The sequence below is a fragment of the Peteryoungia ipomoeae genome (genome assembly GCF_004912165.1).
Classification (GTDB): domain Bacteria; phylum Pseudomonadota; class Alphaproteobacteria; order Rhizobiales; family Rhizobiaceae; genus Allorhizobium; species Allorhizobium ipomoeae.
In genome coordinates, this window is record NZ_STGV01000009.1 from 1 (window position 1) to 56005 (window position 56005).

Sequence of the window (56005 nt, forward strand, 5' to 3'; positions counted from 1 at the left end):
GAAGGCTATCTGTACATCCGTGTTGTACGCTTCCGATTCCGGTGCTATCTTGCCGTGAAAGCACCAGAACCGGAGCCGACAATGCCCCAGACGCACTACAAGATCAGCGAGGCGCGCAAGAACTTCGCTGAGGTTCTCGATCGCGCCAATCAGGGCGAAGAGATCATCATCATGCGCGGCAATGAGATCTATGCCCGTATCGGTCCGGCAGATCCCGCCGGCAAAAGACCTTTCGGGCTCCTGGCGCGGCGCGGCCTTCCAGACGACCTGTTCGACGAGCATGATCCGCAACAGGCCGCAATCGATGCCGGCGACTGGAACGACGACGTCGGGGTCTTCCAAGGTGACGCGCGGAACGGGGACAAGCGCTCTTGAAGCTTCTTCTCGACAGTCATGCCGTCTACTGGTGGACGATCGGCAGTGCGCGACTTTCACCACATGCACGTTCCCTTATCGAGGACAAGAGTAACGCCGTTCTCGTCAGCGCCGTCTCCTTCTATGAGCTCGACAACAAGATGCGGCTGAAGAAGCTGGATCTCAAGCCGCAGGAACTGCGCGCCGCGATCACCTCCAGCGGCTTCCAGACACTCGCCATCAGTGACTTGCATGCGGAACTTGCGGCGGCCCTCGACTGGGAGCATCGGGACCCATGGGACCGGATCCTCGCTGCGCAGACACGGCTTGAGCATTGCGCACTGATCTCGACGGATGTGGTGTTCGATGTCGTCTTGCAGGACAGGGTCTGGTGAGGAGAAAACTGTGAGAGTTCTCGTTGACGTGACGGAAGCGGCAGAACGGCTTGAGGAGTTGGTTGAACTCTCATTGCGTGGCGATGAGATCATCATCTGCCGAAAGGAGATACCCGTCGCGATGGTAACGCCAATCGCTCAAAAGATCACCTCTCATGAGGATTTTCTCTCTCTGGCAGAGGAGGGGCGTAAAAATGTGCAGCCCGGCACAAGCTCCGACCATTCCGATTTTTACGACGAACACGGCCTGCCCAAATGAGTGCGGTTGATCGCCGCGTCAAAGATCTCGACACGATCGCCGCCGTTCTTCCAATGGAGCGCCGCGACGAGCTGGCCGAGCTATTGACCGACCAGGACGTCGAGACGCTGCGTCATCTGGTCAATGAGGGCATGGGTGCCAATACGCTTCGGGCGCTCACATCCGACCTGGCCTATCTGCAGGCCTGGTCGCTCGCTGCGACCGGCCGATCGCTCCCTTGGCCCGCACCGGAAGCGCTGCTTCTCAAGTTTGTCGCACATCATCTCTGGGATCCGGAAAAGCGTCTGACGGATCCGGGCCACGGCATGCCGGCTGACGTCGAGCATAAGCTCCGTCTCCAGGGATTGCTTCGAGTGCCCGGCCCGCATGCGCCTGACACCGTGCGGAGACGCCTTGCCACCTGGTCGACGCTGACGAAATGGCGCGGGCTCGAGGGTGTATTCAGCTCCCCTGCCCTCAAGTCCGCAATCCGCCTTGCTGTGCGCGCGACACCGCGGCCAAGGAAGCGGAAGAGCGCCAAGGCGGTCACGGGGGATATTTTGCTGAAAGTGATCGCCACCTGCACGACGGGAAGCCTGCGTGATGTCAGGGACCGCGCGATCTTGATGGTTGCCTTCGGCTCCGGTGGCCGGCGCCGCAGCGAGATTGCGGGCCTCAGGATCGAGCAGCTGCAGCCGGAAGCGCCGATCCCGATCGAAGGGGGGGCTCCCCTCCCCTCTCTCTCCATTCATCTCGGTCGCACCAAGACCAGCGGTGCCGACAATGATGAAGTCGTCTATCTCAGCGGTCGACCCGTTGATGCTCTGAACGCGTGGCTTGCGGCTGCAAAAATCGACAAGGGCAGTGTCTTCAGGGCGATTGATCGCTGGGGGAATGTTTCGCGCCGGCCGCTGGATCCCAAGGCCATCAATGACATTCTCAAGCAGCGCGCCAAAATGGCCGGGTTGGATCCTGGGGAGTTTTCCGCCCACGGGCTTCGCTCAGGCTATCTGACCGAAGCAGCAAATCGGGGCATACCCCTCCCCGAAGCCATGGAGCAGTCGCGGCATAGATCCGTTCAGCAGGCGTCGGAATACTACAATAGCGCCAGCAGGCGGAGCGGAAGGGCGGCACGGCTTCTCTAGCTCTGGCAGTGGTTCAGGACCCACTCCTCAATGCGTTATGCTGTTAGCGCTGTTCTGACAGCACGGTATTCAGGGCTTGACCGGTTCGGTGGTCACTGCAAAGCAGCAAGGCGCTCCGCCTCGGCCATCGCCGCAGCCTTGGTTCTGAATGGCCCGATATCGTGCTCCTCGGTATCTGGCAGCCATTTCGCCAGGAACCACCATCCGCCGGGGCGATAGCTGGAGTTGCTGCGAACCGACCCAATGTCCTTGGCAAAGAACCAGCCGGAATCAATTCCGTCCTGTTCCCAATTGATGCTTTTCTCAGTCATGGCGTACCCGTTGGTGGAGCTACCTAGCCATCTTATCCGGGCGATATGACCACGGCAACAACTGGTCGATCTGGCTGTTGGGATGGCCATTGACGATCTTGGTGATCAGGTAATCCTCCCCGTTTTAACGGGGTTCAGCGGTAGAATTCACGCGGCCATTTTCAGTTTCTGAGCGGGTGTAATGCCGCCAATGCCCATGTTGGGCCGTTCGTGGTTATACGTCCAAAGCCATTCAGTGGCGATCTCCTGCACCTCCGTTATGCTGTCAAAAATATACAGATCGAGCCATTCATGCCGAACAGTTCGGTTGTAGCGCTCGACATAGGCGTTCTGCTGAGGCTTGCCGGGCTGGATATAGTTCAATGCGATCCCTTGCTTCTCTGCCCATTCGACCAGCTTCGAACTGACGTACTCGGGACCGTTATCGACCCTGATTGCCAGTGGCTTGCCCCGCCATTCGATAATCTGGTTGAGGCTGCGCACGACCCGCTCGGCAGGCAGTGAGAAGTCAACCTCGATCCCCAGTCCCTCTCGATTGAAGTCGTCCAACACGTTCAGAAGCCTGAACTGGCGACCGTCCGCCAAGCGATCCGCCATGAAGTCCATCGACCAGACCACGTTCGGCGCATCGGGCACCGCCAGCTCCTCTGGCTTCTCGCGCTTCAGCCGCCGGCGGGGCTTGATCCTCAGGTTCAGCTCAAGCTCGCGGTAGATGCGGTAGACTCGTTTGTGGTTCCAGCGAAAGCCTTGGACATTGCGCATATGCAGGAAGCAGAGACCGCAGCCCCAGGTCTTCTTAACCTCCACAAGCCCAAGCAACAGATCGGCGATCTCATCGTTATCGGCATTGCGCTTTGGGCTATACCGAAAACAGGTCTCGCTGACGCCAAATGTCCTGCATGCTAGCGCGACACTCACGCCGCGTTGCGCCACTGCTTTCTCGGCCAGCTCTCGGCGCTGAGATGGCCGCCTCATTTTTTTCCGAGAGCCTCCTTCAGCAGATCCGCCTGCATGCTCAAATCTGCATACATCCGCTTCAATCGGCGGCTCTCGTCCTCAAGAGCCTTCATCTGGCTGATCATCGAGGCGTCCATGCCGCCATACTTCGAACGCCACTTAATGGGATGGACTGTTCCCCCACCCCGCAGTCAAACTGGTCGCGCCAACGAAGGAGGTTGTCATGGCAAACGTTGCGGTTCTGGGAATTGATATCGCCAAGAATGTGTTCCAGCTTCATGGCGTGGGCGCCGATGGTCAGGTTGTCCTGAGACGACGTGTGATGCGCGATCAACTGCTTCAGGTGACCGAGGCTATGCCGCCTTGCTTGATCGGGATCGAAGCTTGCACGGGTGCCTTTCACTGGCAGCGGCATTTTGAGTCTCAGGGGCATACTGTGAAGATCATTGCACCGCAGTATGTGAAGCCTTTTTTGAAGGGCCAGAAAAATGACGGCAACGATGCCCAGGCAATATGCATTGCCGTTCAACAGCCACACATGCGCTTCGTACCGAAGAAATCGATCATCCAGCAGGACATCCAAGGCCTCCACCGTGCTCGGCAGAGATTGGTCAATCATCGTGTCGCCCTGATCTCGCAGATGCGAGGTTTGCTTCTCGAGCGTGGTGTAGCGATCGCAAAGTCGGCTTCGATCGCCCAGCGAACGATACCGGAGATCATCAATAATCCAAGGATCGACATCACCGAGCTGACCCGCGATATCATCGGCACGCTCCATGCATTCCTTTTGCAGCTCAACGAAAAGATCAAATACTTCGACAAGCAGATCGAAGCCGTCTTCCGCGAGAGCGATGTTTGTCAGCGTATCGCCAAAATACGTGGCGTCGGCCCGAAGACTGCGACGGCAGTGGTCGCGGCTGTTGGTGATGGAGCAGACTTTAAGAATGGCCGACATCTGGCCGCCTGGATGGGCTTGGTGCCGCGACAGCATTCCAGCGGCGATCGACGCGTACTGCTTGGCATCAGCAAACGAGGCAGTCAGCATCTGCGAACACTTCTGGTCCACGGCGGAAGGTCAGTGGTGCGAACGGCGCAACGAAAATCTGACCCTGCGAGCGAATGGGTCAACGAGCTTAGGGAAAGGCGTGGTTACAACCGCGCAGCGGTTGCTGTCGCCAATAAGAACGCAAGGGTGATCTGGGCCTTGCTTCAGCACGGTGGCGAGTACCGAGCCAATCCCTGAGAGCAGGCATGCGAATTGCAGGCTGAAGGTTGAAATGGAATGAACGGTCGGACCGGCACATACGGAACCTGTCTTTTATAATGGCCGACAAGGTCTCCCATTTGTTGAGGCGTATGTGTGCGGATACCCCATTTGGGCGCTTCGAAAATGATGACGCCGTATAGATGTTTGCAATCGACCCGCGTCAAACCGCTTCAACATCAAGCTTGCAACGGGGGAACAGTCCATAGATATAAAAACTGGCACTGCTGATGCCGTGCTCCCGGCAAAGCTCAGGAACTGGCACGCCCCCTTCCGCCTGGCGCAGGATGGCAAGGATTTGCGGTTCGCTAAATCGGCTCTTCTTCATCGAAATCTCCTCGAGCATCAAGCCTGAGAAAATTCTACTTTTGAAGCCCCTTATTCGCGGGGAGGATTACCCGCCACAATCGGCTGATTTCACTCAACTCTTTTTCGGTCAGGCTCTTAAGGAGTGTGGACGAACCTCAATTACCAAGTGAAATAGATGAATTTACTGCCATTCTGTCCGATGGCTGCAAATTTTCCCGTCTCCTTGTCATAGAGAACGCCGTCTCTTGATTCAGTGTGTTGCTCACGAAATTGCTGCGCGCCGGAATTATCGAACTGCACGTTTACCTCGGCATGCCCATCACTGTAGCGATTGAGCGTCATCGTCATCCCTTCGCTGAAACCGAGTTCTGATATGTCAGTTTCCTGGATGGTTCCATTTTGGAAAGCCGCCAGCATCGTCTTGTTCCGCAGTGTAGACTGATCTTGTTTCAGTCCATCGATCGTAGACTGCCTGTACGCTGCGTCTGTCATTACCTGACCCACGCCGGCGAATGTTTCCGTGCTCTCACCGTTGCCATATTGGGTCTTTGTGAATGTACCGTTCAGCGCAAACCACTGGCTATCTCCATCGAATTCTGAAAGCGAGCGGCCAGTATCGTTCGGCAGCTTGATTTCTTCGACTTCAACCTTTTCGCCAGCGGCCTCAGCGTCCTGCTTCATACGCTGGGTGATCTCGATGATTTTGCCGATCGCGTTACCAGCCTTGAAGACGTCGTCTGTATGGCCTGTTGCGATAGAAAGGATCGTGGTTGCCGCGGATGAGGAATCTGTTGAACTGGCTCCTGACGTCCCGAACAACATAGCAACCGAACTGCTAGAAATACCACTTGTTGATGCAATCATAACGCGTTCCCCGGCTAGAATATTCTCCCCGGATCATTCGGGTCCCGCCAATCGCAGGGCGGCGTCATGCCTAAATCGAGGCTAGGCCTTATTTCTGAACATTTCGTTAAATTCAACCTATGAAGGTATTAATTTTCATTAGGTAAATTTTTCGGTGCGCAAGGTAAAATTGTATGTGGATTTCTCGCGGCAACAAGGGGAGGATGCCGGTGCGCGGATAGCGTGCATACAATAAGGAGATAGTTGTGAAATTTCTTTCGAAACTGCTTACCTTTTCAGCGGCATATTTGATTGGGACGATCGCCTCGGCCAACGCTGCTGATCTCACCGTCAACGTATCGACCGGCCCGACTAACAACGCAACCTCAGGAACAACCTGGAGCATCGATTCTCGCACCTGCACGGGATGCACGGCTTCCACAACACTTTCGATCCCGAAAAATTCCACTAGGACCAATACCGCTGACGCCACAATTGGCGCTTCGGAAATGACGTACACATTTAGCTATTATAACTATTTTGGAACCTCCTGGCAAAAGAAGGGATGTGATTTCAGCGTCACTTTGCTCCTTGATGGCGCAGGAAATGTAACAGGCATCAGTAGTTTCGATGCGATACAGAAGACTGGACTGTCAGTTTGCTCCGGACCTGCTCCATCTCTCAGCGGAGCTGGCCAAGTGATCTGGAATGTATATGTCAATGCGAGCTAATCAGCTTTCATTTATGGAGGGCGCGCTCCAGCGCCCTCCTGTCTACAGGTTTGCATCGCTCAACCGTGGCTCCCTCCAATGTGCTCACCTGCCGCTCACATTTGCCTTAAATTGCAGATCGGCGTTCCACATCAAAATCACAGCCTTTTTCAGGAGGCGATTTGACCTAGGAATCTATAAGTGCTGAGCGTAGACAATCTGCGAAAGGAGTACCGTGGAGGTGGGGTTGGCCAACAGGTAGCTCTCAACTGCGTTAACTTGCACGCAGGCCATGGTGAATTCTGTGCGCTATCAGGCCCGTCAGGCTCAGGCAAGACGACGCTGATGAACCTCGTAGGATTGCTGGATCGCCCTACAGCCGGACGTATCCGTATCCTCGGCATGCCGACGGACGATCTGGTCGATGATCAGATAGCAGAATTGCGCAGCCGCTACATTGGTTTCGTCTTTCAGTCATTCCACCTCCTACCCCGCTTCACCGCACTCGACAATGTAGGCCTGCCGCTCATTTACCGCGGAATCGGTAAACAGCAGCGCCGTACCATGGCGGCACTTGCGCTGCGGGAGGTTGGACTTGCTGATCGCATGATGCACCGGCCGGACGAGCTTTCCGGCGGCCAACGGCAACGTGTCGCGATTGCGCGGGCTCTCGTGGGCAGTCCGTCACTGCTGCTCGCTGATGAACCGACAGGCAATCTCGATAGTCGCTCTGCCGAGGCCATCATATCTCTGCTCAAGAAGCTGAACGAGGAGCGCGGCCTGACCATCATCATCGTGACCCATGACCCACAGATCGCCGCGCGGTGCCCACGTCGGATATTGATGCGAGACGGTCAAATAGTGGAGGATTCCGCGTCTGCACGATTGCCGGTCAGCACATGATTGTGGGCGTATCCGACAGAACGGTGGAGATCATCCGTGCAACGATCGCGGATATACGTCTGGTGAAAGGCCGTGCCGTTTTAGCGGTCATAGGGATCGCCATTGGCACCGCCGCCGTGGTTGCGACGTTGCATGTCGGACACAATGCCAGCCGTGAGGCATTGCGACAATTCGTGGCTCTTGGAACTGATCTGGTAACGATGGAGCTACAACCCTCAGGCAGCGCCGCTCCCGAGGTCAGGATTGGTTACGTACTTGATTTGCCTAAAAAGGGCCTCGGCATCTCGAACGTATCGGCCATTGTACAGACTGGGGGAAGCATCCGAGCGAGACGATCCAACGTTCAGGCGAACATACTTGCGGCAACAGATGGCATCTATGCGCTTGCAAAGGGAAAGCTCGCCTATGGGCGCTTCACTTCTGATCTGGATGGCTTCTCTTCTTTCGCTGTCCTCGGCGCCGAAATAGCCTCCAGTCTCCAAGGTCCGGCCAAGGACCAGATTGCCATGGGAGAACGGGTCAATTTCAACGGCCAGACCTTTACCGTCATTGGTATCCTAGAGGATACGCCACCCAACCTATTACTGAACCTCGAACTTAACCGCTCCGTGATTATTCCGTTTGCCGCAGCACGGCGCGTTACTTCGCAAGTGGCGATCTCCCAGGTCGCAGGCCGGCTATCCTCAGGTGCAAATGACGAGAAAACGGCCGAGGCCGTTGCCAAATATTTCGAACCTCTGGTCACGAACGGCTTCATGCATGTTGCGACCGCACGCCAGTTGATCGCCAGTATCGAGCATCAGATGAGGATCTACGCCACCTTGATCCTCGGGATCGGTGCGGTGTCTCTGGTGGTCGGCGGCGTCGGCATCATGAACGTGATGCTGATGAGCGTGATGGAGCGCCGCCAGGAAATCGGCTTACGCTTAGCGATTGGCGCTAGGCGCAATGATATCCGCCTCATGTTCCTTTGTGAGACCATCATCCTGGCCACGATTGGCAGTGCACTCGGAACTATGCTCGGCTATCTCGCTGGATGGCTATTCGCCAACGGTTCGGACTGGCAGTTCGAACCCGCACCACTCGCTGTCCCACTGGGAGCAGGCATGGCGCTTGTCGTGGGTCTATTCTTCGGAGTCTACCCGGCATTTCTTGCCTCGCGCCTTGACCCTGTCGTCGCCTTGAGGAGTGAGTGATGAAATCACCGCAATTATCTTTCATGGCGTTCTCTTGTGTTTTGGCGATGACTTACAGCGCGGCGGCCGAAACGAAAATTCCTATCCCGCCCCCTCGTCCAGACTACATACCGCAAGCCGCAGCCCTGCGACCAATGACACAGCGCACCAGGCTTGAGGGCGCACAGATGACACTTGCCGACGCGATATTCCTCGGCCTTCGTAACAACCGAAGCATCAGAAGCGCCTATATCGAACGTGTCGCCCAAAAATTTGATCTGCGGGTTGCCGAAGACCGGTTTCGTCCTCAGTTTTCGGTTTCGGGAGAAATCGCGCGTCAGCGGATCGGCGATGTCACCAGTACCACGATCGATGTCTCGCCTGGTGTGTCACTCAAGACGAAGACCGGCGCCATCTTCGATTTCGGATGGAGCAACTCGGCATCAATTGAAGATGGTGGCCGCACACTGACCTCCGCAGCCGAAGTTTCCTTGGAACAGCCATTGCTGCGTGGCGCAGGGGTGAAAGTGAACATGGCGCCGGTGCAACAAGCTCGGCTCGGAGAAAAGATCAATCAGCTTCGACTGAACGCAACGGTCGCCGAGACAATCGGTAGCATTATCTTCGCTCATCGCGAGCTGCTGCTGGCGCAGGAGGAGCTGAAACTTGCGGAGGACGCAGTTTCGAGAGGGGAGGAGTTACTGAACAATAATGCAGCTTTGATTGTCTCCGGCCGAATGGCGGCAATGGATGCTGTGCAGACCGAAGCAGACGTGGAAAGTCAGCGGTTGCGGGTGTTACGGGCACGACAACAGATTGAAGCTGCACGGCTTTCGCTTCTCAATCTCCTCAGCCTGGATCTCGGTACGAACATCGTCGCGAAGGAAGGCCTCGCACTAAAGAGGATTGACACCAATCTTGACCGACTGATCCCCTTGGCTCTCTCGAAAAGGCAAGACTACCAGGGACAGCTGTATGTGATTGAGCAAAATCGCCTGGGTATCACCGTTGCGAAGAACGAACAGCTCTGGGATATCTCACTATTCGCGAGGGGCCGGCTCGGTGGAGAATTTGCGAGTGGCACTTCTACTCAGCCGATTTCAGACATAAGCGGTGGCCTGCGCTTCACCTTTCCGATTAACGACCTTTCGCGGCAACAGCAGCTCGTTCAGGCAGACACAACGTATCGTGGTTCAGAGCTGCAATTGGAAGAAATCCGTGCAGGCGTCGAAACGCAGATCCGCGTGAGCGCTGCCGAAGTACGGCTGCTATGGCAGCAACTTGCGAGCGCTGAGAAATCGCGTGATCTGGCCGCACGTGCCATCGACATCGAAAAGGTGAAACTGAACGCCGGCCGCTCCACCACCTTCCAGGTTCGATCCTTGGAAGACAATCTGCGCAATGCGGAAAATCAGCTTCTTGCCGCAAGGATCGGCTATCTCAATGCCTTGACACGGCTTGACCTTCAACTGGGCACAACGCTGGACACCTGGCGCGTTCATTTGAAAAGCTGACCCATGACGAAACTGACAAGCGACCCAATGCCCGAAACACGAACGCCGTTTAGCAATCACGACCAGGATTCTCACCCCTCCCGAGCAGAACGCTCATGGCGAGCGATCCTTTGGTCAGCGATTGCTGCTGCTAGTGTGGCGCTTGCGCTAGGTGCCGGTGCCTTCTTATGGCAGGTAAATGGCGCCCCTCCTGCAAGCGTTCTGGAAAAAGCTGTTCCGACAGAGCAAACGATTATCGTCCAGCCACAGTCTATAGTGCAGCACCTCGACATCACCGGGACTATTGGGGCCGGCAAGGCAATCGCAATCGTAGCCCCATTCGATGGAGTAATCCGAGAAAAGCGGGTTCAACTCGGCGATCACGTCGATGTCGGTGATGTGCTGGTCGTCATGGACACCAGCGAGATCGCAAGTCGCTACCGCGATGCTCAGTCGTCGTATATCAAGGCGGCCATTGCTGCCGACGCACTTGCCAATTGGGAGAGCAGCCCGGACGTGCTGCGCGCGCGCCGATCGCTTGAGGCGGCCGAAGTTTCCTTGTCCATGCTTGATCGGCAAGTCAATGAACTGAAGTCCCTTCTGGACCAGGGTATCGTGTCACGAAGTGAATACGAAGGGCTGGTTCAGCAGCGCGATGCGCAGCGAAACACAGTCGCTGGTGCAAAAGACGACCTGACAGCAACTCTGATGCGCGGGAACGACGACAATCGCCAGCTCGTCATGTTGGAACTTGAAAATGCGCAGAGTCGACTCAGCGATTTGAAGCAGCAGATGGCTGGTGCAAAGGTAGCCACAGCCGTGGCGGGCATACTGACAAGGCCGCCAGTCAACGAGAGTGGAGACACCCCGCTCGCAACAGAGCCCGGGGCAAGCGTCACACGAGGAGCGGCACTCTTTTCCGTCGCCGACACCAGTACATTTCTCGTCACTGGCTCCGTTGACGAAATCGACGTCAATCGGGTGAAGTTGGGCCAAAGAGTCAGTGTTACCAGTGACGCCTTCCCCGACCATGCGATCGAGGGGCAGGTTGTAAATGTCAGTGCGGAAGCGGCAGGGCCAGGTAACAGCGGTCGTCCACCTTCCTTCGACATCAGAGCGTCGTTCGTGGTCGAAGACAAAGCACTGCGTCAAGCAATACGTATCGGTATGTCGGCCAGAATGACAATCGAGACCTACTCAAACGAGGCAGCGCTTATCGTGCCACCATCACTGATAATCCGGAGCGAAGCTGGACCTCAAGTCAAGCTGCAGCAACACGGCCAGAGTGTATTGCAGCCTGTCCTGCTCGGGACAACCTTTCCAGAAGGGGTCGAGATTGTATCAGGGCTATCCGCCGGTGATATTCTGATTGCATCTCAATAGAACAGTATCAGATTAAGGCCAGTTGCCAGAGAGCCCGACAAGGGCCGGAAGTCGTCCGCTTCTGGATCCCTCCAGCATCTGCCGCGCAGTGTTCTCGATATGAAATCCAACAATTGATGTTCTCTGAACACGGTGGATGCTGACGTCACCAATGTTCCGGTGGAGTATACCCGTTGAGACGATTTCCGCGAGACGGTAACGAGCGTATCATTTGGGTTGATTTTGCCGCTGTGAGACGCTACCCAATGAAGATCTAGAACCTAATGAGACGTTTCATGGCGATTTATGGGTATGCTCGGGTCAGCACGGTCGATCAAGATTTGGCGATCCAAGAGGCTACTCTAAAGGCGGCCGGGTGCACAGTTATCCGCGCAGAGAAGAAATCAGGATCGAGCAAGCAGGATCGGAAGGAGCTTAACACGCTTCTGGAATTCATGCGCGACGGCGACTGCCTAGTGGTAACGCGGGTCGACCGGCTGGCGCGATCAGTTGGGGATCTGCAAGACATCGTACGGATGCTGAAACAGAAGGGTGTAACCCTGAAGGCAACGGAACAGCCGATCGACACCAGCTCTGCGGCTGGCAAAGCATTCCTCGATATGCTTGGCGTGTTCGCTGAGTTCGAAACAAACCTTCGCAGAGAGCGGCAAATGGAAGGCATCGCCGCAGCAAAAAGCAGAGGGGTGTACAAAGGCAGGAAGCCCCATGTCGACGTTGCTGAGATCCGCCGTCTTAGATCCGAAGGGATCGGACCAACAGAGATCGCTAAGAAGCTGACCATAGGTCGGGCAAGCGTTTATCGTGCCCTCAGAGAAACCGCACGCTCTTAGGACCAGATGGCTGCTTTGCGCCAAAGCTGTCGTGGCGCACGCCATGACCCATTTGGCCCGGTTCAGAGCTGTATTGCTTCGAAAGCGCTAATTAGCGGGCTAGAACGTCCGGAGAGATGGAACACATGTTCTGGATGCCCTTGTTCGAATTCTATAACTCGAAGTTTACGTACCTTATCCTGACGGCTCGATCCAAACTCCCACATGAACCCCACCCCCAATCCATTCGCTGCTGCTTCGTAAACACCGTCGCGTGTGTCGAGCATCATCATCGGTACAGGCGACAACTTTGCACTCTTGAAACCTTGGTCAACGACTTTTTGAGTGGACGATGTCTGAGTACGAAAAATCAGCGGGTGGCGCAGAAGCTCGGCACAGTGCGTCTGTGTGGACCGGGCCAAAGGTGAATCCTCCGCTACAATAGCAACGACATCCTGTTTTAGGCAGACCTTGCGTACGAAACGTCCGTCGTCGGGAACATTCGGTAGCACACCGACGTCAACACGCTGTTCCATCACCGCCTTCAGGACCGTGGCCCATGAGCCAAGCTCGACCTGCACCTGGACACCCGGTAGCCGGCGGCGAAATTCGCGAATAAGAGCCATGCCAGGCATCGAGTTTCCGATGCCGATCCGAAACTTTCCGGTTTCGAGGTTAGCGTGTTGCTCCAGGACGCGAAACGCCTCTGCCGCGAAACGTTCAGATTCTGACGTGAGTCGATAGAGTTCTGCGCACAGCGCAGTTTGAACAAGACCGCGCCCTTGCCGTTCAAAGAGGGTGATTTTCGCCGCCTGCTCTATTTCGCGGACAGCCTGCGTGATGGCGGGCTGAGAAAGACCCAGTTTTGTTGCCGCAGCGGAAAAGCTACCAGTCTCCATTACCGCGTTGAAGGCCCGAATCCTTGGGCTTGTAAGATACATATCTGGCTCCTGCTCTTTAATTTTGATCGCGGAAGACATGAGCGCTTCTAAAAGCAAAGCTTATAGATGTCACGTACCTGTTGTTGTCGCCCCCTAAAAGCGCCTCAATAAACTTACCTGAACAGGGGGCTGACATGGCTACAATCGAGCTGCGTGACATCAAGAAGGCGTTTGCGAAGACAGATGTCCTTAAAGGGGTCAATCTGCGCATCGGCGATGGCGAGTTCGTTTCTCTCGTTGGTCCATCAGGATGTGGAAAATCAACTCTGCTGAGAATTATTGCTGGGCTTGAAGACCAGACCTCGGGTGATGTCTTGATCGGCGGCAAGAGCGTAGTCGGCGTCCGTCCAAGTGCGCGAGATCTCGCCATGGTCTTCCAGTCGTACGCCCTGTACCCGCACCTATCCGTCGAGGAGAACATGATGACTCCGCTGCGTCTCCGTGACCTTAACGCAACTGAACGGTTGCCATTGATTGGGCCGCTGCTGCCGAGCCATCGCCGGAAACTCAACGCGATCAAATCCGCTGTAGCCGAGACAGCCGCAACGCTCAAAATAACGCCACTACTTCATAGGAAGCCTGGACAGTTATCGGGCGGTCAGCGTCAACGCGTGGCGCTTGGCCGGGCAATGGTTAGGAAACCCGTTGCTTTCCTTATGGACGAGCCGCTTTCCAACCTCGACGCTGCTCTACGTGTGCACATGCGGTCGGAGCTGTCCGAGCTTCACCGGGCACTGGGTTCTACTTTCATTTATGTCACCCACGATCAAGCCGAAGCGTTGACCATGTCAGATCGCATCGCGGTCATGATGGGCGGCGAAATTCTTCAGTTTGCTACACCGGATCAAGTGTACGACGACCCTCAGGACCTCCGCGTGGCGGAATTTATCGGTAGCCCGAAGATCAACATTCTTCCAGCTAGAGTCGATTCAACGGGACAAATCAATGCCCCCGGCGTGCAGGTTCGTCAAAGTCTCTATGCAACCTCTCAAGACATCAACGTAGCTGTGAGATCGGAGCACCTCAGGCTTTGCGAGGCAGACGAGGTCGGGCTTCCCGGGAGGATCATCCATAAGGAAAACCTCGGGTCCGACGTGTTCCTACATGCGAGCGTCACGGACATGGGTTCTGCAACCGGTCGCAGGATCGTGGTGCGGCTGGCTAGGGAAGGAGCCCGACGGCTGCACATAGGCTCATCGGTCAGCATCGGTTTGACGGGTGAGGGGGTTATGGCATTCGCTGCAGATAACTCACGTCTGCCTTCTCGCCCCAATGGCACGTCCAAGGAAATCGGCAAAGCAGTAGCGGTGGGAGCTTAGTGGAATGGCAACTAGCAGCATTGCCTCCCAGCGCGCCGGACTCCTCTTTGTGGCGCCTGCTGTCACGCTAATGGCTGGCATTTTGTTACTGCCGATAATTGCAGTCGCTGTTCTCTCATTGACGGATTACAGCCTCGGCAGTCCAGACTTTGACTGGGTCGGTCTCGGAAACTACGTCAAGATATTCAGCCAGTCCCGTTATCAGGGCATGATTGCAGCCACTTTGACCTATGTGCTGGTCGTGACCCCGCTGTCGATCGGAATAGGATTGGGAGCCGCGCTCCTCATCAACTCCTTGCGATGGGGTGGAGCGTTTTACAAGACCGTCTACTTCCTCCCTGTCATGGCAACTCTTATGGCTATGTCTATCGTGTGGAGCTTCACGCTGCATCCAACGCTGGGCATCGTAAACCAGTCGCTTGCATCCCTTTGCCACGTCGATGCCCTGCAATATTGGGGCTGGTTTAATCGCTCCTGCGAGAACGGATTTCCGCTCTGGCTGGGAGACAGAAACTACGCCATCTGGACCGTCTGCTTTGTCGGGATTTGGCAGGGCTTTGGCTTCAACATGGTCCTCTACCTCGCTGGTCTAACATCGGTTCCATCGGAGCTGTATCATGCTGCGGAAATGGACGGGGCGAGTAGTTCCTGGGAGCGTTTCCGTCTGGTCACGTGGCCCACGTTGTGGCCTACGACTGTGTTCGTCATGGCGATCACCGCGATCAAAGCATTTCAGGTCTTCGATGTCGTGCATGGTTTTTACGACCAGGGTGCCGGTCCATCACGGAGTGCCTACGTCATCCTCATCGCGATGTACGAGAAAGGCGTGAAGGAGAACCTGATCGGCATCGGCGCAGCGATCGCGGTCCTGTATCTGGTCTTCGTCCTCGTCGTTACCTTTGTCCAGAAAACTGTAGCCGTAAAAAGGGAGCAAGAGGCATGACCGCCCATCGGTTCAACATCACAGAGTCCCTCAAGCACCTTGTCCTGATGCTCGGCGCGATCATAGTTGCCCTGCCGTTCTACGTGATGCTCTCTTCGTCCCTTAAGTCACCGGGGGAAATCGAACGCAATGAAGGGGGTTTCTTGGGTTCTCAGGCCCTCATGGTCGACGAGTACTGCGTGAAGAGAGGCGAGCCGGATCGCGCTCAAGTGGAAGCAGCAATTTCGGCGGGGGACCAAGCGAGCGAAGCCGCAGCTCGCGAGCGACTTGACACAGAGCTTCGGGAACGCTGCGAGAAGCGTCCTGCGCTTTTCAATTACACTACAGCGTTTTCCGAAACGCCGCTGCTTCGCTACCTTCTCAACGGTATTATTGTCACAGCCTCCATCTTCTTCCTTCAAGTCATCGTCGCGGTTCCTGCGGCATACGCCCTGTCGAAACTTAGGTTCTGGGGGCGGGATGGGGTGTTCAGCCTCGTGCTAATCTGCCTACTGTTGCCGGTACACGCCGTAGCGCTACCTCTCTACATCGTGTTTGCAAAACTGGGACTTACTAACACCTACGCCGCCCTCGTGATTCCTTGGACTATCTCTGTATTTGGGATTTTCCTGATGCGGCAATTTTTCACGACGGTACCTGACGACCTTATCGATGCCGCCCGCATGGACGGAATGAGTGAATGGTCGATCGTGTGGAAAGTCATGCTTCCAACCGCAGTTCCAGCACTGCTGGCCTTCGCGATCTTCTCCGTTGTTGCCCATTGGAATGACTACTTTTGGCCGCGGATGGTTTTGACCGGCGATCGCAGTCTCTTTACGCCTCCACTCGGTCTCGACGAATTTCGCGGCGGCGGGGGCGATGGCAGCCTCTACGGACCTATGATGGCGACAGCAACCGTTATCGTCGCTCCCTTGATCGTAGCCTTCCTGTTGGCACAGCGCCGCTTCGTTGAAGGCATCACGTTATCGGGCATGAAATAGCCCCAAAGACTTCCGCACCAGCGGATGACTACCGAGAATACCGTTCGTCTAGCCACCCCTACTGAGGATCAAATCCATGCGTCGTCTCATTGTATCCGCCGTGGCTCTCACGGCAGGAATGACCGCTTGTGCCTATGCTCAAGAAAAAACCGTCGTTGAGTTCGCCTACACCTATTCCTACCTCTTCGACGTCACGTTCCAGAAGATTCTCCCCAAGTTCCAGGCCGAGAACCCGGACATCGAAATCAAGGTCCGCTCCGCGTATAAGGACTACGAGGACGGCACCAACACCATCCTGCGCGAGGCTGTCTCAGGCAACCTTCCCGACGTTACAATCCAAGGCTTGAATCGGCAGGCCATCCTAGTCGAGAAAGGCATTGCGAAGTCGCTCGAGCCATTCATTTCCGAGGAGGTCGACTTCTCCAGGGACGGCTACCACGAGGCGATGCTCGACCTTGGGACCTCAAACGGCAGCGTGTACGGGTTGCCGTTCGCTATCTCGCTCCCGGTCGGCTACTACAATATGGACCTGATGGCGAAAGCCGGCGTCACGGACGCCGCTAAGCTGCCCAAGACCTGGGACGAAGTCGTTGATCTGTGCGTTAAGATGCGGACCGCAGGCATAAAGACGCCGATGTTCTGGACCTGGAACATCACGGGCAACTGGTTCCTCCAGTCGTTGATGTGGACACAGAACGAGCCACTGCTAAAGGCAGGCAAAGTTAACCTCGACAGCCCGGCCGGCCTGAATTCCCTCGAGACCATGAATAAGCTTTTCCGGGGTTGCGAGATGCCGAACTACTCCTTCAGCGACGCGCAGAAGGCATTCGCTGCTGGCCAGATCGCAATGTACTATACCTCAACATCCGAACTGGGAGCCGTCGAGCGATCTAAGGGCGATTGGACGCTGCTGACCAACGAGTTCCCTGGAATGGATGCTTCCGGTCCGGCGGGGCTTCCTGCGGGCGGCAATGCGGCCATGCTCGTGTCCGACTCCAAAGACCCTAAAAAGATCGAGGCTGCATGGAAGTGGCTGAAGTTCATCACTTCAGGCGAGGGCGCCGCCGACGTAGCTCGCACCACCGGGTACATGCCTCCGAACAAGGCCGCAAATGAAATTATCCTAGCCGATTTCTACAAGCAGAATCCAAATAAGGAGACCGCGGTGCGTCAACTTCCGCTTTTGCGGGAATGGCAGCCTTATCCCGGTGCAAACGGCCTTGCTATCACGCAGGTCCTTTATGACGGTATCGAGTCCATCGTCACCGGTGAGGCCACTGATATGCCTACCCTCCAGAGCGAACTGCAGGAGGAGGTCAACGACCTCATGCCAACAGAGTGACATCTAACCGGGCGGCCCATGATACGGGCCGCCCGCCCAGACGATGAAAACCCGGAATGGAGGCGTTAGCCATGGACGGCAAAGCACTTGAATTCGTCATTTTAACTGACACCCATTTTCTTCCCCGCGGCGGCACGATGTATGGCATGGACCCGCGCGCGAGGCTGGACGCGGCTATCGAAGTCATCAACCGCGACCATCCGGACTTGGAGTTTGTCGTGATCCTCGGTGATCTCGCAGACAATGGGGAGCGCGCTGCATACGAAAACTTGGCAGACTCAGTGAGCAAACTGGCCGCTCCGCTTGTGCTTATGATGGGTAACCATGATCGGCGAGGAGCCTTCCGCGAGTCTTTTCCTAAAGCCGACGACGACGGCACCGGTTTCATCCAGGCGCTGCGTGTGCTTCCTCAAGCAAGCATCCTAACGCTCGACACACTTGATGAAGACGGAAACACGCACGTCGGCATTCTATGCCCAAAGCGTCTCGAGTTTCTCGAGAGATCGCTTCATGAAGCGCCGAAGGATCGTCCTCTCCTTCTCCTCCAACATCATCATTCCGGGAAAGTCGGCTTACGCTCCATGGATCATTACAACGTGCGCAATGCGGAAGAGCAGTGGGCGGTATTCCAGCGGGCGGGTCGGAAACCCGATTACATGTTCCATGGGCATATCCATCGCCCCATCTTCGGACTGTGGCACGGCATACCATACCACATTCAACGCGGGGTCAATCATCAGGTAGGTTTCGACCTCGACACCGACGACAAGATACCGGGATCACTCGAAGGTCCGGATTACGCGCTTGTCCGTGTCAGCACGGATACTATCGCCGTCCATCATAGGCAGTTTCTATACGAGGGCCCTTCCTACTGGCTTCATGACGCCGATGCGGTCTCGGGGCGGTTCCCAGCATGACCATCAGGCTTTCCTCATATAAGGCGATCCTCTGCGACCTCGATGGTTGTCTGATCGCAGGTGAAGTTGTTTTGCCAGGCGCGCGGGAGCTTTTGGCTGGATACGGCGATCGATTGATTGCTGTATCCAACAACTCTACCGATACGCCGACAACGCTCGCGTTGCGGCTCGCAAACCTCGGTCTCACTATCCCAGCGGACCGCATGGTCCTCGCCGGCGCGACGGCAATGGACATCCTGGCAAAAGATTTCCCAGGCGCTCGCGTGGCGGCCTTCGCCTCGCCTGCACTTCGAGCACACGCCGAAGCTTCCGGCCTTGTCCTCGCGGACGAGGACGTGGATTTCGTCTTCCTTGCCCGGGATATCTGCTTCTCGTATGAACGGCTTACCCGAATCGTCAATTTGGTCCGAACTGGGGCTGCCCTTCTGGTTGCAAACGTGGATGCAACGCATCCCGGTGCCCATGGAGGTATCGTCCCAGAAACCGGGGCTCTATTGGCAGCGGTTGCGACTTGTCTACCAAAACTAGAATATCGGTCGATTGGAAAGCCTGACGAGGCGCTATTTCAGATTGCTCTCAAGATCGCCGGGGCGAAAGCTGGCGAGGCAATCTTCATTGGTGACAATCTCGATACCGATGGCAAAGGGGCACGCCGCATGAACATACCCTTTGCTCATATTGGCGGCACGGCTTTTGCTACTGTTAGAGAACTGGTTATTACCCGACCGCTTGAAGGCGCTCAATGAGCGCTTTATCCGTCTCTGGCAGGTGGCAGGAGGATGCGCCATGGCAGATTGGGCCGGAGGCGGAACGGTGGCCCTCGGCGTTAGATCGCTGAACGGAGATTGGCACAGCCCGCGGTCGAGTTGTTAACATCTAACGCCGTCCGTTCAATCCGCACCCGCCACTTCCAAAAACCGGAGTTCGGTTCTTCGCGGTGAGCTTCGGAGGCTCATTTTTTTGATCCATAATGAACGACACGACACTAAGGCGGCCACCACACGAGGTCAAGCATCAGGAGAAAGGGGCGGCGGCAATAATACCCCGAAATTCTCGATGTTTCGGCTCGTGGTCTCCATTTGGTCCCCATCCCCCAATTGAATTACTACCGGAGGCGTAACACGCTGTCAGTAGGAAACTAGCCTGATCGAGTTGACCTGCGCGACGAAGGTCGGCTGGGGTGTAGTAGTGACGGTCGGTTGCGAGCAAGGGAGAGATAACTTTCCCCGCATCGTCATTTTGTTGGCGCCCTCGGCTCGCTTGTCGCTGCTGCGGATATAGCCGCGAGGTATTCGACTCATTGAGAAGGGAGAAAGGCGCTCTGCCCTCTCTCCCCCACAAGCACTAAACCGGTCTCCCCATGCTTCGGCCTGCGGCCTGCAGCACCGGCCGCATTTCCCTGAAATCCGTCTCGGCCCTCTGGGTGGGTGATCCCCCTCCGGTTTAGCGCTTGTCCCCCTCTCTCCAGCTGTTCCGCACGAGCTCGGGAGCAGGAGCGGGGCTCCTGCCCTCCCTTCGATTTCGGGAGGTCAAGGAGTGATCGCTTGCGCTTGTGGAGAGGGAAAGATGACAGAAAAGCTTGAGCTGCAACCCAACGAGCCATTGTCCGTGAAGGTCGAACGTCACCGAGCCGTCTACTTGGCAGCCGTCAACGGCGAGGGCGGCGCTGACATGGATCAAGAAGCGAATGCACGTATGGAAATCATCAGGCACGCGCCGTCAGATCAGGATGAGAGAGATCAGAAGCTACTTTACGTAGCAGGGTATCTGATTGCCTCCAAGGGGAGCCTAAACCCTGAGGAAATGGAGCTTCTTCTTTCAGGCTCCACCTCACTATCGGGGCATTGATGATCAACAGGCATCTGGCCCTGAAATCAGTAGTTGGTGGCAACCCATTCGCCGGATGCAGACTTGGCAAATCCAATGATGCGATCGAGAGGAGCTGCGTTCGGATTCCTCTTGATGGCCGCAACGCATGATACGCCTGGACCGCTGGCGTTCTCGTCACACTCTCCCAAAGCAAGGGTTACATCGGCTTCACCGCGGCCGGTCCTTAGAGGATTGCGGGCATAAGCCTTGCGGTATGCGGCTAGAGCTTCCTCCTCTGTCGGTATCTCAAGCACAGGGGCCGGAGGTTCGGGAATTAGGGAGGGATTGGCTGCGATAAGGGCCGCGATCTCCGCATCAGTAGGGGCCCGAACAACCGGCTCTGGCTCCGGCATGACGAGATAAGTACCTCCAGCACCGGCGAGAATGCCGATACCTGCGGCTGCTACGATGAGAATGTTGCTGTTCATGTCATCCACTCAGTCATTCAGGTTGAACCAAGCGCGCTGCTTGACGCCCTTATCGTTCGGAATGTCGAAATAATAAGGATCTGCGCGGCGAGGGCGGGGCTGAGTGATCTGCACCATGCACCCATTGTCTCGGTTGAAAACATCATTGTCGTTGTTCTGGTTGATCTGCCGGATCGTGACACCCTTGCGCTCGTTTTCGCGCTTGTCACCAAATTGGGTACGGAAGGCGGCACGGTTGCTGCACTGGTTGACGGTCTTCGTGCACTGATCCTTGTCGTCTCGGCCCAAGAACGGCCGATCCCCATCGGTGCGGGAGGAAACGGCGGTCATGCCGGCAGGGCATTCCTCGTAAGGTTCATAGCCCGGTTTTCCGGCTTTTGCTTCATAGCAGATCGGCCAGGAGAAGCCGGGCTTCGCCATAGCTGATATGAGCCTTTTCATCGGGGGAACGCAGTAGGGGACGCCATGCCATGACGGGCTTTGTGAGGCTGCGCACAAGAGGATCTGGCAACCCCATGAGGCATCCTCGGCCTTGGTAGATGCTGGAGAGATGGCAAGAGCCGCGAGACCGGCTGCGGCAAAAAGCACTGGTTTCATATCAGGTGTCCCTCTTGATCAAAGCTGCTGAAATTGCCGGCTCGGAAAAAGGTCTTTCGAGCGGAGTCCTGTGCTGGATGCGTTCGCCTGCGGCGTAGATGACGGCCGAGATCAGCGTGAAGCACGCAAACCAGGAAATGCCGATGCGATAGAGCAGTGGCTGATTGGGAATGTCCCGAGAAACCGCGGCGAAGGCTAGGAGCCCGACTAGGTAGCTGTCGAAGGACAAGTGACGCTTGTCGTGGAAAGCCAGCGACAGGATGAGAAGGAAGGCCGCTAGTAGCGCGTGGATCCACCAGAGTCTCTGCGCCGGGATTATGAGGGCGATCGAGAGGGAGATGGCAAGCAGCAAGCCAGCCAAGGGATCCGTTGCGAGAGAGTTCGCAATATGTGCGATGTCTGGCAACTATCGGTCTGTCCTCTTCGGCTTGTTTCGCGCATCAGCAAAAGGAGGAGAGATCTCGCTTTTCCTCTCGGCCAATAGATTGAAGTCGGCGATCGGATGCCGATCTAGCGTCTTGTCGACGGCTTTGCGGCGCCATTCGTTCATGTCCAACACGTAGGTTCCCCACATCCCATACCGGGCGGCCATCGCGTTGGTCTGATAGGCGTAATATTGGGCGTTGATGTAAGGGGAATCGAGACGAGCCCAACCGACGCGCAGCATTTCGGCGGCGAGATCCACACCGTTAGCCGTGCATTGTGCGACGGGTATCCCATCGTTCGCGTAGGCCAGACCGACGCAAGTTGTGGGTCTGTTTCCGACAGTCCTTTTCAGCCAGGCCTTGGCGAAGGGACCGCATGGAACGGGGGTTGGAGCTTGTTGTTTCTCCAGGTCGCCCTAGGTGACCCTTGACGCCTAGGAAGCATATTGAGCGTTTCAACTTCCGCCGCAGTGACAAAGGGCGTCTGCGTAGCAGTTTGTACCCCAATGCAATTGAGGGTGAAACCGTTGACACATACAGGAGAGCCCAAGCACAAAATTGCATCTCGAAAAACAGTTCAGTTTCAATGCTTTATAGCTGTTCGCCGCGGCGAACTTTTTGAACTGTACTGGGTAGTGATGGAAAGAAGCACAAGCGCGCAGTACAGAGCCTTTCTGAACCGTCTCATTGGTCGGAGTAGATGGAGCCGAGCCAACTACGCTGAACGAAATTTGCCTCAGCTTCCCCTCTGGCCGAGAAGCGATACCATATTCTCGAGGTGATTGAAATTAACCTGGGCTAGGCCGTGCCGCTTAGAAGATGACTTTCATCACTTCCAATGATCTAACAGTGCACGCTAAACGCAGGCGTTCTTTGGTCCACGAACACGTTGCTTGATGGGCATATCCCACACGTTCTTCGTGAAGTGGACGTCCGTAAATGTTCAGCGCCACCCGAGACGTACCGACGATTGCGATCCAATTGATCCCCACCGAATATCTCACGACAGGTTAACCTGCACTGCCGAATACAAGTTAGAGAAGAGCGAAACATCCTGCCAAATATCTGACCACCAACCTTGTTAGCCTAAAAATCATTGGCTTGCCTTCCGTCTTATCTCCGCAACTGATGCTTCATTAAGCAAGTGCCGAACGGAGGTCATGCCCTGCCCTGCCCTGCTCCGAGTATCGCATTGTTATGTGTGGGACACCAATCTCAGCAAACCTCCGGTCAAGACAAATCAGCTTCATAGCACGTGCGTATAGCTCTGACGTTAGCCACTCAACCTACCCTCCGAGCAACCGTCTCGGAACGTAGCTGAGCCATTACCATCGGGCCAAGCGAAAATTCCCCGTCTTCGGCGCGCTGCGTAAGGTTGCGCAGATAGCCGCCCGGCGAACTGATAAAGTTTGCTCGAGCTAGGATGCAGGCGATCGCGATCGCTGCATTCTCCGCCCCCATGACCTCGCAGGCTTTCTGATAGGCCGATGGACTGACCCCCAACATCGAGCGAACCACCACCGCGGCGGACATAAGGTCGCGCCAGTTTCCAACCGCCCCGCCTGGCCCATAATCCCGCATGTCTGGGCAGGCCTTCAGTACGATTGCCAACGGAAAGGCAGGGTCTCGACTGCCCGGTCTTGGGCTCTTTTGGCTCCACTTTTGCCCCTGCTCCTTTCCGGAGCTAGGTTCAAGTTCATAGATGGATTCGGATTTTGAATTCTGTATGTGCTGCTCATTGTGAGCATCATTGGTGCTGTCATTTTCTGAATTTTCTTGAAAGCTCAACATGTTGAGCACTTCCTCCCGAAGCATCTCCATCTCTTCGAGGGCCTCCACCAGAATTTCTGTCGATGGTGAGCGCGGAAGCCGACTGATGATGGACAAATAGGTGTCCTCGACGACCTGCCAATTACCGCCAGCGCCTTCCTCGATTGCTGCGGAGATGAGCTTGCGCACATCGCGTCGGCAGATAGTGAGATTTTCCTTTGCCTTACGAAAGGCCGTCCGCTCGGCCGTGACCTGCTGGGCCAGATGCGCGAGCTCTTCCGATCGGGCCAGAAGAGGGGACAGGTCGAAGCCGAAGGCGCTTTCGATCTGTCCTTCTTTGTCCTTGCGGGCGTAACGTTTACCGTTGGCGCTGTCGCGACGAATGATCAGTCCACCGTTTACCAATAGAGCCAGATGTCGGCGCAGCGTGGCACCAGCCATCTGGTGAGCTCGGAGCGCTAGCTGGGCGTTCGACGGAAAGACGACTAACTGGCCGTCCTGGCGTAGTTCCGCGTCGGGGAAAAAGCTCAGCAAAGCGTTCAGCACTGCAAGGCTGTTTGGAGCAAGTCCCAAGCGATCCATGGCGGTTGCCGCATCGCGAAACACTTTCCACTTTTCGACGGATTTGCCCGCTGGGATCTCTGTTGTCGCCTGCTGTCGGCGCACCAGCGCAAGCGTCATAGGTCGCCGCCCAAAGGGCGTCGTCACATTTCCCGTCTGCATTATCTCTCACCTTTCAGTAGGCAATAGAAAAACGCTCACCAAAATGGTGCCAAAGACTCTTGACGATGTCTCCCGGAAATGCGAATCTGAGCTTGCTAAGAAACAGATTGGGCTTCCGGAACGGCGACGTTTTGGGGGCCTTTTCTTTTGCGGTTTATTCTCCAGTTTTCCGTTGATAGTTTAACCGGTAATCGCGGAAGAGATCCGGCAACTTGTCGAGCACGAACGCCGCAAATTCGGGCGACGTCTTCTTGTCGATCGTCAGTTCGACCTTCGATTTGCTGTTCTTGACCAGGGCCAAGCGCTCGCCTTCAGAGGTGGACAGAACTCCCGGAGCACCTTTCTCAGGCTTTCGCGGCTTCAAAATCGAGATCACGGCCTTAAAGCGCTCCGGCGAAGGCAGATTCTGCATACTCCTAGCCGCCCTCAGGGCTTCCTGAGGATCGCCGGTTTTCTCCAAGAGTTCGGAGAGTTCCTGCCAGCTTCGCCGACCGACGCCGGGCGCTGGGCCTATCGTATCGATGATCTCCGCGGGCAGTGCCTCCACCAAGGTAAGCATTGTCGATAGGTCGCTCTTAGCGACTGACATCGAGGACATAATCACATCTCGGCTAAAGCGCTCCTTCAACCGCGCAGCAAACCGTGCCTTTTCAATGAACGACAGATCTTCGCGCTCGTTGTTCTCCTGGCCTTGCGCGATGACCAGCTGCTCGTCGGAAAGTTCACGTACGATGGCTTTCGCTTGCAGGCCGAGATCCTTCAAGGCCCTTAAACGCCGATGTCCGAAGGCTACCTGATATCGCCCGTCCTTTTCCGGGTGGAGACGGACCAGAATGGGGACCTGTTGCCCTTGCTCCTTGATGGATTCGCGAAGCCCGTCGATATCGCCTTCCATGCGATCCTGGACGAAGGAAGGCTCAACGAGCGACGGGTCAATCTCGATGACTATCTGGCCGTCGGCCAAACCCTTCTCAATTTCATCCGCGCGACGGCTACGCTCTTTCAAATCGTTCACCGATCTTTTGACGGCAGACATCGCCCCATTGCTGACGCCTTGGAGTGGACGCGCAAGCGGTGCAGCGGCCGACGGCGAGGACGTTGCTGGGATATCGGCGAAAAGGTTTTTTCGGCTCATTTTCGGCCCCATGTCTTTTTGATCAAGTCTTCGATTTCAGCATTCACGCTGGTCATCGACTCTAACGCCCGGTCATAGGTCGAGCGGGTGAATTGACTCCGGTCAACTTCGAAAAGCGTCTGATTGGTCAAGCCCGCATCAGAAATCGCTGTGCTCTTTACCATCGAGTTGACCATGACATTGGCGCCGAACAACGATCTAAGGAAGGCAAGCATTTGATGCTGAGGTCCATCGGAGGGCTCAAAGCGGGTGACCAGGTAGCGCATCCAGTTGATTTTGTCGCGCGCTCCAGCGTCGGCAATGGTATCCATCAGGTCGGACATCATCGACAAGAATTGGTTCATTGAAAGCACGTCCAGCATCTGTGGGTGAACTGTGATCACCACGGAGGTCGCCGCAGTCAGCGCCGAGAGCGTCAGGTAGCCGAGCTGCGGTGGGCAATCGATCACCACGACATCATAAGCGTCCTGGATCTCCTCGATAGCGTCAGAAACACGTGCGAAGAATATCTTGTCATGACTGCCCTTGTTTGCCAGGGCCATCGGCGTGGTGTGCTCAAACTCCATCAGCTCCAGATTGCCGGGAATCAGATGGAGTCCAGGTATGTAGGTTGCCCGAACTATGTCCTGGATAGGCCTGCGCTCATCGTCGTAGCGGATCGCGCCGTAGATGGTATCGTTGGCCCCAACATCGAGTTCCGGCTGGCTGCCGAACAAGGCTGAAAGGCTCGCCTGTGGGTCGAGGTCGATGGCGAGAACGCGGTAGCCACGCAGCGCCAGATACTGAGCCAGGTGCGCCGAGCTCGTTGTCTTGCCAGAACCGCCCTTGAAGTTCATTACCGCCAGAACTTGAAGCTCTTCACCGTCGCGGCGATGGGGCAGGTAGCGCCCGGCCGGACGGCTGCCGGCATCCATGTATTGGCGGATCGTTGCCAAATCCTCGACTGAATAGGTGCGGCGATTCCCGGGACCAGCAGCGACCTTGAAATTCAGAGATTCGTCCTTTTCCATCTCGGCGACGATGGTGCGAAGATACCCCTCCGCGACATCGAATAGCTTCTCTGCCTCGGCGGGGGAGAAATGACGGATCGTTTTCCGCGCGTGCGGCGGAAACATCTTGGTCTGGTAAGCTTGGAGCTGAGTCGAAAGCGAATGAGAATGCTCACGAACCAGATCGCGAAAGCCGGAAAACTCCTGCTCACCGCCAATTTCCAAATTCACCATATTCTCGCCTTCCTATCCAAATTCGCGGACTTAAGCCTGCGTTCGGCTAAACTCCGCAACCACTAAGGCGCGATTTGGCCAGGTCCGCAAGCGCTTTAAAGTTAACAAGACCTTAACGCTCGCTCACGTTGTCACTAAAATGGGGAATTTAATTTCGTTAAAACAATGCCTTACGCTTTTTGCAACACTCGGATAAAAGCGTCGAAAAAGGAGTCCAAAGCTCAAGCGAGGTGAACTGCGGGTCGCCGCAGCAAACGCAAATAATTGCGCTTCGCCCGAATCGCAGTCGCAGGGCTGCTTTTGCTGCTGTTGGCTTACCATCGTTGAATTCAACTCTCTGCTTCTGTCACCACCGAATGTCGCCTTGGTAGGTCTTCGCCGAGTGGTGGCCGATAAATGGAGGACTTTAGGCTCACACCCGGCGTTGGAACGTCAATTTTCTCCGATCCATAAAGTGCGGCGCCGATGTTGGACCGGTCAAATCATGGGCGAGGAAAAACTTTGCCTGAAACGGGTAGAGGCTGCGAGGTGCAGATCTGCACCTCGACTTCCAACCCGTATCTCGCTTGTTTAGCGCCGAAACCCACGAGATGACGGTGCCGTTCATGCTACAATCGCACTCCCGACTTGTCCGCAAATTACAAGACGCCCTCGGCGAACGCTTATGCATCGCCCTTGATGACCCGACGGTTGTCGAGATCATGCTTAATCCAGATGGGAAGCTTTTCATCGAGAGACTGGGGCATGGCGTTGCCGCCGCGGGCGAGATGTGCGCGTCCGCTGCAGAAACGGTCATTGGCTCTGTCGCACATGCCCTGCAATCGGAGACAGATGCTGACAGACCGATCGTTTCAGGTGAGCTTCCTATTGGCGGGCATCGTTTCGAGGGCTTGTTGCCGCCGGTAGTCCAGGCACCGACGTTTACGATCCGCCGCCGTGCATCCCGACTGATCCCGCTTGAGGACTACGTCACCTCGAAAATCATGACGGAAGCACAGGCGGCGATCATTCGCAGCGCCATTGCCGACCGGCTGAACATTGTCATCGCCGGTGGGACTGGGTCTGGAAAAACAACGCTTGCCAACGCCGTCATTGCCGAGGTCATCAACACGGCCCCGGAGGATCGAATGGTGATCCTCGAAGACACCGCCGAAATCCAATGCAGCGCCGAGAATGCAGTCTGCCTCCACACGAGTGACGCCGTCGATATGGCGCGCCTTCTCAAAAGCACGATGCGCCTTCGGCCGGACCGCATCATCGTGGGGGAGGTACGTGATGGAGCGGCGCTGACACTTCTCAAAGCCTGGAATACGGGTCATCCGGGAGGTGTAACCACGATCCATTCCAACTCTGCGATGTCTGCTCTTCGCCGTCTCGAGCAGCTGACTGCCGAGGTGAGCCAACAGCCGATGCAAGCCGTGATCGGCGAGGCCATCGACCTGGTGATCTCCATCGAGCGAGCGGGCAGGGGAAGGCGGGTGCGAGAAGTGCTCCACATCGAGGGCTTCAACGGATCACGCTACCAGACCGAACACTACCCCCAGATTGATGAGAACAGCCATGCTGCATAAACGCCCCATCCAACTGGGCCTTCTCACTGCCCTCTGCTTTACTTGCATTGCCGCCCCGGCACTTGCTGGATCCGGCGGAAACCTCCCCTGGGAGGCTCCACTCGAACAAATACAGGAATCCATCACCGGCCCAGTTGCCGGCTACATCGCGCTCGCTGCCGTCGCAATTTCTGGCGCCATGCTGATTTTCGGTGGCGAGCTCAATGATTTCGCGCGACGCCTGATCTACATCGTCATGGTCGCCGGCATTCTGCTTGGCGCGACAACCATTGTTGGCCTTTTCGGATCGACGGGCGCTTCTGTCGCTTTGCTCAACAGCACAAGTCGGATTGCCAATGTCGCCGTCTTGATCGGAGCAGGGGAGGGGGCAAATGGCTGAAGCCGGCAGCAGTCTCCGCCGCAACCGAATTCATCGGGCATTGTCGCGAGCCACACTCTTGATCGGCGCCGATCGCGAACTCGTCCTTCTAACCGGACTTGTCTCCGTCATCCTGATCTTCGTCGTCCTGACCGTCTATTCCGCGATTTTCGGGATCGCAATCTGGATCGGGCTGGTTGGCATTCTGCGCATGATGGCAAAGGCTGATCCGCTTATGCGCCAGGTCTATGTGCGCCATTTGAACTACCGCGGTCACTATCTGCCGACCTCATCGCCCTGGCGTCAATTCTGAGGGTCGTTGATGGTTGCTCTACGCAGGTTTCGATCCAAGAACCCGTCCTTCGCAGATCTGGTCCCCTATGCAGGCCTGGTCGACAATGGCATCCTGCTGCTGAAAGACGGAAGCCTGATGGCCGGCTGGTACTTCGCCGGCCCCGACAGCGAAAGCGCCACCGATTTCGAGCGCAACGAACTGTCCCGACAGATCAACGCAATCCTGTCTCAGCTTGGCACCGGGTGGATGATCCAGGTGGAAGCGGTCCGGGTGCAAACCACTGCATATCCGTCGGCCGAGCGAAGCCATTTCACGGACATGGTGACGCGGCTGATAGACGAGGAACGTCGCAGCCATTTCGGCAGGGAAGCTGGGCACTTCGAGAGCCGCCATGCGCTCATTCTGACATACCGACCGGTGGAGCCCGGCAAAACCCGGCTCACCCGCTACGTCTATTCTGATGCGGAAAGCCGCAACGAGAGTTATGCCGACACGGCACTCAAGGCGTTTCGCCATTCGATCCGCGAGATCGAGCAGTATCTTGGCAATGTCATTTCGCTGCAGAGAATGCGGACGCGAGAGGTGCCCGAGCGCGGCGGCGCTCAGGTGGCCCGCTATGACGAGCTGTTTCAATTCATCCGCTTTGCCATCACCGGGGAAAACCACCCCGTGCGGCTTCCAGAAATCCCGATGTACCTGGACTGGCTTGCAACAGCAGAGCTGGAACATGGGCTGACACCGCGGATCGAAGGGCGGTTCCTGGCCGTGGTTGCCATCGACGGGCTGCCCGCCGAGAGCTGGCCCGGGATCCTCAACAGCCTCGACCTCATGCCCTTGACCTATCGCTGGTCCTCACGCTTCATCTTCCTCGATCCGCAGGAGGCCCGTGAGCGCCTTGAACGAACGCGCAAGAAATGGCTGCAAAAGGTCAGGCCTTTTCTCGACCAGTTGTTTCAGACCCAGTCCCGTTCGATCGATCAGGACGCCTTGGCGATGGTGGCCGAGACCGAGGACGCAATCGCTGAGGCCTCATCGCAGCTCGTTTCATACGGCTACTACACCCCGGTCATCGTCATTTTCGACCAGAGCCGCGAGCGCCTGCAGGAGAAGGCAGAAGCCGTTCGACGTCTGGTTCAAGCCGAAGGGTTCGGCGCCAGGATCGAGACACTGAATGCGACGGACGCATTTTTGGGAAGCCTGCCGGGCAACTGGTATTGCAATATCCGGGAACCGCTGATCAACACCCGCAACCTTGCAGACCTCATACCGCTAAACTCGGTCTGGTCGGGAAGTCCTGTGGCGCCCTGTCCCTTCTATCCCAAGGCTGCTCCGCCACTGATGCAGGTGGCTTCGGGGTCGACACCCTTTCGGCTCAACCTGCATGTCGGCGATGTTGGTCACACGCTGATCTTTGGCCCGACCGGGTCCGGTAAATCCACGCTTCTGTCGCTGATTGCAGCGCAATTCTGCCGATATGAACAGGCGCAAGTCTTTGCCTTCGACAAGGGCTGTTCGATGATGCCGCTGACGCTGGGTGTCGGAGGCGATCACTACGAGATCGGCGGAGAGGAAGAGGAGGGAAGACACCTCGCATTCTGCCCGCTGTCTGATCTTTCGTCGGAAGCCGACAGAGCCTGGGCCTGCAAATGGATCGAGATCCTCATTTCACTGCAAGGGGTCACACTGACTCCAGACCATCGCAATGCGATCTCCAGGCAGATCAGCCTGATGTCCTCAGCGTCGGGCCGATCTCTTTCCGACTTTGTCAGCGGCGTGCAGCTGCGCGACATCAAGGATGCGCTTCACCACTACACGGTCGACGGGCCAATGGGTCAGCTTCTGGATGCCGAGAGCGACGGTCTCGAACTGGGCCGGTTTCAGTGCTTCGAGATCGAGCAGTTGATGAACATGGGCGAGCGCAACCTGGTGCCTGTCCTCACATACCTGTTCCGGCGGATCGAAAAGAGGCTTGATGGGTCTCCAAGCCTGATCATCCTGGATGAGGCCTGGCTGATGCTCGGCCACTCGGTGTTTCGGGAGAAGATCCGCGAATGGCTCAAGGTTCTGCGCAAGGCAAATTGCGCCGTCGTCCTTTCCACCCAGTCGATATCGGATGCGGAGCGATCGGGGATTATCGATGTCCTCAAGGAATCTTGCCCAACCAAGATCTGCCTTGCCAATGGTGCTGCTCGCGAGAAGGGAACGCGGGAATTCTACGAGCGCATCGGTTTCAACGAACGACAGATCGAGATCGTCGCAAACGCCATTCCAAAGCGGGATTATTACGTGGCGTCTGCTGACGGCCGCCGGCTCTTCGATATGGCACTTGGGCCCGTCACCCTTTCCTTCGTCGGTTCTTCCGGCAAGGCGGATCTGGCGCGCATTCGGGCCCTTTCATCCAAACACGGCAAGGACTGGCCAATCCACTGGCTTACCGAGAGAGGGATCAAACATGATGTTTAAAGACAGACCGCATCACGGGATGGAGCGGATATTCTTCAGCCTGGTCCTTGCCACATGCCTGACCGCCAACCCAGTCCGATCGCATGCGGGTGCGGCGACCGGTGGTGCCACGGAATGGACGCAGCTTCTCAACAATGGCGAACTCGTCTCGCTTGTCGGGCAGTCGGGTCAGCAAATCGAAAATCAGATCACCCAAATCAGCCAGCTTGCAGAGCAGATCCAAAACCAGCTCAAAATCTATCAGAACATGCTACAGAACACCGCCCAGCTTCCATCCCATGTCTGGGGTCAGGTCGAACGTGACCTCGGGCAGTTGCGCGAGATTGTGGATCAGGGGCAGGGCATCGCATTCTCGATGGGCAATGCTGACGATCTGCTGCGCCAAAGGTTCAAGAGCTATGCCGAGTTGAAGACGGACCTGCCGGATGCAGAGAGCTTCTCCTCCACCTATCAGGCATGGTCCGACACCAACCGGGACACGATTGCCGGGACCCTTAGAGCCGCGTCACTGACGGCAGAGCAGTTCGACAGCGAAGAAGCCACCATGACCGAGCTTCGATCGATGTCGCAGTCGGCGGATGGTCAGATGAAGGCGCTGCAGGTTGGGCACCAGATTGCGGCTCAGCAAGTGTCCCAGATCCAGAAGCTTCGCGGCATCGTGTCCCAGCAAACGACGATGATGGGCACTTGGCTGCAAAGTGAACAAACGGACAAGGATCTTTCCCAGGCTCGCCGCGAAGCATTCTTCAATGCCGACGTTCAGGACATCCCGGAGGGACAGAAAATGGAGCCGCGCTGGTGAACATCCGCCTGAAACTCGTCACCATCCTGATCGTCGTCGCTGCGCTTTCTTCAGCTGCAACCGCCGTGATCACCAAATTCTCAGTCATCCAGACCACCTCGGAAATGAGTGATGAGCAACGCTCAACCCGGGAAAAATTCTTCGGCACGAATGGCACGCTTCAAGCAATCGAAAAGGGTCAGGAGATGCGCCCGCGATGGTGAGAGATCTCAAGCCAATTTTGGCAGCACTCGTTGCGGCAGGCTTCGCTTGCATCCTGTCCACCGCGCCGGCGCTTGCACAGACCGGTCAGGTCCTGACGGAGCTGGAAAACCAGGTTTCCGCTGCAGCAAAGGGGTGGGAGAACACAATCATTGAGGCTGCTCGATCCTTGTTTTGGATCCTGGCTGGTATCGAAGTCGGGATCGCCGCCGTTTGGCTCGCAATCCAGGCAGCATCCCTTGATAGTTGGTTTGCCGAACTCGTGCGTCGCATCATGTTCATCGGCTTCTTCGCATTCGTTCTTGCCCAAGGGCCGACATTTGCAAAGGCCGTGGTCGACAGCCTGTTCCAGATCGGATCTGGCAGCGGAACGGCCTCACCGGCTGAAGTCTTCGACGCGGGGATCCGTGTTGCCGCTCAAATGTCGGAGCAGGCAAAGTTCGGCGTCTTCGAGGACAATGCGCTCGCAATTGCTGCAGTTCTTGCCATGGGCATCGTGGTCATCTGCTTCTCGCTCGTTGCAGCGATCTTTGTCTCCGTCATGGTCGAAATGTATGTCGGCTTGCTCGCCGGCATGATCATGCTGGGTCTTGGCGGTTCCTCCTATACGAAGGATTTCGCGGTTCGATATCTGGTCTATGCCTTTGGTGTCGGCATGAAGCTGATGGCGCTCGTGATGATCTCCAAAATCGGCTCAGAGGTCCTGCTGGGCCTGGCTGAAGCGCCGACCGCAGAAACCGACCAGTTCATCACAACGCTTGCGATCGCCGGCATATCCGTCGTCGTCTTCATCATCTCCATGTACGTCCCCAACATCATGCAAGGAGTGGTGCAGGGCGCATCCGTCACTGGCGGCATGGAAACCATAAGGCACGGAGCCCAAGCGGGCCAGATGGCACTCGGAGGCGCCGTCCTTGGCGGCAAAGTGGCAGCTGCCGGATATGCAGCGGCAAAGACTGCCCATGCTGAAGGGGCATCCGTCGGAGGCGCCGCCTACCACGGCGCAGTGGCGGGTATCGGTTCCGGCTTGGCGGCCGTTGGATCCGCCGCGATGGACAAGGCGATTGGAGCCCCCGGCGCCCATGCCAGTACGCTTCTCGGGTTGGCGAACGCCAAGCTCGATCAGGCCAGCAGCAGCGCGAAGATGCCGTCTGCGGCTTCTCCCAAGCAATCTTGAACGAACTGACAAGGACATGCCGATGGCAGTGCAACGCGCACCGGAAAACCCGTATCTTGCTGCAAGGCAGGAATGGTCGGAACGATACGGCTCTTACGTCAAGGCGGCCGCGGCATGGCGGGCGGTCGGCATCTTGAGCCTCGGCATTTCTGTTATCGGCTTCAGCTATGCGCTTTATCTGAGCACGCAGGTCAAGCTCGTGCCTTACATCGTCGAGGTCGACAAGCTCGGGAATACCGTCACTGGCGGCTTCCCTCAGCAGATCGAATATGCCGACCCGAGGGTTGTGCGGGCGACACTCGGAAATTTCGTCGCGAGTTTCCGTTCCATCACGCCGGATGCCGTGGTGCAGAAGCAGTACATCGATCGCACCTACGCGCTTTTGCGGACGAGCGACCCGTCGACGCAGAAGGTCAATGCCTGGTTCCGCGCAAACTCCCCCTTTGAGAAAGCGGTGAGCGCGACCGTCGCAATCGAAGTCAACAACATCGTTGCGCTGTCCAATCACACCTACCAGCTGGATTGGACGGAGTATGAACGCGACCGAAAGGGAAAGGAATTGGCCACCCGGCGCTTCCGAGGGATCGCAACGGTCGCGATCACCTCACCCCAGGATGAAGCAACCATCCGTCTCAATCCAATCGGCGTCTACATCACGGACTTCGATTGGACAGCGCAACTTTGACAGCAGGGATCCTGGAATGACGATCACAAAAAACAAAGCGCTGGCTGGCTCGGTCTTGGCGATTGCGGTCTCGCTCGCCTTCAGTCTGCCGGCGAGTGCTCAGAGCCTGACCAACAACGAAGCCCGCGCCACCAATCTGTCCGGCAAGTGGCGAGGTCAGGCTGGCCTCGTCACGCGCGGACCAGACGGCAAGGTCATCTTCCTCTTCGGAGAAACGCAGCCCTCGGTCGTCTGCTCTCCCTTGCAGGTTTGCGATATCGAGCTGCAGGGCGGGGAGATCGTTCGCGACGTTCTCGTCGGCGATACCGTGCGCTGGAAAGTTGAGCCGGCAACGTCGGGCGCTGCTGGCGGGCAAGCGATCCACCTCATCGTCAAACCCTCAGAACCGGGCCTCGTGACGTCCATGGTCGTCACCACGTCGCGCCGCACCTATCATATTCAACTGAAGTCCCATCCAAGCCAATACATGGCGCGTGTCGGGTTCGAATATCCGGAGGATGCGGCAACGAAACTGGCGGATATCAATGCGAGGGTTCAGGCGATGAATGGACCCGGCGGGGGCACGGCACCCGAACAGCTCTCCTTCTCCTTTTCGATGAGTGGCAATGCCCCGTGGCGGCCGAAACGCGTCTATTCCGACGGCCAGAAGACCTACATCCAGTTCGCACGCTCGATATCCGGCCAGGATGCGCCGGTTCTCTTCGTCGTTTCGGGCGGGCAGAACCGTGTCGTGAACTACCGCATGAAGAACGACATGATGATCGTCGACTACAATATCGACAAGGCGGTCCTCTTGTCCGGGGTCGGATGGCGCCAGCAGAAAATCACCATCAAGCGGGGAGGGTAAGGCATGCGCTTCCGCTACCTCCTCGCGCTTCTCATCCCCCTCAACGTTTCGGGGTGCCAGACGGGCGCGCCGGGATCTGATGCGAGTTCAGCGCCGGTAGAAATTTCTGGCCCGGCAGCCAGCGCAATTGCTGGCGATATGGCAGCGCGCTTTGCCGAACAGGCGGGTGCCGCAAAGACAGCCCTCAAGCTGCAGGCTGATGCATCCGAATATTCCATCGCGCTCGAATCGGCCCTGAAAGGTTGGGGTTACACCGTCGTCAGGGAGGGTGCGGGCCCGGACACGGAAAATGCAAAGGCTACAAAGCCGACTGCTCTCTCTTACGGGCTGAGCGCCGCAGAAGGCCAGGTGCTCGCACGGATCTCGACAGACGCGTTCGCCATGGGGAGGGCTTATTCGGTCAACAACGGGACAGCGGCACCATCGAGCCCCTTGTCCCTGACGACGTTCAACTGAGGAATGGAACGACCATGGTTCAATCGCTGCAACTTGGAAATCCATCTCACCCAGCCAATCAAAGTGGCATGAAGCGGCTCAACCGCATGCCGGTGTTTTTCGGCATAGGGATCACCGTCCTGTTCCTCGCAGTGCTGGTCTATGGCCTTTCGTCGCGTGGGCTGAGGTTCGGTCAGCAGACATCGGATGGCGCCACATCCGGCGGATCGGCATCGAACTTTGCCGAACAGATGAAGCGCGGCGTGAAGGACGGGATCATCGGCGATAGGGCCGAGCAAGGCGTGTTCCAGCCCACACCCATGCCTCACGCACCTGCCACCCCTCCTGCTGCTGTCCAGGAACCGCGGGTAGAGCCGCGCGAGGCACGCCGGCCCCGCATGGAATCGGAGGAGGAATGGAATGCGCGGATGATCCGCGAGCAGAGGGAGCAGATCTTGCGCGAGCAGCAGCGACAACGCATGGCGAGCCTCCAGGCCAAGGGCGCCGCATTCGATTCACCGCTCGAGGTTGATATCAGCGATGTGGCGGACAATGGCGGGCCAATCACTGGAACCTCGCCCCGGGCCTCCGCGCCGGCCTCCGCCAACTCCACCTCAGATCTCTATTCCGCAGCGCTGAGGTTGGCTGCAGCAGGGCAGGGGAGTGACCAGAACGGCCAGGCGGCGAAGGAAGAGTTTTTCAACTCCGACCTTAAGGAGCTTGGTTATCTACCGAACCATGTGGTGCCGCAGCAGTCACCATACGAACTTAAGCGGGGTTCCGTCATCCCGGCCACTCTTATTACGGGTATCAATTCGGATCTTCCCGGTCGCATTACCGCTCAGGTCAGCCAGAACGTCTATGACAGCGCAACGGGGCGCCATCTGCTCATCCCACAGGGAACGAAGCTGTTCGGACGCTATGACAGCAAGGTTTCGTTTGGACAAAGCCGCGTTCTCGTCGTCTGGACGGATATCATCTTCCCAAATGGCTCAACCCTGCAGATTGGCGGGATGGCTGGCACGGACGCCGAGGGCTATGGCGGCTTCAGGGACAAAGTCGACAATCACTACGCGCGGACTTTTGGCTCGGCTGCGCTCGTGGCTCTGATCGGAACGGGCATTGACATGGCCGTGCCTGAAAGTTCTACGCTCAGTACTCAGGACACGGCTTCAGATGCTGCGAGACGCAACTTCGCTCAGTCGTTCGGGCGCGCTGCTGATCAGACGATATCGAAAAATCTAAATGTTCAGCCGACGATCAGGATCCGTCCCGGGTATCGATTCAATGTTATTGTCGATCAGGACCTCCGACTAGCCCGGTAAACCTGCATGTTTGCCGTAGCCAAGCTCTGCCCTCTTGACCCATTCGCGGAAAGTATGCGCCGAACAGCTGATGTGAGCCGCTACTAATCATTCCGCGGCCCAGCGGCACAGAGGCCCGACCTTATCCTTCCACACCATCCAAACGGCGCGGCGCGGAGCTAGCTTCGAGATAGAACGTTTTTGTCGACGTGCCTGTCTGGACCTAGCTTCTCACGCGTCGAGGTCTCCGGCCAAGCCGGAGCGGTTCAACGCCACCCCCAATTCACATCGACCACAAGATTGAGAGCGGCGCAGCCTGCAGGCGTTCGGCAAACGGCGTGATGCGGTCATGATCATGCAGGACAAGACCACGTACGAAACGGTCGCCGACCGCCGCCTGCAACTGACGCAACCCGCGAAAATCATCGGCCTTGACGGTCGCAGACGCTTTCACTTCAATACCAATTATCCGCCCACGCCGATCTTCAATCACGACATCGACCTCATCGAGATCCTTCGTTCTATAGTGTGAGAACGAAACGCGTCTCTCGGACCAGGACGCCAGCTTCATCAGTTCTGAGACGACAAAACTTTCTAGCAGTGCGCCAAATCGGGTCTTGTCATCCGACAGCCTGGCCATTTCGTCCTCGCGCAAAGCCGCCAAAAGTCCTGTGTCGATGAAATGGAGCTTTGGTGTTTTGACAAGCCGGCTGAGCCGATTGTTCGACCATGGCGCCAAGGTTTTGACAAGGAATAGCCGCTCCAGGATGGCAATGTATTTCTGAGCGGTGACCCCGGACAATCCTAGCGCCGAGCCGAAACTGCTATTGTTGATCAATTGCCCGGCATGTTCGGCGAGGATGTTCAGGAGGCGCGGCAAACGATCGAGTTGATCGATGTTGGCAATGTCGCGTACGTCGCGATCTAGGATAAGACTAACATAGTCTTCGAGCCACGAGGCGCGCCGGACTGACGTGGTTCGTCTCAAGGCTTCAGGATATCCTCCCGCCAGAACGATGCCCATCATTTCCTTGCCCAGAACAACCTCACCCTCAATGGCTGGTTCCTCCCCCGCAAACAACCGATCGAGCATGAGGCCAGGACTTGATCTGATTTCGGCCTGCGCAAAGGGAAGAAGTGGAATGACCGCCATTCGGCCGGCCAGAGAGTCAGCAATAGCCGGAATGGTTGCGAGGTTCGCGGAGCCCGTTAGCAGAAACCTTCCCGGTTCCTGATCGTCATCCACGCTTGCCTTGATTGCAAGCATCAGATCAGGCGCCCGTTGGACCTCGTCGATAACCGCTCGCTTGATCCCTCGTATAAACCCTGTGGGGTCGGCTTTAGCGGCGTTCAGCGTACCCGCATCATCCAATGTGATGTAGGGTCGATCACTAGCTGAGAACATGCGCGCGAGTGTGGTCTTCCCTGCTTGCCGAGGTCCGGATATCAAAACTACACGGGTGTCGGCTAGCGCTGCATCGACGAGAGGCAGCGCCTTGCGGTTCACGAGGAACTTCGAGTTCGAGTGTTTGCTCATACGGCCACTCTTAACTGAATGGGCGTCTATTTTAAAGTGGTGCGCCGTCTATTTTTAACACAGAAAGCGTCCAATCCTGATTATAACTCCTGGCCACCGGATCTCGTCAGTTCGATCCGGATACCAGCGTCGTCGGGTAGCTTTGGTGCAGGGATCGGGCACAGTAAACTTAACCTGCCGAGTATCGCAGCAAGCGGACTGCCATCTTTGATGCCGGCGCTATACAGTAGCCGTGTTATTATTCATTGAGCGATGGGGACGGAGAAGGGTCATTTACCCCTAGACGAGGGCCTCATCGAGGCCATCGAAAAGCACCTCACGATATGCCAATCGCCACTGGCGACGGCTGACACGGCTAGCGAGGCCAGCTAAACACCCCTCAGAAGTCAAATGGTCAACTGCGCACCCAACCGCTAAAGAGCCCTGTGGTCTCAGAGCTGTTTCCTCCGCGCGTTCCGTGAATAGATTTAAAGCTTGACGACCACTACCTGAAGCCGAGTTATAGGCTCGGTGCATTGCGTGCTTGGCACTGAGAGGTGGTGTGACCATGGGAATAAATGAGGATGGCTGTGTGGAACTCAGACCTCTCGTCGGATTGCTGGCAGGTGTACCGGAGCCATTGATCGAACAATTGACCATAGAGGCCATCGGGACTCACCGCAGTTTGGTCGAGAAAGCCGAAAACCTGTTCGAGGCCCTCGCGCCTGAGATCCGGACAGGCAAGGAAGCCGGCAGTGCCGAACACCTTGCCTATCTGAACGCGACGATCAAAATGCACTCCCAGATGTCCGTTTTGTCGACCCTGATCGCTATCCTGGGTCGGACACCAACCATCTAACCGCAATCCGTCAAACAAGGTTGAGGCGGACTGCAAGACCAATCAATTGGTTGTTGTTGCAGAGATCGTAGCGGTGCCGGACGCCAGCGAGCGCGATGCGGACAGTGTTGTATTTGACGCCCTCGATGACTGCCACGTCCTCCATCGATTTGCCAAGGGCGATCCAACGTACAAAGGTTGCCTCCTTTGGGCTTAGATACACTGTCTCCTGTACGGTCGGCTTGACCTGCAAATGCTCTACCAGTGCATGCAGCTGTCCCATTGCGGATGCAGCCGCGATAGCATCAATGTGCCTGTCTGGCGTCAAGACAGGCTTTGTGGATGCCAGGGTCAGCATCGAAACGGCACCGTTCGGAGTGGCGATCGGAATGGTGACGCCCGAGCGAATATTATGGTCTGACGCATCTGCAAAGAAACGACGCTCGGCTACCGACAGCGATGCCCTATCGCTCTCACCGGACCATGTGAACGCACGGCGCAGTGTCTGTGCCTGTCTGATCACTGGATCGACATGTTTCAGGTCTTCTTTCTGATAGCGCTCCCGCCATTCCTCGTCGTAGTCCGAAACTGCATATGATTGCCCTGGGCGAAGGCTGACGAAAGCATAGCCTGAGAAGTCGTATCGGCCGGCGATATCGGTGAGTGCTGTCTTCAAGCCCGCTTCGTCGCGTATGATCGCCGTCATGTCCACGATGCGTTCAATGCACTGATCCATTGCCGGCCTCCCGTCCCAGCGCCGTGATCATAGGCGCGACCCTCCAATGGTCGAGTTGGCGGGTTGGAAATTGAATGGCGGGTTGGGGCGACGGCAAGTGGAAGCGGCCGATCGTCGAATGACGACCTTCTCGATTGCGCGTGGCTGGGGAATTTTGGGGGTAGGCTTGATCCATTCTTGATCGCATTCGTCAGTTTTGGAGTTGGATTTGTTCGAGTGCGCGTGGCTTGAACTGCCACAATCAGCGCCCTCGAACCCGATGTCCGCCAAGGAAACTCCTGACCCGCAATTTGTTCTTTTTGGGAAAGCTGCCGTTCACGGATGGGTATAAGCCTCTGACAAATAACGAAGAGTGACAAACTACAAGACCACAAGGACCGCCTGCAACTCACGAGTCAGCCTGTCGGTAGAGGCAGGCGGCTAGCACTACCGAGTGCTCGCACCAATGCGTGTCAGATCGACTCGGATCTCGGCATCTTTAGGCTCGACGATGAGAGGTGCGGAGGTGCCCGCTGCATCCGCTTCTTGCCTTTGCTCGGGCGCCTCAGAGCTCAAGATTTCAACCGGCGGCAGGCCTGATTGTAGAGGATCATCCGCCTGAAACACCGAGACACCTTCAAACTCGCCGGTTTTCCAGGCGTAGACAGCATCATCGAAGATCTGCGGAAACGCCTCTTCGCCCTGCGGGTTTCCATACCATTTGGTGACGATGCGCATGATCTTGGCAAATATGGCAGTGCCCTGGCGGAGATTTTCGCAAGGTTCGAGGAGACTGTCGTCGATATCGGCGATCTGCCGTATCCCGATCCCTGCCGGCATCTGCGTGATCCCGACACGGACAACGGCCTGGCCGGAATACTGACGAATGGTCGTCATGGCGTCCTCCACGGATCGTGGCTCAGGGACAGAGACGCTCCTGCCACCAATCTTGACAGTCACCGCCAGCGGGTCAGTCGAGCCTGCTTGAGCAACGAACTGTTCCACGATGGCGGGCTTCAACGCCGGATCGCTACAGGACTGGATGATGGCGAGATCCATGCAGACGGCTCCAGGTCTTAACTGTTGAATGAAATGGTGATCGGGACCGCGAACAGCCGAGACCAGGCCTCAGCACTTGATCGCTGAATCGCAACAATGTTGGTTCCCTCGGTCCACCATCCATTGCCGATGAGGACAATCCGGTCGGGGGAATGGCGCATGGACTGGAGGACAGGCCAAACGATCAGTTGCTCGTAGCAGATCAGCGGTGCGATCCGGCTTCCAGCAATCTCGACGACCGGATTGCCAAACATGTCCGCTCTTGCTCCACCTTGCTGACCTGCCCACTTGGCCCAGGGCCGCCACATCGACACGGGCACCGGCATGCGCTCGCGGTAAATGATCCGGGCCTGCGTGGCGGACATTGAAACCATGACATTGTCGTAGCCATCGGCGTCGACGATGGCGGCGCCGGCAAGGACAGTTATGTCCAGCCCGCGGAGTTTCTCCCTCCACAAGCGCTCGACAGTCGGCGTCCACAATCCCAGAGCGCTCTCGGGCAGGACGACGACGCGGTCGCCAGGTTCACTGATTGAGTTGACGCGGTTGAACAGATCACGATGCCACTGAAGGCTCCTGTTGCGGCCAAGGTGTTTTCCCAGCTTCAGGTCGACACCACGCCACTCATGATCTAGGTACTGCGTCGTCCCGCACGCGGCGGACCAGAGCCATAGGCTCCCTAAAGTGACGATGGCAGCTGGCCGATACCGCGTTGTCATCAACGCAAGGCCGGCTGCCATTGCAATGAGCCCAATCCAACCCAATCCAGGGAAGAGGACGCCTGCTGCGGTGATGGGATGGGCCCAGCCGAGAATACCGATTGGTGGCAGGGCCGTAACCAGCATGGCAAACACGTATCTGGCGGCCGTCACCCATCCAGTCCTTGGTGACCAAAGGAGTGCATGGACCAGGACAAAGGCACTGGACGCGGCCAGCCACAACGCGAGACCCAGCCAGAGGTCGGCCCGGAAATAGGTGGCGACACCCTGCGGCAATCCATGGGATGCCGCGAGGAAATACCCTGCAGAAACCATTGCTGCCGTCCGTCGATTTGGCGCCAGAGACCAGAATGCGGGAAAAGCGGCGGCCAGCGGCAGGGTCAGAGTGACACCACTCCAAGCCACCATGCCGCATGTCACGCAAGCGCTGACGAACGCAAGGCAAGACAGGGGCTCACGGTGCATGGGTCAACACCGGTCGGGCCAGTCCAAGAATCCCTTCAATCGGAACGGGACCGGAATAGCGAGAGTCCCAGGATGCCGGAAAGGGTGAATGGAGAAATACCTCTCCAGGTGGAATGACACCGCCTCTAAAGGCTGCAAGAGGTCGCCCCTTGCCGTCACGATCGAGAACAGCAGAGTCAGCTATCGGTGCCCCGTCGACGTGAAGATGTGTGGTTACTTCGACTGTTTGCCCTGGCGTCGCAATCACCGTCTTGATCAAAGGACCAAACCCACCCTTGCAAAGCCCCGTGCGAAGATAGCCCCTTGCCCTTGCCTCTCGAGCCCGCCCGGCATCCGGGGGGCAAGCAAACACCAAGTCGCCCACTTGCGGGGGCCTCGGTAGCAACACGATCCGCCAGAGACCAATGGGTTCACTTGGTGTCGTGTTGATCCGCAAACCGCCGATATGGCCAGCAGCAAACAGGGTCATCGCAACGACCACTGCCGAGGCGAGAAGACGTCCTGCGCGGCGCCTCTGGCGAGCAAGTCGCAAGGTCGTGTCTGCCTGCGCTATCATTTCAGCGACAACCCCTTCTTCTGTGTCTGGCGCAATGCCTCGGTCTGTTTGAGTGCCACGGTGGTGCGCTCATAGGCTGCCAGCTTCTGGACGGTTCGCAGCATGTCCCATGCGGATCGAAGCTCGGTCTTTTGCGCAGGCGACATGCCGGTGGAAAGTGCCTCGAACGCCTTGCCATCGGCATCCTTGGCCATGATCGGCAGAAAGCTCCGTTCACCGAAGCGCGTCGCCACCGCCTTGGCAAAGCCATCGAGTTCCGCCTTTATGGCATTGTCCATGGACAGGAGATCTGGACCTACCGATAGCGCGTTGCGGTCGACCGCATCTCGTAGGCGTTCAAGAGTGTGTCGTGCTGCGGGCGACAGCGCCGGGATGTCGAGGGATAGGCTCTGCCGCATACCAACCTCGTCTAGCTCGTATCGGCCGGCAGCAAGCGACCTCTTGGCGATATAGGCCTCAAGATCGCGCGCCAGTGCCGGTGAATTGGTCAGCGCGCGTTTGCGTGTCTGGACCTCAACGCTGCCGGCGAAGAGGCCGGTCTTGCCCTTGATGACCCCAAAGCTCTCCGGCTTCTCTATGAGCGCGGTGATCGTGGATCTGGCGACTGTCTTGTTCTCCAGCATGGTCTCGACGTTGACCGCCCGGAAGGCAGATTGCGGGTCGGCATAGACGAGATGGAAGCGGTCAGAGACATCCTTCCAGGCCCGCTGCAGGGCGGGATCAGCCTGGAGCTTTTCCTCGACAACCTCAGCCAGCGGTTTTGCGAATGTGGTGATGCCGGAGACCATGGGCCTTGCCTCGACTGTTGCTGTTTGGGTTGGTGCGGAGGCAAGCGATGCCGACGAAGTCGCCGATGCCATAGCCTTGGGAGCTGCGAGCCCAAGGCGTGCACCGATCGCGGCAAGGCGTGCCCTAAGCTCTGCCAGTTTCGCGCCCTGCTTCACGGTCCATTCCAGCCGGTCGCGAACAAGCGTGCGCGCGACCCGGACGAGATGCAGGCCTCGCGCCTCGGCAAAGCGCAGGGCTTCGGAATAGAAGCGACCACCGGCATAATCGAGTGTCGTTTCCTTGGCATTGGAGCGACCGAGAACGCGGACAAGGCCGCCTGCCTTGGCGAAGGATCTTGTCCCGTAATAGACGGTGAGATCATGCCTGTGACGGGTCATGGCTACATAGGTCAGGTGACGATCGAGCGAGAGGGAGGCCAGAACCTTGACCCGATCGACGGTGGCACCTTGGGCTTTGTGAACCGTGGTTGCGTAGCCGTGATCGAGATTGTTGTAGAAGTGCTGCTCGACGATGACCTGCCGGCGATGCTCAGCCTCGCCGATCATAGCCACGAGACGGCCGGGCGATGCCTCTATGACCTTGGCCAGCATGCCGTTCTTAACGCCCAGCGAACCCTCGTTCTTCAGGAAGACGATCTGGTCGCCGGCGGCAAATTGGCGATGGCCTTCGGCTGTCATAAACGACGAACCGGCGTCGATGATGCCGCGCTCGACAAGCTTGCCACGGGCCATCTCGTTCAACATGCGGACATCGCGGCGCAGATGGGCAAGCATCAGCATGGACCTGTCCGGATCATAGTCGCGAGTCCAGTCGTCAATCAGGCGATTGACCGCGTCCGCCTTCAACTCCGCACCGATCATTCGCCCTTGAGCGCTATAGGCCTCGACGGCTCTGTCGATCCGTCCCCGGGCGAGATCGAGCGACGCATCACGCATCCATTGCGCATTCTGTCGGTAGATGGTTTCGAGTTCGGCATAACCGATGCGCTCAGTAATCGCGCGGAAGGCCGCCCCCGCTTCGATTGGCTGCAGCTGTTCCGGATCACCGACCAGAACAAGTTTGGCGCCCGCTAAGCTCACCGCTTCGACAAAGAGCGCCATCTGCCGGGACGAGACCATGCCCGCCTCGTCGAGGACGAACACGGAACGCGCATCGAGCAGATCTCGCCCCTGGCGCCAGCGCAACTCCCATGACGACAGCGTGCGCGAGGGGATGCCTGCTTCCCTCTCAAGACCCTCCGCAGCCTTACCGGCAAGGGCAGCACCCACGACGCGGTAACCTGCCGCCTCCCAGGCCTCGCGGGCGGCCTTCATCATCGTTGTCTTGCCGGCACCTGCACGGCCAATGACGGCCGCGATACGCTGGGGCCCGGCCACATGTTCGATCGCCGTTCTCTGCTCATCCGACAGACGCTTGTGATTGGCGAAGACGGAGTTGAGCATGGTCTTATGCACATGATGGCTGGCAGCCCGAGACAAGAAGCTGGCGCGCTTTGCCATCTCCGCCTCAAGCCGGATCAGTTCGCGTGTCGTGTACCTTGATGGGGCTTTCGCACCGCTCGACAGATCGATCCGCTCACGCTCCAGTCGAAGCACTTCGGGGCTCTGCAGGATACGGGCCATCAGGTTCTGGAAGAGAGCGGGATCGTCGATGTAGCGATGCAGGAGCTTGGCGATATCGCTGATGTCGAAGACGCTCTTCTCGCGGGTGATCAGGTCGAGCACGAGCTCCGGTCTGTTCTCGATACGGCGGGCATTCTCGGAGCGGATTGCCTCCTGAACGGTGAGCCGCTCGAGTGCTGCCTTCTCTTCCGCACTATCCGTCTTTCTCTCGATTGCCTTGACCCCGACGCCGAGATGGATGGTCGGCTCGAGGTCGATCCCCTGCTTCTTGAAGGAGCGGCCATCGATGCGGATATCGAGGCCCGCCATGGCGAGATGTTTGTTCTGGCAGGCAAACCAGCCATCGCGGACTGTGTTGAAGTCCTGCGTGCTGCCGGCCCACAGTTCGTAGACGATCTTTCCCGCATCGTTGCGGACAACCTGACCGTCCAGTCCGGTCAACGCCACCTTCTTCGGCCCGAAGCCGGTCTCGGTCAAAGGCCGAAGTGTCGTCATCAGGTGGATATGCGGATTGCCCGGATTGTCATGGACGACCCAGTCGGCGACCATGCCCTTGGCGGTGATGTGGTGCTCCACAAAATCGCGGACCAGCGCGATATTCTGCTCCGTCGTCAGCTCGATCGGAAGCGCAATCGTCACGTCCTTGGCCAGTTGTGCATCGGCGCGTTTCTCAAACAGCTCGACTTTGTTCCAGAAGGCTTCGGACGCCTTCGACACCGAGCGATCGGCGATCAACTCCCTGAGCCATTCTGGGGCATCAACGGGAATGGCGAACTCCTCATGCGCCAGGCCCTGTTTGCGCCCATAGTCGACTGTGCGTGCTTCCCGTTCGAAGTCCATCTGTGCGCAGTGCCGGTAAGCTGCCGACATCACGGCACTACGGCCCGAGCCGCGCGCAACGATGCTGACAGAGAAATGCGGGACGGCCACGGCAGACAAACTCCTTTAATCGAACCAAACCGGCGGGTTCGTCGAAAGCGGAGGTCGGCCCCGGGCGCCTAAGCGAGGCGTCGTGTCAGCGACGTATAATTGCGCCCTTCGGATCCGCTTCTTCGAAACGGCGGGATCATTCGCCAAATGCCGGCGCTTTGGCGAGGTGCAGAACTGCACCTTTCAAACGGGAGGAAAGTCGGAAACGGTCTGATCCCAACGACCTCGATTGACTGGTCAGAACCTGGAGAGCGAGCCCATGAAAAAACCGACATCGAAGATCCGCCAAGAAATCGCACGTCTGCAGGAGCAGCTGAAACTTGCGGAAACACGGGATGCCGAACGCATCGGTCGCGTCGCGCTGCGTGCTGGCCTCGGTGAAATCGACGTCGAAGAGGCAGAGCTGCTTGCGGCATTCGAGGACGTGGCATCGAGGTTTCGGCGGGGGGACAAGACTTCAGCTGGGCGAACAGCCACAAAGACGCCGGCTCACGCCGCTGGCCAGATTGAGGGCCAGACTGCTGATGGCTGAGCGCATGGTGCGAATGACGGCATCTGAAGCGCGAAAGAAAGACACGCGTGAGAAGATCGAACTTGGTGGCCTGATCGTGAAGGCGGGCTTACGTCACGAGAAACGAGCGCTGCTGTTCGGCCTGCTGATTGACGGCTGCGATCGGATCAAGGCAGACGAGACAGAGCGTCGGCGCCTGTCGGATATTGGCGCGAAGACCTTTGGTGACGATGCTTAGACGTCTCCTGATCGCCGGTGCGCCAGCGATGGCAATGATTGCGATCGTCATCGTGACATCTGGGTTCGAGCATTCGCTGGCGTCAATCGCGACAACAGCCGATGCAAAACTCATGCTCGGCCGGATCGGGCTTGCCTTGCCATATGTCCTGGCGGCAGCCATCGGCGCCATGTTTCTGTTTGCGGCAAAGGGATCGACCAACATCAAGCTTGCCGGATGGAGTGCTGCGGCTGGCGGCCTGGGAACCATTTTGATTGCGATCGCTCGCGAAGCGGCAAGACTGCTAAGCTTGTCCAATCAGATCCCGGTTGGTGGACGTCTGATCTCCTTCATCGATCCTTCAACTGTCGCTGGTGGGTGCCTTGCTCTTCTCACGACGGCGTTTTCATTGCGCGTCGCTACAATGGGCAATGCAGCATTTCCGATGAGCGAGCCGAGGCGGATCCGGGGTCGGCGTGCGCTCCATGGCGATGCCGAATGGATGACCATGCGGGAGGCGAAAGCATTGTTTTCCGAAAGTGGCGGCATCGTCATTGGCGAGCGTTACCGTGTCGACAGGGACAGTCCAAGCCTGACCGCATTTCGCGCCAGCGAGCGGTCAAGCTGGGGGCAGGGCGGGCGGGCTCCGCTTTTGTGTTTCGACGGCTCCTTCGGATCCTCGCATGGGATCGTCTTTGCCGGTTCGGGTGGCTTCAAGACGACCTCGGTCACAGTGCCCACAGCGCTCAAATGGGGAGGCTCGCTGATCGTGCTCGACCCGTCCAACGAAGTGGCCCCCATGGTGATCGAGCATCGGCGCGCAGCCGGTCGACGCGTCATTGTCCTTGATCCGAAGAATACTCAATCAGGCTTCAACGCGCTTGACTGGATCGGCCGAAATGGTGGCTCCAAAGAGGAAGATATCGCGGCCGTGGCTTCATGGATCATGAGCGACACGGGCAGGGCGCCGGGTGTCCGCGACGACTTCTTCCGGGCGTCCGGTCTCCAGCTTTTGACCGCGATGATCGCCGATGTCTGTCTCTCCGGACATACCGAAAAGCCGGATCAAACGCTGCGTCAGGTTCGAATGAACCTTTCCGAACCGGAGCCAAAACTGCGCGGCAGGCTGCAGGAGATCTACGACAGCTCCGGATCGACATTCGTGAAGGAGAATGTCGCAGCCTTCGTTAACATGACGCCTGAGACCTTCTCGGGCGTTTATGCCAATGCGATCAAGGAAACCCATTGGTTGAGCTATCCGAATTATGCGAGCCTGGTTTCCGGTTCCGACTTTTCGACCGAGGCCCTTGGCGATGGCGACACCGACATATTCATCAACATCGACCTGAAGACGCTGGAAACCCATGCAGGTCTCGCCAGGGTCATCATCGGTTCATTTCTGAATGCCATCTACAATCGCAATGGCGAGATGGAAGGCAGGGCCTTGTTCCTCCTCGATGAGGTCGCCAGGCTCGGTTACATGCGGGTTCTGGAAACCGCCCGCGATGCCGGCCGCAAGTACGGCATCACACTCACCATGATCTATCAGTCGATCGGCCAGCTGAGAGAAACCTATGGCGGACGGGACGCGTCCAGTAAATGGTTCGAGAGCGCCAGCTGGATTTCGTTCGCCGCGATCAATGATCCGGAAACGGCGGACTATATCTCCCGCCGCTGCGGCATGACCACGGTCGAGATCGACCAGGTCAGCCGTAGTTTCCAGGCGCGCGGATCTTCCCGCACCCGATCCAAACAGCTGGCGTCTCGGCCGCTCATTCAGCCGCACGAGGTGCTGCGAATGCGCGCCGACGAACAGATCGTGTTCACGGCTGGCAATCCGCCGCTTCGTTGCGGACGCGCGATTTGGTTCAGACGGGAAGACATGAAGTCTTGCGTGACGGAGGGCAGGTTCAGCCCGCAAGGCAAACCCTGAGCATATCGAGAGATGCTCTCACGGAAGGATCGTAACACGTCCGAGCCAAGACCGTACGGGCTTCGTTCGCGTCAAGCGAATAGAGCCGTACGCCGCAGGCGGACCGCCCGGTCTTCTGCCACTTCACGGAAATGAATCAATGGCCAGTGACCGATTCAAACTTGTCGTTGGACGCTCAAGGCTGGAAACGCGATTCTGCTGCTATGATCGCACAACCTTACCAGCTATATGTGGAGCGAAGAGACCGGACAAAAAACGTGTCCCGGTTCTATGCGATGTCGATTGAGCCGAACCTTTTTGGCGAAGCCTGCCTTGTCAGGAGATGGGGGCGGATCGGTGCAAAGGGCCAGAGCATGATCCATCACTTCGAGCGGGAACGGGATGCCGTGGTGCTATTCCTTGACCTTACCCGCCAGAAGCAGAACCGGGGCTATAGAACCCTGTCGGACTGCAATCCCTGACTCGCCAGAGGATCAAATTCGTCACTCGGACGCCATGACTGTCGCCTGCTTTATAGACCTCGGTTTTCGCCTTCCCACCTTCGGGGCTCCTGGGGAGGGGCAGTGAAGGCGGCCGCTGTCCAGATCTCGTTCCGTCGTCGTCCTTACCCATCACTGCCGGCATAACCGTTGACAGCCTTCTCAATCTCAGCAAGCAGGGTATCCGATACGGTTTCAAGCGTACCGGTGGCGCGCGCATCGGACTGCCGCTTCAGCCGTTCATAGTCTGCGATATTGAGCAGCACCAAGCGCGGCTTGTTGCGCTGAGTAATGATCACGGGACGTCGCAGGGCCGCCGCAATAATGCCGCCCGACTTCCGCGAGAGGTCACTGGTGGTATACGAACCGCTGGTGCCGGCCATTTGAACATCTCCTCGCAGTGAAGGCACAGTGTTTCAGACCATGATAATGGCTGAAGGGCACATACAACATCGCTACAAATGCCAAACAGGAGATCTCACCCATTTGGCAATGGGACCCGGATGTCGATTGCCTGACCTGGCGAAGTTGCAGTGGCCGCCCGCTTTTTCCAGTCACGGCGAAACTCCGATCCCATCTGTGTGGTCTACCGCCCTTAGAAGGGCGGCTCGGCGTCGAGAATGCCATGCTGTTCTGCCATGGTAACGATCATCTCGGCCTGGGCCAGTTCGAGTTCAGCCGCAATCTGGCGGCGCTCATCGGCGTCGACGGCATTGCTGAGCTGGGTGAGTTATCCTGCCAGTCAAGTATCAAGGCGCGATCTAAAAAACCGCCGTCGGTCCGAAGCGGACATCGAGAACCGCGAGCTGATAGGCAGCTTTGCGCCAATAGCGGTCATGAGATGTTGTCCTCGCAGCTTGACGATGTGTAATTTATGGTGACGTCGGGAGGGCAGATGAATCTTGGTGATAGCAGCAGCCAGATTAACGAGGTGGTTGTATCAGTCTCCAGCCTTCTACAAGAGGCGGTGCTCGGCATCTATCTTCATGGTTCGGCAGTACAGAGCCAGTTGCGCGCACAGAGCGACATCGATCTACTCGTGATAACAGCGAGGCCGATGATGGAGCGTGAACGAAGAGCACTTACGGCTGCTTTTGTGCAAGTTTCAGGCCGGCATCCGCGTGGCGAGGGAGAGCCTAGATGCCTGGAGGTCATGATCTTCGATCGAAACGGGCAAGGCATCCGTTCCAATCCGGCCCAGACTGAGATGGTCTACGGAGAGTGGCTTCGTGATAGCTATGACAGTGGCGAGGCAGCGGGCCCGACGGTTGACCCCGAGAACACGCTCATCCTTGCACAAGCGCGTAAAAACTCCCTCGCACTGCTAGGTCCCAAAGCGGACCAACTGCTTCCCGACATACCGGTCACTGCAGTTCGGGAGGCAATGCGCGATAGCCTTCCGGCCCTGTTAGACGGACTAAATGGTGACGAACGTAATGTCCTGCTGACGCTGGCCCGAATGTGGTGGACCTCAGAGCGCGGAGACTTTGCGACAAAGGACGCGGCCGCTTCCTGGGCTTACGAACGACTTCCAGAACCGGAGGCCTCCATTCTCGACTATGCGCGGCGGGCTTACTTGGGTGAAACCGCCGACGCTTGGGAAGACAAGCAGGCGGCAGCAAGATCGGTCGCGGGGTATTTGCGCGAGCAGATCGCCCGACTGCTTTGACAGCTTCGGGCAAAAGAGCGTCTTCCGCTTAGCGTATCATTTCGTTCGCAGAGATCGTCATCTGGCCGTCACACATGTTGGCACATCCCTCCCCACCACGAAAAATTCACCAAACCGGGCAAGACTGGTCTCGGTGATGGGACTATAGGAGAATCGAATGTTCGCTGGAAGAACAACAGTACGGATAGCGCGGAGCACTATCCTCCTTTTGGCGCTATCCACTGTGTCTGCGCCTTTGTCCCGGGCGGCCGAGGTCCCCGCGGGACGGAACATCTCCATCGGCGGTGTTCCGAGCATCTTTATTAAGAAGGAAGGTGCCAAAGGAACGTTGGTTCTTCTGACTGGCGGCAATGGAAAACTTGGCGTTCTTCCAGGCGCGATAATTACTGAGAACGAAACGAACGTGCTAATCCGTAATCACTCGGCGTTCACAGCCGAGGGGTTTAATGTTCTGCTACTTGAGGGCGGGACAAACCTCGCTGATGCCATTGGGTCAGTTCCACGGCCTGTCACAGTAGTTGCAACGAGCGCCGGGACACCTCGAGCTGCGGAAGGGCTTCTTGCTGGAGCCCGTCCCGACAAGCTAGTGCTTCTCTCCGGTTTTCTCAGTAAGGCATCTGGCCCGTCTGACAGCGTTGCTCATATCCTTCAGCGACCCGAGCTTCTGCCCAAGACTCTCGTTGTTCACCATAGGCAGGATAGATGCCGGTTCACGCGTCCGGAAGGCGTATCCCCCTTCATGAACTGGGCTCGAGGGCGAGCGAAGGTGCTGTGGATAGATGGAGGCAAAGAGGAGGGCAATCCTTGCCGCTACGCGTCTCATCATGGTTTTGCCGGGCAGGACGCCGCGATAGTAGCGGCCATCGCCTCGTTTGCGCGTTAGTTTGACGTCTGGTGCCGGCACTGGAACCAGACCAGCGGCAGCGAGCGACACCTCACAATGGCCGGAAGCACTTTGGAGACTGTGCCGGAATTGCTTCAACAGGTTGGAGCCGGTCTATCTGTGCCCTCTATTCGTTGGGCCAGTGGGCTGACCTTCTAGTCTGATTCCGGGGCGTTCTAGGCATCCCCGAAGCCTGGGTGCTTCGGTGATGCCTTAGTTTTAGGATCAATGTCCGCTTCGGGCCGAATTCGGACCACGTCGCCAGATGGCGGATGTCCGCTTTCGCCGTTCGGTACCCTTTCATCGGACAGTCCGCAGACGGCCCCAAATCGGGCGGCGCCTGACCGTATGTTCGGTTTTGGCGCGCTTGCCCCATGAGGCAATAGAGTGAGCCGCCCTTAGAAGGGCGGCTCGGTGTCGAGAATGCCATGCTGTTCTGCCATGGCAACTATCATCTCGGCCTGGGCCAGTTCGAGTTCAGCCGCAATCTGGCGGCGCTCATCGGCGTCGACGGCATTCCTGAACTCGGCCCGCAGTTCTTCGATGTGCTGTTCCAGGGAAAACGTCATCGTCTCATCTCCTTGAGTTTGTGAAAGACGAGGCCACCAGCCGGGAGGGGATGGCGGGGTCAGGGATCGCGCAAGCGACCGGCAGGGCCGGGGAGTGGGGGAGCCGATTTTCGGAAGGCGCCGCAGGCGGCTGGAGAAAATTGGGGGAACCGCTCATCCTTGAAGCCGGCATGCGCGAGCGGCACACTCCTGGTTCCTGAGCAGCCATCCCTCCCTCTCGTGTGCCACCAACAAAGCCGGACCAGGCTCAATGCCTGATCCGGCTTTCGATCTTCGCTGAAGGAATGACCGCGCCCTTTCGGGCGGGGCCGGGCTTCTTAGTCCCGGTTCGGGCGGGACCAGATCAGCTGGTAGCCATCTTCACCTTCGACCTCGGAGAGCGTCGCGTAGATCGGAGCTGGGAAGCTCGGGTCGTCGAGCTTGACCGAGAGGTAGTCGCGGTCGGTCTGTTCCGAGCGCTTCTGCCAGGCGGCGCCGAGTTCAACGGCTCCCGCGAAGATGCGGAACTGCGGGCCCTTGTCGGAGGGATTTTCGATGCGGGCAATGCGGGCCTTGACGTTGAGGGCGAGGGTGCGGATCGAGCCAGTGAAGCCGTTTTCGGTGGAGGTGAAGGTGCCGATGGTAGCCATTATCGTATTCCTTTTCGCTGTTTCGGGCCGCTCCATTGCGGCCTCGATGGCAGTCGCAAAGGCCGGAGACGATCGGACCGCACCCCCCGGGGTCCCCATTGCGCTTGCGCAATGGGGTGGGCCTTAGGGCCGAAACACCGTGGAGGGCGGCGTGGAGAGACTTTCTTGTTTCGTGAGGAATGACGGCTTGAGCCGGCAGGGGATGAAAGTATCGCAGCGCCGTTGCGGGAGTACGAGCGAGGCAAAGCCGTTCTTCGGCCAGACATGCCTCATCGAGCCCGCGAATGGAGCCCAGTCGTCAAGGGAAAGGGATACGGCAATGGCGTCCGACAACACCATGCCCCGATTGAATGCCTTACCGGATCGGTCTGATCGCTGAGTTCGCGGCTTAGGCACCTCATATTCGCGACCTCCCGGCCCACCAGGCTTGCCGCTCCAATCCTTCTCGGTAGAGTTGCCGGGCGATTCGTCGCCTGGAGGATTTATGGCAAATCAGACGAAACCGTTCATCGTCGAAATCAAGCAGTCCCGGAAAGTGAAGACCGGCGTTCAAAAACCGTCGATCTGGGGTTCGTTGAACCTGCGGATGGCCGATGATCGCTTAGCCGAGGTGGACCGGACAGACGAGCCGGCCGCCATCGTCGCTGGCGACCGGTCCAAGCGCATCTGCTCAGACAAGCCGATCAGGCTGCATCCCTGATTTCGGACCCGGTGGCCTGAAGACCATGCAGGAATGTGACCGCGCGTTGCGCGTGGGCCGCCGCCTGGAAGATCGCCCGCTTGTCGTCAGCCAGCACCGACAGCCAGGACTGGAGGTACGCAGCGTGATCCGGCCGGGGCTCGAGCTCGGGAACGAGGCCGAGATCGGCACATAAAAAGCAACTTCCGAGCTCGGCTATCAACTCTTCCCGGGCCCTCTCACTTCTGTCCTTGCTGTATCGCGACAGGTCACGCCCAACCCGATCTTTTGGCGAAGTCCAATGGGTCGTTTCATGGCTCAGGGTCGCGTAATAGCTGGCCGCGTCCTTGAAGGCCTGAAGCGGCGGCATCTGAATGAAATCCGATCCCGGTGCGTAGAAGGCCTGGTTGCCGCCGTGGCGGATGATCGCGCCGGTATTCCGGAAGAAGCGCTCGGCAGCTTCAATCCGTTCGACCGGATCGAGATCGGGCGTTGACCGGTCATGGAAATGGTCGGGCAAACCGTCAATTTGCTCGATATTGAAGACTGAGTAGGCCTTGAGGAACGGAATTTCCCGATCGATGGCGCCTCCATTTCCATCCGCCTCCGACTTCGTGAACCGACTGGCAAAGACAACCGTCGAGCCTGTCTCGCCCTTGCGGACAGCGGCCCCCAACTCGAGCGCCTGCTTGAAGGTCATCCACATCGACGAGGAAAAACCCCGCGACATCTGCTCCGACCAGAGCAGAAGCACGTTCATCCCTGAATACGGAAGGCCATTGTGACGAAGTGGCCGCGAGATGCGGCCCTCGGTCTTGCCAGCACTCCATGGCTTCATCCACGGGCGGACACCCTCCGCCAGTTCCTCAATAATCCGGTCAGTGATCTTGTTATAGATGTCCGTACGGTTCGATTCCCGGTTCCTGCTCATTTCCGTCTCCATAGTTTCAGGAACCGCGCCAATCGCGGTCCCGTCGCGGAGGCAGAAGGCAGGAGCTCCGGAGGCGGGGCCAAGCACCGGAACGGCCGCAACAGCGTGGAGGACGGCGAAGCCGTTGCCTGGCGCCGGCGGCTCCTGCAGGTCCGAAGCACGAGACGGGACCACGTTAAGTGGCGATCAACCTTCAGTCCGTGCGGATTTTTCGCACTCGCAACAGGACATTGATGTGCTAGAATCGGTTCACTGTTTCAATTTTGGCGCGAGCCAAAATATCGGAGCGATAGGCGGGGCAGGGGATCCAGACATGCCGGAATGGCCCAAAGAGAAGCTTTTGAAACATGGCCCGGAGCTTCCCATGGAAGAGCGTATCCGGCGATATCAGGAAAACATCCGCACCATCAGGGCATCTGGTTGCGCTGTCCCAACCTCCGCCATGGTCGATTCTCTTGATCCTGCGGTGATCGAGTTGTGGTTCGCCGACAACGCCTTTTCGATCGATCGTATACGAAAACTGACGGCGAAGCTCGCCGAGCTGCCCGATGATACAGAGTTCCCCACCCCATTCATTCCCGTCGCCAAGGGCGAGGGAAAGAGGTGACTTGAATTGCAGCCACAACAACAGTGAGCGGTGGCATGCCACCGCTCACTGTTGAATGACGGATGAAGAGGCGGGGCCGAAGCCCCACCTTGGTGCGTGTCCTTAGTCGAAGGCGGACATCTGTGCCTCAGCTGCCTTGCGATCGACGGACTGCCCTTGATTTTCGACCGGGCGATCGAAGGGTTTCCAGCTCTCTCCGACGATATGCTTGTAGGCGGCGACGGCGCCTTCGGCCGCCATCCGCAACGCATGCGCCTGGATGCCCATGTCGGCTGCGAACTCCCGCTTGCGGTGAGCGGCGCTGTCGTAACCGACGGGACCATCAAGGTCCTCGTCGCGGGCGTCGTTTGCAGCCTTGGCTGTGGCATCGCGTGCCTGGGTGACGGCGTTGCTGTAGAATTGCCCTGCGCCATGGGCGGAGCCGACATAAGCGCCGACGATCCGCTGGAGGTGGATCTGCATTGCGCGTTCGCCAAGACCTTCGCTTAAGCAGCTTGCTGTCTCGGAGATGAGACGTTCGTGGAGGTCGCGGATCCCGTCGCTGTCGATGACCGCGGTCCCGAAGCTCTCGGCGATCTTGATCGCCTGGGTGCTGTCCGGGCAGGTGAGCCGGACCATTTCGACGGTGGCACCCTTGCGGAGCTGCACGA

General features: G+C 57.6%; 58 protein-coding genes and 3 pseudogenes (1 of these 61 cut by a window edge). 38 read left to right on the forward strand and 23 right to left on the reverse strand.

Annotated features, from left to right (window positions below; all coding sequences use genetic code 11):
• Positions 1-81 precede the first annotated feature (81 nt).
• From FAA97_RS19875 to FAA97_RS19890, 4 genes are read left to right on the forward strand one after another with little or no spacing between them, the layout of a single operon-like run.
• Positions 82-375, forward strand: a complete 294-nt coding sequence (locus FAA97_RS19875; RefSeq protein WP_136600326.1) for a type II toxin-antitoxin system Phd/YefM family antitoxin — start codon at positions 82-84, stop codon at positions 373-375.
• Positions 372-749 (forward strand): type II toxin-antitoxin system VapC family toxin, encoded by a 378-nt coding sequence (locus FAA97_RS19880; RefSeq protein ID WP_136600327.1) that lies wholly within the window; start codon positions 372-374, stop codon positions 747-749. The genes FAA97_RS19875 and FAA97_RS19880 overlap by 4 nt, the downstream gene beginning before the upstream one ends.
• 10 nt (positions 750-759) lie before the next feature.
• A complete protein-coding gene (locus tag FAA97_RS19885) occupies positions 760-1008 on the forward strand; it encodes a type II toxin-antitoxin system Phd/YefM family antitoxin (protein WP_136600328.1) in 249 nt (82 codons plus the stop codon).
• Positions 1005-2132 (forward strand): tyrosine-type recombinase/integrase, encoded by a 1128-nt coding sequence (locus FAA97_RS19890; protein WP_136600329.1) that lies wholly within the window; start codon positions 1005-1007, stop codon positions 2130-2132. The genes FAA97_RS19885 and FAA97_RS19890 overlap by 4 nt, the downstream gene beginning before the upstream one ends.
• A 92-nt stretch (positions 2133-2224) precedes the next feature.
• On the opposite strand, the gene FAA97_RS19895 is transcribed toward FAA97_RS19890, so the two are convergent.
• Positions 2225-2443 (reverse strand): hypothetical protein, encoded by a 219-nt coding sequence (locus FAA97_RS19895; protein WP_136600330.1) that lies wholly within the window; start codon positions 2441-2443, stop codon positions 2225-2227.
• 147 nt (positions 2444-2590) lie between these two features.
• A pseudogene (locus tag FAA97_RS19905) lies at positions 2591-3561 on the reverse strand (IS3 family transposase); the annotation flags it as partial.
• A gap of 62 nt (positions 3562-3623) precedes the next feature.
• Between FAA97_RS19905 and FAA97_RS19910 the strand changes: the two are divergent.
• Positions 3624-4643 (forward strand): IS110 family RNA-guided transposase, encoded by a 1020-nt coding sequence (locus tag FAA97_RS19910; protein ID WP_136600331.1) that lies wholly within the window; start codon positions 3624-3626, stop codon positions 4641-4643.
• Between the two features lie 232 nt (positions 4644-4875).
• Here FAA97_RS19910 and FAA97_RS19915 read toward each other — a convergent pair.
• Both FAA97_RS19915 and FAA97_RS19920 read right to left on the reverse strand, forming a co-directional pair.
• Positions 4876-4992: pseudogene (locus tag FAA97_RS19915) on the reverse strand (transposase); the annotation flags it as partial.
• Positions 4993-5132: 140 nt separating this feature from the next.
• Positions 5133-5837, reverse strand: a complete 705-nt coding sequence (locus FAA97_RS19920) for a hypothetical protein (RefSeq protein ID WP_136600332.1) — start codon at positions 5835-5837, stop codon at positions 5133-5135.
• Positions 5838-6082: 245 nt separating this feature from the next.
• Between FAA97_RS19920 and FAA97_RS19925 the strand changes: the two genes are divergently transcribed.
• From FAA97_RS19925 to FAA97_RS19950, 6 genes are all read left to right on the forward strand, one after another.
• Positions 6083-6547 carry a hypothetical protein gene (locus FAA97_RS19925; protein ID WP_136600333.1) on the forward strand — a complete coding sequence of 155 codons (465 nt, stop codon included), beginning with the start codon at positions 6083-6085 and terminating at the stop codon, positions 6545-6547.
• Between the two features lie 180 nt (positions 6548-6727).
• Complete coding sequence (locus tag FAA97_RS19930; RefSeq protein WP_136600334.1) at positions 6728-7429, forward strand: ABC transporter ATP-binding protein; 702 nt, start codon at positions 6728-6730, stop codon at positions 7427-7429.
• Positions 7426-8625 carry an ABC transporter permease gene (locus FAA97_RS19935; protein WP_136600335.1) on the forward strand — a complete coding sequence of 400 codons (1200 nt, stop codon included), beginning with the start codon at positions 7426-7428 and terminating at the stop codon, positions 8623-8625. Before FAA97_RS19930 ends, FAA97_RS19935 begins: the two co-directional genes overlap by 4 nt.
• On the forward strand, positions 8625-10118 hold the full coding sequence (locus tag FAA97_RS19940) for a TolC family protein (protein WP_136600336.1): 1494 nt from the start codon (positions 8625-8627) through the stop codon (positions 10116-10118). Before FAA97_RS19935 ends, FAA97_RS19940 begins: the two co-directional genes overlap by 1 nt.
• Positions 10119-10121: 3 nt before the next feature.
• A complete protein-coding gene (locus FAA97_RS19945; protein WP_136600337.1) occupies positions 10122-11480 on the forward strand; it encodes an efflux RND transporter periplasmic adaptor subunit in 1359 nt (452 codons plus the stop codon).
• Between the two features lie 275 nt (positions 11481-11755).
• Complete coding sequence (locus FAA97_RS19950) at positions 11756-12310, forward strand: recombinase family protein (RefSeq protein ID WP_136600338.1); 555 nt, start codon at positions 11756-11758, stop codon at positions 12308-12310.
• 62 nt (positions 12311-12372) lie between these two features.
• On the opposite strand, the gene FAA97_RS19955 is transcribed toward FAA97_RS19950, so the two are convergent.
• A complete protein-coding gene (locus tag FAA97_RS19955; RefSeq protein WP_246041594.1) occupies positions 12373-13269 on the reverse strand; it encodes a LysR family transcriptional regulator in 897 nt (298 codons plus the stop codon).
• Between the two features lie 95 nt (positions 13270-13364).
• Here FAA97_RS19955 and FAA97_RS19960 point away from each other — a divergent pair, with 95 nt between their 5' ends.
• From FAA97_RS19960 to FAA97_RS19990, 7 genes are all read left to right on the forward strand, one after another.
• Positions 13365-14549 (forward strand): ABC transporter ATP-binding protein, encoded by a 1185-nt coding sequence (locus tag FAA97_RS19960; RefSeq protein WP_136600339.1) that lies wholly within the window; start codon positions 13365-13367, stop codon positions 14547-14549.
• A gap of 4 nt (positions 14550-14553) precedes the next feature.
• Positions 14554-15492 carry a carbohydrate ABC transporter permease gene (locus FAA97_RS19965; RefSeq protein WP_136600340.1) on the forward strand — a complete coding sequence of 313 codons (939 nt, stop codon included), beginning with the start codon at positions 14554-14556 and terminating at the stop codon, positions 15490-15492.
• Positions 15489-16472: a carbohydrate ABC transporter permease gene (locus FAA97_RS19970; protein WP_136600341.1), complete on the forward strand. Its 984-nt coding sequence runs from the start codon at positions 15489-15491 to the stop codon at positions 16470-16472. The genes FAA97_RS19965 and FAA97_RS19970 overlap by 4 nt, the downstream gene beginning before the upstream one ends.
• Before the next feature lie 76 nt (positions 16473-16548).
• The gene (locus tag FAA97_RS19975; protein WP_136600342.1) at positions 16549-17814 is read left to right on the forward strand and encodes an ABC transporter substrate-binding protein; all 1266 of its coding nucleotides are present in this window, start codon (positions 16549-16551) and stop codon (positions 17812-17814) included.
• A gap of 71 nt (positions 17815-17885) precedes the next feature.
• Positions 17886-18731: a phosphodiesterase gene (locus FAA97_RS19980; RefSeq protein ID WP_136600343.1), complete on the forward strand. Its 846-nt coding sequence runs from the start codon at positions 17886-17888 to the stop codon at positions 18729-18731.
• Positions 18728-19477 (forward strand): HAD-IIA family hydrolase, encoded by a 750-nt coding sequence (locus tag FAA97_RS19985; protein ID WP_136600344.1) that lies wholly within the window; start codon positions 18728-18730, stop codon positions 19475-19477. The genes FAA97_RS19980 and FAA97_RS19985 overlap by 4 nt, the downstream gene beginning before the upstream one ends.
• Before the next feature lie 820 nt (positions 19478-20297).
• Positions 20298-20579, forward strand: coding sequence for a hypothetical protein (locus FAA97_RS19990; protein WP_136600345.1), 282 nt, complete (start codon positions 20298-20300; stop codon positions 20577-20579).
• A gap of 26 nt (positions 20580-20605) precedes the next feature.
• Here the strand turns inward: FAA97_RS19990 and FAA97_RS19995 are convergent, their stop codons facing one another.
• The 7 genes and pseudogenes from FAA97_RS19995 to repA form a co-directional block, all read right to left on the reverse strand.
• Positions 20606-21028: a hypothetical protein gene (locus FAA97_RS19995; protein WP_136600346.1), complete on the reverse strand. Its 423-nt coding sequence runs from the start codon at positions 21026-21028 to the stop codon at positions 20606-20608.
• Between the two features lie 9 nt (positions 21029-21037).
• Positions 21038-21448 (reverse strand): hypothetical protein, encoded by a 411-nt coding sequence (locus FAA97_RS20000; protein WP_342774489.1) that lies wholly within the window; start codon positions 21446-21448, stop codon positions 21038-21040.
• Between the two features lie 178 nt (positions 21449-21626).
• Complete coding sequence (locus tag FAA97_RS20005; RefSeq protein WP_246041596.1) at positions 21627-21977, reverse strand: hypothetical protein; 351 nt, start codon at positions 21975-21977, stop codon at positions 21627-21629.
• 54 nt (positions 21978-22031) lie between these two features.
• Positions 22032-22463: pseudogene (locus FAA97_RS20010) on the reverse strand (thermonuclease family protein); the annotation flags it as partial.
• Positions 22464-23331: 868 nt separating this feature from the next.
• Complete coding sequence (repC, locus tag FAA97_RS20015) at positions 23332-24543, reverse strand: plasmid replication protein RepC (protein WP_136600349.1); 1212 nt, start codon at positions 24541-24543, stop codon at positions 23332-23334.
• Positions 24544-24697: 154 nt separating this feature from the next.
• Complete coding sequence (repB, locus tag FAA97_RS20020; protein WP_136600350.1) at positions 24698-25678, reverse strand: plasmid partitioning protein RepB; 981 nt, start codon at positions 25676-25678, stop codon at positions 24698-24700.
• Entirely contained in the window at positions 25675-26901 is a 1227-nt protein-coding gene (gene repA, locus FAA97_RS20025; protein ID WP_136600351.1) for a plasmid partitioning protein RepA, read from the reverse strand. Before repA ends, repB begins: the two co-directional genes overlap by 4 nt.
• 605 nt (positions 26902-27506) lie before the next feature.
• Between repA and trbB the strand changes: the two genes are divergently transcribed.
• The 11 genes from trbB to trbI are packed head-to-tail and all read left to right on the forward strand — an operon-like array spanning position 27507 to position 37060.
• Positions 27507-28472: a P-type conjugative transfer ATPase TrbB gene (gene trbB / locus FAA97_RS20030; protein ID WP_136600383.1), complete on the forward strand. Its 966-nt coding sequence runs from the start codon at positions 27507-27509 to the stop codon at positions 28470-28472.
• On the forward strand, positions 28462-28851 hold the full coding sequence (locus FAA97_RS20035) for a TrbC/VirB2 family protein (RefSeq protein ID WP_136600352.1): 390 nt from the start codon (positions 28462-28464) through the stop codon (positions 28849-28851). Before trbB ends, FAA97_RS20035 begins: the two co-directional genes overlap by 11 nt.
• Positions 28844-29143: a conjugal transfer protein TrbD gene (locus tag FAA97_RS20040; protein WP_136600353.1), complete on the forward strand. Its 300-nt coding sequence runs from the start codon at positions 28844-28846 to the stop codon at positions 29141-29143. Before FAA97_RS20035 ends, FAA97_RS20040 begins: the two co-directional genes overlap by 8 nt.
• 9 nt (positions 29144-29152) lie before the next feature.
• Positions 29153-31588 (forward strand): conjugal transfer protein TrbE, encoded by a 2436-nt coding sequence (locus FAA97_RS20045; RefSeq protein WP_136600354.1) that lies wholly within the window; start codon positions 29153-29155, stop codon positions 31586-31588.
• A gap of 19 nt (positions 31589-31607) precedes the next feature.
• Positions 31608-32390, forward strand: a complete 783-nt coding sequence (gene trbJ / locus FAA97_RS20050; RefSeq protein WP_136600384.1) for a P-type conjugative transfer protein TrbJ — start codon at positions 31608-31610, stop codon at positions 32388-32390.
• Positions 32387-32593, forward strand: a complete 207-nt coding sequence (gene trbK / locus FAA97_RS20055; protein ID WP_136600355.1) for an entry exclusion protein TrbK — start codon at positions 32387-32389, stop codon at positions 32591-32593. The genes trbJ and trbK overlap by 4 nt, the downstream gene beginning before the upstream one ends.
• Positions 32587-33768, forward strand: a complete 1182-nt coding sequence (gene trbL / locus FAA97_RS20060) for a P-type conjugative transfer protein TrbL (RefSeq protein WP_136600356.1) — start codon at positions 32587-32589, stop codon at positions 33766-33768. The genes trbK and trbL overlap by 7 nt, the downstream gene beginning before the upstream one ends.
• Before the next feature lie 22 nt (positions 33769-33790).
• Positions 33791-34453, forward strand: coding sequence for a conjugal transfer protein TrbF (locus FAA97_RS20065; protein ID WP_136600357.1), 663 nt, complete (start codon positions 33791-33793; stop codon positions 34451-34453).
• Between the two features lie 16 nt (positions 34454-34469).
• A complete protein-coding gene (trbG, locus tag FAA97_RS20070; RefSeq protein WP_136600358.1) occupies positions 34470-35300 on the forward strand; it encodes a P-type conjugative transfer protein TrbG in 831 nt (276 codons plus the stop codon).
• 3 nt (positions 35301-35303) lie between these two features.
• Entirely contained in the window at positions 35304-35756 is a 453-nt protein-coding gene (trbH, locus tag FAA97_RS20075; protein WP_136600359.1) for a conjugal transfer protein TrbH, read from the forward strand.
• 14 nt (positions 35757-35770) lie between these two features.
• Positions 35771-37060: an IncP-type conjugal transfer protein TrbI gene (trbI, locus tag FAA97_RS20080; RefSeq protein ID WP_136600360.1), complete on the forward strand. Its 1290-nt coding sequence runs from the start codon at positions 35771-35773 to the stop codon at positions 37058-37060.
• A gap of 262 nt (positions 37061-37322) precedes the next feature.
• On the opposite strand, the gene FAA97_RS20085 is transcribed toward trbI, so the two are convergent.
• A complete protein-coding gene (locus FAA97_RS20085) occupies positions 37323-38576 on the reverse strand; it encodes an ATP-binding protein (RefSeq protein WP_136600361.1) in 1254 nt (417 codons plus the stop codon).
• 547 nt (positions 38577-39123) lie between these two features.
• Between FAA97_RS20085 and FAA97_RS20090 the strand changes: the two genes are divergently transcribed.
• A complete protein-coding gene (locus FAA97_RS20090) occupies positions 39124-39414 on the forward strand; it encodes a transcriptional repressor TraM (RefSeq protein ID WP_136600362.1) in 291 nt (96 codons plus the stop codon).
• Positions 39415-39424: 10 nt separating this feature from the next.
• On the opposite strand, the gene traR is transcribed toward FAA97_RS20090, so the two are convergent.
• The 5 genes from traR to traA form a co-directional block, all read right to left on the reverse strand.
• A complete protein-coding gene (gene traR, locus FAA97_RS20095; protein ID WP_136600363.1) occupies positions 39425-40129 on the reverse strand; it encodes an autoinducer-binding transcriptional regulator TraR in 705 nt (234 codons plus the stop codon).
• A gap of 426 nt (positions 40130-40555) precedes the next feature.
• Positions 40556-41167: a TraH family protein gene (locus FAA97_RS20100; protein WP_136600364.1), complete on the reverse strand. Its 612-nt coding sequence runs from the start codon at positions 41165-41167 to the stop codon at positions 40556-40558.
• A 17-nt stretch (positions 41168-41184) separates the two neighbouring features.
• Positions 41185-42351, reverse strand: coding sequence for a conjugal transfer protein TraB (locus tag FAA97_RS20105; protein ID WP_136600365.1), 1167 nt, complete (start codon positions 42349-42351; stop codon positions 41185-41187).
• The gene (gene traF / locus FAA97_RS20110; protein ID WP_136600366.1) at positions 42341-42907 is read right to left on the reverse strand and encodes a conjugative transfer signal peptidase TraF; all 567 of its coding nucleotides are present in this window, start codon (positions 42905-42907) and stop codon (positions 42341-42343) included. The genes FAA97_RS20105 and traF overlap by 11 nt, the downstream gene beginning before the upstream one ends.
• Positions 42904-46248, reverse strand: a complete 3345-nt coding sequence (gene traA, locus FAA97_RS20115; RefSeq protein WP_136600367.1) for a Ti-type conjugative transfer relaxase TraA — start codon at positions 46246-46248, stop codon at positions 42904-42906. Before traA ends, traF begins: the two co-directional genes overlap by 4 nt.
• A 259-nt stretch (positions 46249-46507) precedes the next feature.
• On the opposite strand from traA, the gene traC reads away from it, so the two are divergent.
• The 4 genes from traC (at position 46508) to FAA97_RS21455 (ending at position 49370) form a co-directional block, all read left to right on the forward strand.
• Positions 46508-46780 carry a conjugal transfer protein TraC gene (gene traC, locus FAA97_RS20120; RefSeq protein WP_136600368.1) on the forward strand — a complete coding sequence of 91 codons (273 nt, stop codon included), beginning with the start codon at positions 46508-46510 and terminating at the stop codon, positions 46778-46780.
• Positions 46781-46784: 4 nt separating this feature from the next.
• Complete coding sequence (traD, locus tag FAA97_RS20125; protein ID WP_136600386.1) at positions 46785-46997, forward strand: conjugal transfer protein TraD; 213 nt, start codon at positions 46785-46787, stop codon at positions 46995-46997.
• Positions 46990-48909, forward strand: coding sequence for a Ti-type conjugative transfer system protein TraG (gene traG, locus FAA97_RS20130; protein ID WP_136600385.1), 1920 nt, complete (start codon positions 46990-46992; stop codon positions 48907-48909). The genes traD and traG overlap by 8 nt, the downstream gene beginning before the upstream one ends.
• 257 nt (positions 48910-49166) lie before the next feature.
• Positions 49167-49370 carry a WGR domain-containing protein gene (locus FAA97_RS21455; RefSeq protein WP_425467439.1) on the forward strand — a complete coding sequence of 68 codons (204 nt, stop codon included), beginning with the start codon at positions 49167-49169 and terminating at the stop codon, positions 49368-49370.
• 143 nt (positions 49371-49513) lie between these two features.
• Here FAA97_RS21455 and FAA97_RS20140 read toward each other — a convergent pair whose 3' ends face one another.
• Positions 49514-49771 (reverse strand): type II toxin-antitoxin system prevent-host-death family antitoxin, encoded by a 258-nt coding sequence (locus tag FAA97_RS20140; RefSeq protein WP_136600369.1) that lies wholly within the window; start codon positions 49769-49771, stop codon positions 49514-49516.
• Positions 49772-50013: 242 nt separating this feature from the next.
• Between FAA97_RS20140 and FAA97_RS20145 the strand changes: the two genes are divergently transcribed.
• Positions 50014-50259 carry a hypothetical protein gene (locus tag FAA97_RS20145; protein ID WP_136600370.1) on the forward strand — a complete coding sequence of 82 codons (246 nt, stop codon included), beginning with the start codon at positions 50014-50016 and terminating at the stop codon, positions 50257-50259.
• A 24-nt stretch (positions 50260-50283) separates the two neighbouring features.
• Positions 50284-51057 carry an aminoglycoside adenylyltransferase domain-containing protein gene (locus FAA97_RS20150; RefSeq protein ID WP_136600371.1) on the forward strand — a complete coding sequence of 258 codons (774 nt, stop codon included), beginning with the start codon at positions 50284-50286 and terminating at the stop codon, positions 51055-51057.
• Between the two features lie 1281 nt (positions 51058-52338).
• On the opposite strand, the gene FAA97_RS21135 is transcribed toward FAA97_RS20150, so the two are convergent.
• Positions 52339-52509: a hypothetical protein gene (locus tag FAA97_RS21135; protein WP_168801062.1), complete on the reverse strand. Its 171-nt coding sequence runs from the start codon at positions 52507-52509 to the stop codon at positions 52339-52341.
• A gap of 317 nt (positions 52510-52826) precedes the next feature.
• Positions 52827-53138 (reverse strand): DUF736 domain-containing protein, encoded by a 312-nt coding sequence (locus tag FAA97_RS20155; RefSeq protein ID WP_011654735.1) that lies wholly within the window; start codon positions 53136-53138, stop codon positions 52827-52829.
• A 484-nt stretch (positions 53139-53622) separates the two neighbouring features.
• On the opposite strand from FAA97_RS20155, the gene FAA97_RS20165 reads away from it, so the two are divergent.
• Positions 53623-53838, forward strand: coding sequence for a hypothetical protein (locus tag FAA97_RS20165; RefSeq protein ID WP_136600372.1), 216 nt, complete (start codon positions 53623-53625; stop codon positions 53836-53838).
• Here the strand turns inward: FAA97_RS20165 and FAA97_RS20170 are convergent.
• Positions 53822-54748 carry an ArdC family protein gene (locus FAA97_RS20170; RefSeq protein WP_136600373.1) on the reverse strand — a complete coding sequence of 309 codons (927 nt, stop codon included), beginning with the start codon at positions 54746-54748 and terminating at the stop codon, positions 53822-53824. The two genes, FAA97_RS20165 and FAA97_RS20170, sit on opposite strands and share 17 nt — an antisense overlap.
• Before the next feature lie 313 nt (positions 54749-55061).
• On the opposite strand from FAA97_RS20170, the gene FAA97_RS20175 reads away from it, so the two are divergent.
• Positions 55062-55355 (forward strand): hypothetical protein, encoded by a 294-nt coding sequence (locus tag FAA97_RS20175; protein WP_136600388.1) that lies wholly within the window; start codon positions 55062-55064, stop codon positions 55353-55355.
• A 102-nt stretch (positions 55356-55457) separates the two neighbouring features.
• On the opposite strand, the gene FAA97_RS20180 is transcribed toward FAA97_RS20175, so the two are convergent.
• On the reverse strand, positions 55458-56005 hold the 3' portion of the coding sequence (locus tag FAA97_RS20180; RefSeq protein ID WP_136600374.1) for a hypothetical protein. It continues 40 nt past the right edge of the window; the window shows 548 of its 588 coding nt (coding positions 41-588); its start codon lies off the right edge, out of view; the stop codon is at positions 55458-55460.

What these genes read in the sequence shown, in the direction of transcription:
- FAA97_RS19875 (WP_136600326.1), top strand. Translation starts at nt 82, where the DNA reads ATGCCCCAGACGCACTACAAGATCAGCGAGGCGCGCAAGAACTTCGCT.
- FAA97_RS19890 (WP_136600329.1), top strand. Translation starts at nt 1,005, where the DNA reads ATGAGTGCGGTTGATCGCCGCGTCAAAGATCTCGACACGATCGCCGCC.
- FAA97_RS19895 (WP_136600330.1), bottom strand. Translation starts at nt 2,443, where the DNA reads ATGACTGAGAAAAGCATCAATTGGGAACAGGACGGAATTGATTCCGGC.
- FAA97_RS19910 (WP_136600331.1), top strand. Translation starts at nt 3,624, where the DNA reads ATGGCAAACGTTGCGGTTCTGGGAATTGATATCGCCAAGAATGTGTTC.
- FAA97_RS19920 (WP_136600332.1), bottom strand. Translation starts at nt 5,837, where the DNA reads ATGATTGCATCAACAAGTGGTATTTCTAGCAGTTCGGTTGCTATGTTG.
- FAA97_RS19935 (WP_136600335.1), top strand. Translation starts at nt 7,426, where the DNA reads ATGATTGTGGGCGTATCCGACAGAACGGTGGAGATCATCCGTGCAACG.
- FAA97_RS19940 (WP_136600336.1), top strand. Translation starts at nt 8,625, where the DNA reads ATGAAATCACCGCAATTATCTTTCATGGCGTTCTCTTGTGTTTTGGCG.
- FAA97_RS19945 (WP_136600337.1), top strand. Translation starts at nt 10,122, where the DNA reads ATGACGAAACTGACAAGCGACCCAATGCCCGAAACACGAACGCCGTTT.
- FAA97_RS19950 (WP_136600338.1), top strand. Translation starts at nt 11,756, where the DNA reads ATGGCGATTTATGGGTATGCTCGGGTCAGCACGGTCGATCAAGATTTG.
- FAA97_RS19955 (WP_246041594.1), bottom strand. Translation starts at nt 13,269, where the DNA reads ATGTCTTCCGCGATCAAAATTAAAGAGCAGGAGCCAGATATGTATCTT.
- FAA97_RS19960 (WP_136600339.1), top strand. Translation starts at nt 13,365, where the DNA reads ATGGCTACAATCGAGCTGCGTGACATCAAGAAGGCGTTTGCGAAGACA.
- FAA97_RS19965 (WP_136600340.1), top strand. Translation starts at nt 14,554, where the DNA reads ATGGCAACTAGCAGCATTGCCTCCCAGCGCGCCGGACTCCTCTTTGTG.
- FAA97_RS19970 (WP_136600341.1), top strand. Translation starts at nt 15,489, where the DNA reads ATGACCGCCCATCGGTTCAACATCACAGAGTCCCTCAAGCACCTTGTC.
- FAA97_RS19975 (WP_136600342.1), top strand. Translation starts at nt 16,549, where the DNA reads ATGCGTCGTCTCATTGTATCCGCCGTGGCTCTCACGGCAGGAATGACC.
- FAA97_RS19980 (WP_136600343.1), top strand. Translation starts at nt 17,886, where the DNA reads ATGGACGGCAAAGCACTTGAATTCGTCATTTTAACTGACACCCATTTT.
- FAA97_RS19985 (WP_136600344.1), top strand. Translation starts at nt 18,728, where the DNA reads ATGACCATCAGGCTTTCCTCATATAAGGCGATCCTCTGCGACCTCGAT.
- FAA97_RS19990 (WP_136600345.1), top strand. Translation starts at nt 20,298, where the DNA reads ATGACAGAAAAGCTTGAGCTGCAACCCAACGAGCCATTGTCCGTGAAG.
- FAA97_RS19995 (WP_136600346.1), bottom strand. Translation starts at nt 21,028, where the DNA reads ATGAACAGCAACATTCTCATCGTAGCAGCCGCAGGTATCGGCATTCTC.
- FAA97_RS20000 (WP_342774489.1), bottom strand. Translation starts at nt 21,448, where the DNA reads ATGGCGAAGCCCGGCTTCTCCTGGCCGATCTGCTATGAAGCAAAAGCC.
- repC (WP_136600349.1), bottom strand. Translation starts at nt 24,543, where the DNA reads ATGCAGACGGGAAATGTGACGACGCCCTTTGGGCGGCGACCTATGACG.
- repB (WP_136600350.1), bottom strand. Translation starts at nt 25,678, where the DNA reads ATGAGCCGAAAAAACCTTTTCGCCGATATCCCAGCAACGTCCTCGCCG.
- repA (WP_136600351.1), bottom strand. Translation starts at nt 26,901, where the DNA reads ATGGTGAATTTGGAAATTGGCGGTGAGCAGGAGTTTTCCGGCTTTCGC.
- trbB (WP_136600383.1), top strand. Translation starts at nt 27,507, where the DNA reads ATGCTACAATCGCACTCCCGACTTGTCCGCAAATTACAAGACGCCCTC.
- FAA97_RS20035 (WP_136600352.1), top strand. Translation starts at nt 28,462, where the DNA reads ATGCTGCATAAACGCCCCATCCAACTGGGCCTTCTCACTGCCCTCTGC.
- FAA97_RS20040 (WP_136600353.1), top strand. Translation starts at nt 28,844, where the DNA reads ATGGCTGAAGCCGGCAGCAGTCTCCGCCGCAACCGAATTCATCGGGCA.
- FAA97_RS20045 (WP_136600354.1), top strand. Translation starts at nt 29,153, where the DNA reads ATGGTTGCTCTACGCAGGTTTCGATCCAAGAACCCGTCCTTCGCAGAT.
- trbJ (WP_136600384.1), top strand. Translation starts at nt 31,608, where the DNA reads ATGGAGCGGATATTCTTCAGCCTGGTCCTTGCCACATGCCTGACCGCC.
- trbL (WP_136600356.1), top strand. Translation starts at nt 32,587, where the DNA reads ATGGTGAGAGATCTCAAGCCAATTTTGGCAGCACTCGTTGCGGCAGGC.
- FAA97_RS20065 (WP_136600357.1), top strand. Translation starts at nt 33,791, where the DNA reads ATGGCAGTGCAACGCGCACCGGAAAACCCGTATCTTGCTGCAAGGCAG.
- trbG (WP_136600358.1), top strand. Translation starts at nt 34,470, where the DNA reads ATGACGATCACAAAAAACAAAGCGCTGGCTGGCTCGGTCTTGGCGATT.
- trbH (WP_136600359.1), top strand. Translation starts at nt 35,304, where the DNA reads ATGCGCTTCCGCTACCTCCTCGCGCTTCTCATCCCCCTCAACGTTTCG.
- trbI (WP_136600360.1), top strand. Translation starts at nt 35,771, where the DNA reads ATGGTTCAATCGCTGCAACTTGGAAATCCATCTCACCCAGCCAATCAA.
- FAA97_RS20085 (WP_136600361.1), bottom strand. Translation starts at nt 38,576, where the DNA reads ATGAGCAAACACTCGAACTCGAAGTTCCTCGTGAACCGCAAGGCGCTG.
- FAA97_RS20090 (WP_136600362.1), top strand. Translation starts at nt 39,124, where the DNA reads ATGGGAATAAATGAGGATGGCTGTGTGGAACTCAGACCTCTCGTCGGA.
- traR (WP_136600363.1), bottom strand. Translation starts at nt 40,129, where the DNA reads ATGGATCAGTGCATTGAACGCATCGTGGACATGACGGCGATCATACGC.
- FAA97_RS20100 (WP_136600364.1), bottom strand. Translation starts at nt 41,167, where the DNA reads ATGGATCTCGCCATCATCCAGTCCTGTAGCGATCCGGCGTTGAAGCCC.
- FAA97_RS20105 (WP_136600365.1), bottom strand. Translation starts at nt 42,351, where the DNA reads ATGCACCGTGAGCCCCTGTCTTGCCTTGCGTTCGTCAGCGCTTGCGTG.
- traF (WP_136600366.1), bottom strand. Translation starts at nt 42,907, where the DNA reads ATGATAGCGCAGGCAGACACGACCTTGCGACTTGCTCGCCAGAGGCGC.
- traC (WP_136600368.1), top strand. Translation starts at nt 46,508, where the DNA reads ATGAAAAAACCGACATCGAAGATCCGCCAAGAAATCGCACGTCTGCAG.
- traD (WP_136600386.1), top strand. Translation starts at nt 46,785, where the DNA reads ATGGTGCGAATGACGGCATCTGAAGCGCGAAAGAAAGACACGCGTGAG.
- traG (WP_136600385.1), top strand. Translation starts at nt 46,990, where the DNA reads ATGCTTAGACGTCTCCTGATCGCCGGTGCGCCAGCGATGGCAATGATT.
- FAA97_RS20140 (WP_136600369.1), bottom strand. Translation starts at nt 49,771, where the DNA reads ATGGCCGGCACCAGCGGTTCGTATACCACCAGTGACCTCTCGCGGAAG.
- FAA97_RS20145 (WP_136600370.1), top strand. Translation starts at nt 50,014, where the DNA reads ATGCTGTTCTGCCATGGTAACGATCATCTCGGCCTGGGCCAGTTCGAG.
- FAA97_RS20150 (WP_136600371.1), top strand. Translation starts at nt 50,284, where the DNA reads ATGAATCTTGGTGATAGCAGCAGCCAGATTAACGAGGTGGTTGTATCA.
- FAA97_RS21135 (WP_168801062.1), bottom strand. Translation starts at nt 52,509, where the DNA reads ATGACGTTTTCCCTGGAACAGCACATCGAAGAACTGCGGGCCGAGTTC.
- FAA97_RS20155 (WP_011654735.1), bottom strand. Translation starts at nt 53,138, where the DNA reads ATGGCTACCATCGGCACCTTCACCTCCACCGAAAACGGCTTCACTGGC.
- FAA97_RS20165 (WP_136600372.1), top strand. Translation starts at nt 53,623, where the DNA reads ATGGCAAATCAGACGAAACCGTTCATCGTCGAAATCAAGCAGTCCCGG.
- FAA97_RS20170 (WP_136600373.1), bottom strand. Translation starts at nt 54,748, where the DNA reads ATGAGCAGGAACCGGGAATCGAACCGTACGGACATCTATAACAAGATC.
- FAA97_RS20175 (WP_136600388.1), top strand. Translation starts at nt 55,062, where the DNA reads ATGCCGGAATGGCCCAAAGAGAAGCTTTTGAAACATGGCCCGGAGCTT.